This is a genomic window from Ruoffia sp. FAM 26254, assembly GCF_045528545.1.
Taxonomy (GTDB): domain Bacteria; phylum Bacillota; class Bacilli; order Lactobacillales; family Aerococcaceae; genus Ruoffia; species Ruoffia halotolerans.
On sequence record NZ_JBGQQY010000005.1, the window covers coordinates 1 to 57,671 of the forward strand.

Sequence of the window (57,671 nt, forward strand, 5' to 3'; positions counted from 1 at the left end):
AGCCAAGTGAATTCTCCTTTTAGTAATGTATGGTAACTTTATTATATAGGAATTCACTGGCTTTTGTGTACATACAAAAAAAGGTGTCAGTGAGATTTCTCTCACCAACACCAAAAATTCAAGAACCATTGTTTCCAATATGTTGGACACAATCACTTTTTTTGTATAAATTCAAAAGAATCTTTGAAAAAGTTTGTGATTAAGTGTACAGTGATACTATCTTGAATAATAAAAAGGAGGGATATAAATTGATAAAAAAATATATTTACATCATCTGTGGGTTTATTACGTTTGTGATAGGTTTTATTGGGACTATCTTACCTGTATTGCCGACGACTCCCTTTTTATTATTAGCCGGTTTCTTTTTTGCACGAAGCTCCGAACGCTTTACAAACTGGTTGCAACAAACTAAAATGTATCAGTTTTACGTTTCAGATTACGTTGAAACTAAATCTATTCCACGTAAAAAGAAATACAAAATGCTTGTCAATATCGTGATTTTAATGGGCGTATCAATTTATTTCGCACCAATTATATTTGTAAAAATTATACTCGCTTTATTAATGTTGGGCATTCTGTCTGTCTTGTTCTTAGTCGTACCAGATAGAGAAGAATCATATCAGTGTAACGAAAAAAACACGAGCCACACCGGAAATTAATCCGAAGTGGATCGTGTTTTCTATTTTATTTCACGTCGTTTGAATAGACTGATCCCAATAAACATAAAGATAGCGAAATAAATCAAGGCTAACCATGGCGTGAAATCAATCCCTTGAATCATGATTGGATTATCCGGACTTAATTGGGTGAAGATGTAAGGTTCAATCATTTCGATAAAATCAAAACGCAATGCCAAAAGCTGTAAGATTAAAGGTAAGGCAACGATACCTAGTATCGTTAAATTCATCAAAGCATTACTCGTTGAGAAAAAATATATGATTTGAAAAAGTGCCAAGTACATTAACCAAATTGGTAAGTAACTTAAAACAGTCTCCATAAATAAAATCTCATAATAAATCGAAATGCCACCATTGAAAATCATAGAACCCGCAATAGCAAACCCGGTGATAGTAATAAATAAAAAGCAAACAGCTAAAAATAGACTACTTAAGTATTTAGTTAAGTAAATCTTCATTCGAGAGTGCCCTGTACTCACAGTGTTAATTAAAGTGCGGTTTCGCGTTTCGTCATGAAAAGCCGTATTGCCTAGACCGATTAATAGGAAAATTGCGGTACTTGTCATTAATGGGATAAAGGCAAAGTAAATTAAAGACTCTGCCGGAAGGACTTGAATAATTGGGCGAATGCCTTCTTCTACCCAAGTTCCGAGATAAAAAATTAACGGAATGGCTGCACCCAGTAATAAACCAACAAGTAACCAAATTTTAGGTGCAAGGCGGGTTGAAAGTTGGTATAATTCAGCTTTAAATAATCTCATCATTAGAATGCGCCTCCTCAGTTAAATTAATAAACATCTCTTCAAGATTATGGGAGTTACGCGATAAATGAGAAAGTTTCAGATTGTTCTTTACAAAGGTATCAGCAATGTCGCTGGCTTCAATATTTGGGTCAAATACATGGATCATCCCTTCAGCTGTCACTTCAAATTCAGTTGTATTTAACTCTGTTTCAAGCAGTTGGCTAGCTCGGCCAGTGTCATCTACTTTAAACTCAAAGTAACTTTGCAGACGTTGTTGTAATTCTTCTTTGGTGAACTCATCGATTTTCTTGCCATGGTTTAAGATTACAAAGCGGGTCGCCAAGTTTTCTAACTCCGAAAGAATATGTGAAGAGACTAGAATCGTTAAGTTTGTTTCTTTAGCTAATTTTTGTAATAACTTTCTCACTTGAATAATACCTGCAGGGTCGAGACCATTTGTTGGCTCATCAAATACAAGCAGTTCCGGTTCATGAATTAGAGCTAAGGCAATGGCTAAACGTTGCTTCATACCTAAAGAAAAACCTTTGAATTTCTTGTTTCCAACATCTGCTAACCCGACAAGTGTTAATAATTCATCGATGCGGTTCTTATTTTTAATGCCTCGTTGAATCCGATAGAATTCTAGATTTTGTTTGGCAGACATTTCCGGAAAGAAGGCAGGGTCTTCTATAATAGTACCTAAATACTTGCGGTTTTCTCTTAAACCTGCCGCATCTAAGGAACCAAATAATTTTAAGTCCCCATCATAAACGGGAGTCATACCGGTAATAATTCGAAATAAAGTTGTTTTTCCAGCGCCATTGGGACCAGCGACACCGACAATTTCACCTTTGCTCACATTTAAATTAAAGTGTTCTAACGCTTGTTGTTTACCGTATTGTTTAGATACATTGTTTACTTCTAATACTAGCGAATTTTTCATTTTCTTATCCTCTCATTCGCATTTGGTTTATGCGATCATTTCTCTTTAAATATACGCGAATTGAGTACGCTTTTCATAGGACTCTAGTTGTATATTGAAAAATATGTGAACTATTCAAACGGTTTTTTATCCTTTCATACATAATAACACCGTCAAACAATAAATACGAAGAGAAACACATAGAATTATACATTTTTCATATGATTAAATTGTCATGTTTAATGGTCTTGACTTTAGCAAACTTCGGGAGTAGTATAGTGAAAGCCTAAATAGTAACCATTACATTTAAGAGAGGTTGATCATTATGAAATTATTTAAGAAGTTTATTTTATTTGTTATTGCTTTCGCTTTAATTATACCTGGAGCCAACATTCATGCCCAAGACAAAAAGACGGTCATGACTACATTTTATCCAATGTATTACTTAGCGAGCCGAATAGGTGGAGACGCTATTAATGTTGAGATGCTTTTAGAAAGTGGACAAGATGCGCATTCGTATGAATCTACGGCAAAAGATGCTGTGGCAGTTCAAGAGGCGGATTTATTCATCTATCAAGATGATGAGATGGAGTTTTTTGTCAGTGATTTATTAAGGATTGTTGATCAAGCGGCAACTCAAGTGCTTGAATCAACGGAAGGCATTGACCTATTATCAGGTGATCATAATCATGAAGAAGAGGAACATGATCATGAGGAAGGTCATGAAGAGGAACACAATCACGGCGATGAACATGACCACGAAGAAGGTCACTCGCATGAGTTTGATCCACATACGTGGTTAGATCCAAACTTTTATTCTCAACAGGCAGAAAATGTCAAAAATGCCTTAATTCAACTCGATCCAGCGAATAAAGCAACTTATACTGAGAATGCCGAAAAACTATCTGAAGAATTAACAGCATTGAATGAAGCATTTGAAACTGGTTTAGCTGATTTGAAGAACAGAACAATTGTCGTTCAACATGAGGCTTTCGGATACTTAGCTCACGCTTATGATTTAGAACAATTAGCCATTAGTGGCTTAGCAAATAATGCCGAACCGAGTGCTAAAAAGTTAGCTGAAATGACCAAAGTAGTGAACGAAAGAAACGTTCAAGTTATTTATATTGACCCGACGACATCAACGACTATTTCAGAAACAGTGAGCCAAGCAACCGGTGCAGAGTTACGACCATTAAGAACATTGGAATTCATTACAGAAGAAGAAATTGAGCAAGGTGAGGATTATTTCAGTATAATGAGAGAGAACTTAGCTCAATTAACGAAATAAAACGTACAACTAGAAAGGTGTAACATTATGTCTCTATTAGAAGTGCATGACTTATCATTTTACTATGATGACGAAAAAGTGCTAGACAGTATTAACTTTACAATTGAACCCGGAGAATTTGTTATCTTAACTGGGGAAAATGGTGCAGCAAAATCAACTTTAATTAAAAATATCCTCGGTTTGTTAAACCCAGCCACTGGTCGAGTCATCTATTCAAAACTAAACCAATTTGGAGAGAAGTTATCTATAGGATATGTCCCACAAAATGTGACGTCCTTCAATGCTGGTTTCCCCAGTACCGTTCAAAAATTAGTTGAATCAGGTCGTTACCCTAAAGGACGTTGGTTCAAAAAACTCGATGCCACAGATTATGAATATGTAGACCGAGCGTTGAAATCCGTCGGGATGGATCATTTAAGAGGTCGTAAAGTTGGGGAATTATCTGGCGGTCAAAAGCAACGAATTAATTTGGCTCGTACATTTGCGGTGGATCCAGACTTTTTTGTACTCGATGAGCCAACAACTGGGATGGATGTTGCTTCAAGAAAATCTTTTTATAAATTATTACGTCATACATCTAAAGTTCATGGGAAAGCGATCCTAATGGTAACACATGCGGATAATGAACTGGATGGCTTTTTTGACCGTGAGATTCGACTTGTCAGAGAGGTGGGAACACCATGGAGTTGCTTCAGTATGACTTCATCCAACGCGCATTAGTTGCGGGTGTTGCGATTTCCTTTATTACACCGATTATTGGCTTATTATTAATTTTACGCAGACAGTCATTATTAGCCGATACTTTATCACATATTTCCTTAGCAGGAGTAGCCTTAGGGATGTTCCTTCAAGTAGATCCAACACTTTCTACTTTATTATTTGTTGTCGGTGCATCAATTATCATTGAGTACTTGAGAACAATTTACAATACCTTCTCAGAGATTTCCGTTGCAATTATGATGTCAGCTGGAATGGCGATAGCCTTAGTATTGGTAAGTTTGAACTCAAACTCAGGTAATTTCCAAATTGATCAATACTTATTTGGTTCAATCTTATTGATCTCACCAAGTGAAGTGAAAATTCTAGTTGGACTCTCAGTCACTATTGTTATCTTCTATCTAATCTTTAGAAGAACACTATATGTGATGAGTTATGATGAGGCGACTGCTTATACTAGTGGACTGCCAGTTCGATTCATTTCAATTATTTTTTCGGTATTTACAGGGGTTGCGATTAGTATTATGATGCCAATTGTTGGTGCATTACTTGTTTCAGCATTAGTCGTTATCCCATCTGCAACTGCTATTAAAATATCAGATAGCTTTGGGAAGACAATTGTTATAGGTATTATCATTAATTTAATTGGGATATTTGCTGGTATATTTGCGAGTTATGAATACGATACACCGCCAGGAGCGTCGATTACATTAGCCTTTATCGTGATTTTTGTCATTGTATCGTTGGCTACTTACTTTGTGACTTTACGCAAACGTAAACAGAATAATCCATCGTAAACTTTAAAGCTAAGCGCGTGAGAGTTTGGCTTTTTTGTGTCATTTTATATAGAGTGTGTCATTGTCACAAAGAAGTGTGCCAAAGTTCCTAGTTGCTTGCTATTGAAGCGTTACCAAAAAGTCTATATTATAATAATTGAATACAAATTAAATTAAGGAGGCGTCGTTGTGGATAATACAAAAAATAATGCAGGGCTGAAAGCAAAAGTCCAGAAACTCGGTAGTTACTTAAGTAGTATGGTTATGCCAAATATTGGAGCGTTTATTGCGTGGGGTGTTTTAACAGCCCTATTCATTCCGGATGGATATTTCCCGAATGAAGATTTTGCTGGGATAGTTGGGCCAATGTTAAGTTACTTACTTCCAATCTTAATTGGGTACACTGGAGGTAAGATGGTACATGGTGATCGCGGAGCGGTCGTAGGTGCGATTGCAACAGTAGGTGCGATTGTTGGGTCAGATGTAACGATGTTTATTGGTGCAATGGTGATGGGACCTTTAGGTGGTTGGTTAATCAAGAAATTTGATGAGAGATACCAAGATAAGATTCCATCTGGTTTTGAGATGTTAGTCAATAACTTCTCATCTGGTTTAATTGGATTTGCATTAGCATTAATTGCTTTTGTGGTTGTTGGACCAGTTGTTGCTAGTTTAACGTCAATGATTGGTGTTGGGGTAGAAGCCTTAGTTCAAGCAGGCTTACTACCATTAGCAAATATTCTTATCGAACCAGCGAAAGTTTTATTCTTAAATAATGCGTTGAACCACGGTATCTTTACACCTCTTGGTTCTGAGCAAGTAGCTGAAGCAGGAAAATCAATTCTATATCTATTAGAAACTAACCCTGGACCAGGTTTAGGGGTACTACTTGCTTTCATGTTCCTTGGTAAAGGATCTGCAAAAGGTTCAGCACCGGGTGCAGCGATTATTCATTTCTTAGGTGGGATTCACGAAATTTATTTCCCATACGTTATGATGAAACCATTATTATTCTTAGCAGTCATTGCTGGGGGTATGACAGGGACATTCGTATTCTCTCTATTTGATGTTGGTCTTACAGGCGCAGCGTCACCAGGTTCAATTGTTGCGATTACAGCGATGACTGCTCAAGGTAGTCACTTAGGCGTTTATGCAGGTGTGATAGCTTCAGCAATTGTGTCATTCTTAATTGCAGGTGTGATTATTAAATCAGATCGTAAAGCCGGTGTCGATGATACATTTGAAGAACAAGTAGCAGCGACTCAAGCAGCAAAAGCATCTTCAAAAGGTCAAAGTACAGATGTAGAAGCATTATCAGATTCTGCACCAGCCTTTGAAGAGATTGACCAAATTATCTTCGCTTGTGATGCCGGAATGGGGTCAAGTGCTATGGGAGCTTCATTACTTCGTAAGAAAGTGAAATCTCAAGGAATTGATATTAAAGTAACGAATTCAGCGATTAATAACTTAAAAGATGATTCGAAAACTTTAGTCATTACTCAAGAAGAATTAACAAATCGTGCGCGCAAACAATCACCATCATCGACTCACTTATCAGTTGAGAACTTCTTAGATGGCGATCGTTACGATGAGATTTTAAATGATATGTACAAAAAATCAGATGAGCCAGTGGCAACTAGCGAACCGGTTATGGCTAGCGAGCCAGAAACAACAGCGACTTCAGTTGGACCGATTGATTATAGTGCAGTGAAGCAAGTATTTGTTGCCTATGACGGAAAAGTTGGGGCAAGTACAATGGCAGCGTCACAATTACGTAATCAATTTACGAAAAATGGCATCAATGTTCCGGTTGAAGCAAAAGATATTAATGACTTAAGCAATGATAGTTCAAACTTAGTAATTGCGACACCAGAAGTGGGCGAAAAAGTTCGTCAGCAATATGCTAACGTGATGGTCGACACTTATGATAAACTATTAAATGAAAGTCATTACAATCAGTTAATTGAATATTTTAAATAAACACAACTAACGTTAGGAGGGGTAAAATGTTCTTAACAGATCGAGAAAGACACATAATGTCAATTTTGCTGAACGCACCGAGTGGTGTCAAAGTAAAAGAATTGACTGACCTATTAGACGTAAGCCGTCGGACTGTGTATCGTGAACTATCGAGTCTGGAAGAAACTTTGGCCCATTCTAACGTTTCTATTATTAACCAAAGAGGCGTGGGTTACCAATTAGAAGGCGATGAAGAGAAGATTCATTCGCTTGGACGACAGATTGAAGATGCCCAGCCAAGCGAAATGACGATTCAAGAACGTCAACGGGCTTTGTCATTAAGACTATTACTTAGTGATAGTTTGACAATGGAAGCTTTAGCAGAAGAGTTACGAGTGAGTCCAAGTACGGTTCAAAGCGATTTAGATGATGTTGAAGAGGAACTTGAGCGTTTCGGTGTGTATATTGACCGGGTTAAATTTCAAGGGCTCACGGTCATTGCGAGCGAACGCAAACGTCGTGAGATTGCGAGTCAACTCATCTATGGAAGTGTGGAGGACTATGATTTTTTCAAGTATTTAAACACTTTAAAAGAAGATTCTGAAAATCAGTTTAATGATTACTTTCTGTCTTGTTTGACGCCAGAATCTTTGCGCTTTGTAAATGAAGCTATTAATCATGATTCGAGCCAACAATTTAGTAAAGTAACTGACAATCAACTCCAACATGTGATTATCATCTTAGCTTTGACGATTGACCGAATTCAAACGGGACATCCAATTAATGAAGCCATTCCAGCCAAAGCGATTTCTCAAGATATTATTTATTTGTCGCATGAGATATTTGGTTATATTTCCTCAGAAATGGCCCTAGCCATTGATTTGGATGAACGACATTTTATTGCTCTACAGCTTGAAGGTTTAAATTATAAGACCAGTCAAAGTATCTTTTTTGAAACCTTTGATTCGCAATTAACGTATCAAGTGAAAGAGTTAATTCGTTTAGTGACTGAACATACGGGGAATGATTTCCGATATGATGATAGTCTATTTTATGACTTAGTGGCACATATTCAAGCCACTTTAAAACGACCGGTCCTACTCGATTACAAATTAGATACTCCTGTCTTGAAGCGAATCAATGAAGAATATCCAAATCTCGCTGTGGCATTAGATATGGCTTGGGAAGAAGTCTTCACAGGTCATGAACTGACGAATGATGAGAAAGCTTATGTTGTGATACATTTCGCAACGAGCTTAGAAAGGCATCCAAGCATTCAACGCGAAGTGAATGCGATTGTTGTTTCTTCAAGTGGGGTTGGTACCGGGAAAATTTTAGAAAGTAGATTAAAACGCTACTTACCTGAAATTAATTCGGTAACAGTGATTCAATTATCAAGACTCCAATTAGTCGATTTTTCTAAGTATCAATTGATTTTGTCGACAATTTATTTATCCGGGATGGACCGGGATTACCGTGTCATATCACCACTTCTAACTGATAAAGAAATCGCGGCGATTCGTCAAGATATTCATGCAAGCATTCAAGTTGACGATAATAGCAAGAGCCAGATAACACAGCATACAAATTTGTCTTTTGATCAATTGTACGATTATTTAGCGGATGCAAAATACATTTTAGATCAGCTTGATCTAACCCAAATTGAGGCGGAGGCGACGGTAGAGTTAACCTTAAAGGCAATAATTAAAGAGTTGGATTCAGACATTATTGCAGATGCAGCTAAAGTGAGCCGTAAAGTGAATGAACGTTACTTAAAAGCACCGATTGGGATTCCTAAATCAAGTGTTGCCTTGTTCCATAGTTCGAATCATTGGGTGAAGCAGCCTTACTTCAGTATTTATGAATTAGACAAATCATTTGCTCTTGTTGGGATGGATGGGCAAGAAATTCAGTTAAAACGCATGTTATTGATGATTGCTCCTGAAAAGATGACAGTTTATCAACAACAATTATTAGGTTTAATTAGTTCATCAATTATTGAAAGTGATATTAATACAGTCATTTATGAAAATGGTACTTTAGAAGAGATACGCGAGTTAATCAGTTCACTTTTTGTGAAGGAAGTTCAACATTTACACTAAAGGAGAGAGAGAAGTATGGAATTAAAAGCAAAAAACATATTATTAAATCAAACATTTTCGACGAAGGAAGAGGCAATTAAAGCGGTTGGAACTTTACTAGTTGAGGATGGAGCGGTTGAAGAAAGTTACATTGATTCAATGTTAGACCGTGAAAAAGTGGTCACTACTCACATGGGGAATTTTGTGGCCATTCCACACGGCACCGATGAAGGGAAAGAGTTTGTGAAAGAAACAAGCATTACGATTGCTCAAGTACCTCAAGGTGTGAACTTTGCCCCAGGTGAAGACGAAGAGAAGATGGCTATGATGATCTTTGGAATTGCAGGAGTAGGTAATGAGCATTTAGATGTATTATCTAAGATTGCTGTCTTCTGTTCAGATGTTGAAAACGTCGTGCGTTTAGCAAATGCAGATTCAGCTGAAGAGATTATCGCGATGTTTGAGGAGGAAGTAGAATAATGAAAGCAGTACATTTTGGAGCAGGAAATATCGGACGCGGATTTATTGGAGAGATTTTATCTAAAAATGGTTTCCATATTGATTTCGTAGATATTAACGAGACGATTATTGATGCCTTAAAAGAACGTAAAGAGTATGACATTGGCTATGCAGCTAAAGATGGCGAAACAATTCATATCGATAATGTTAATGGTTTAAACAATGGGAAAGAACCTGAAGCGGTTGTTGAAGCAATCAAATCAGCAAACATTGTGACAACGGCCATTGGACCTAATGTTCTCCCTTACATTGCCGAATTAATCGCTCAAGGAATTCAAGCGCGTCAAGAAGCAGATGTTAAAGAAGCGATTGATGTGATTGCTTGTGAGAATATGATTGGTGGATCAGACTTTTTACGTGAGAAAGTTGAAGGGTTCTTAACAGAAGATAACTTATCTTATGTGGAACAATATGTTGGCTTCCCGAATGCAGCGGTAGATCGTATTGTGCCGAATCAACAACATGAAGATCCACTATTCGTATCGGTCGAGCCATTTAGCGAATGGGTGATTGACTCAACAAAAGCGAAAGCAAAAGATATCCGCCTAGAAGGTGTGTTATATGTTGATGATTTAGAGCCTTTTATTGAGCGTAAACTATTCTCAGTAAATACAGGACACGCTACTGTAGCTTATGCTGGTGCTTTCTATGGTTACAAAACAATTGATGAAGCTATCAGTGATGAGCGAATTTTAAACCTTTTACAAAATGTACTCAAAGAAACAGGCGCATTATTAATTAACAAATGGGATTTTGATGCAACTGAACACGAAGCTTATGCAAATAAAATTGTAAACCGCTTTGAAAATACTTATATCTCGGATGATGTTTCTCGAGTGGCGAGAACTCCGATTCGTAAATTAGGACCAAATGAGCGCTTTATTCGTCCAATTCGCGAAGCTAAAGAACGCGATTTAGAGTATCAAAATTTAATGGAAGTTGTCGGAATGATTTTCCATTACGATAATCTAGAAGATAAAGAGAGCGAACATTTACAAGCGATGTTAAAAGAACAATCAGTGGAGCAAGTTGCGCGTACAATAACAGAACTTGAAGATGAAGTTCTTTTAAACCGTATTGTAGCAGCTGTTGCGAATGTATAAAAATAGATAAATACGAAAAGATCACCGTGACTCAGTCCGGTGATCTTTTTTGTGCTGTTATTGTAAATGGGTGAACTTGAGCCAAATGGGATAACGGTTTGTCTTGAGTAGCGCCAACTCCGGCCAAATGGGATAACGGTTTGTCATGAGTAGCGCCAACTCCGGCCAAATGAATTAGCGATTTGGCTCAAGTTTCGCTAAAAAAATATCGGTTAAGAAATCTTACAAGTGTCGTTTACTTAACCGATAATGATAGCCAGGAATCATAAAATGACTAATTCCATAACCTAAGAGTGCAATAGTCGCCAAGTACCGTGTCCAATGTGTTTCGGAAAGTGAGCCAGATATTAACATTAACAAGATGATCGCAAGAAAACTAAAGGAACTAAAAGATGAGGCAGTGATTGTGACAATGTCACCATCTAAGATTGGGAGCTTATTACTACGTAAACCCCCGAATTGAGATACTTGTAACTGGACTTTTGGCGTTGAGATGTCAATGTTTATTGAGCTATTATCTGCTAATTTGCCAACGACAACTCCATTAATTTTAATGTTTAATTTTGCACCCATATTGAATAACCAACCCGTTCGGCGAGTGATTTTAATTGCCATTTACTTTACCTACCTTTTGTACGTTAATCACGTGAAGTTTAATATTGACTATATTTTAACATAGTATAAGTTGGCTCCCTAAGAGAAAGAAAAATACACGAACAAAGGAAATAATTAAACACGAACAAAATTAAAGCATATATATTTATTGTCTGTGTTTTGGTAATATATGCTTAAGAGGTGACTTTCATTATGACTGATAAAAACTATAAACCAAAACGCAATCAACGTATGTTGTATATTTCCCACTATTTAGTAGATAGACCAGGACAGTTAATTAACTTGTCTTATTTTGTTGAGTTTTTGAATGCCGCTAAATCTTCAATTAGTGAAGATATTGATTTTGTTCGAGAAGTCTTTGAAATTAATGGACTCGGAGAAGTAAAGACGTTTCCGGGTGCAGCGGGTGGAATTATCTTCTATCCAAAAGTTCCTTTTATAGAACAGAAAGAGTTGTTGAATACTTTAATTGAGAAATTTACGCATGGAAAGCGAATTTTACAAGGTAATTACATTCATATGAGTGATATTTTGCAAGATTCATACATGTTAAGTAAAGTAGGCAGATTGATTGCTTCTCATTATATCCATAATGATATTGATGTAGTCATGACTGTAGAGTCAAAAGGAATTGGTCTAGCAACGATTGTTGCACGCTATTTAAACGTTCCTTATGTAATCGCGAGACGTGATTCAACAGATGGTATCGGACCAACCATCTCTGTTAATTATGTATCTGGGTCACACCAAACAGTTAAGAAAATGGAATTAGAAAAAAATAGCCTGAAAACAAATCAACGTGTCTTAATCGTAGATGACTTCCTTCGTAATGGTGGAACGGCGCAAGGGATGATTTCACTACTTGAAGAATTTGATTCGACGGCGGTCGGAGTTTGTGTCCTTGGTGAGAATCGTTCACACGAAACGAACCAATTAACTTTACCAATCGATTCACTCATTAGTGTTCAATTAGTTTATAACGATGAAGAGAGAGGTTATGAACTGGATGTTCAACCAGGAAGTTTATTTAATCAATTAACAGAGTAAACGTTTTTTTGTCGTTTCATTTAGGATTGTCAAATTAAACGGTAGATATCTTCGCCTATAATCGCTATAATTATTAAGAGTAGAATGTTTAAAATAAGGAGTGTTTATATGGAGAAGCGATTAGCCGTTGTACTGGCAGCGGGTAAAGGAACACGTATGAAATCAGAGTTATATAAAGTGCTACATACGATTAACGGCATCTCAATGGTAGAGCATGTATTACGGGCAGTTCAACAAAGTAATGTTGAGCGAATTGTAACAATTGTAGGACACGGTGCAGAAACAGTGCGAGATGTATTAGCTGATCATTCTGAATTTGCATTACAAGAAGATCAATTAGGAACAGGTCATGCTGTACTACAAGCTAAAGATCTATTAAAAGATGAAGAAGGAAGTACTCTTGTAATATGTGGAGACACTCCTTTGTTTTCAGCAGAAACATTAAATCAATTGTTCGATTTCCATGAAGAATCTAATGCTAAAGGAACAATCTTAACGGCAATCGCCGAAGACCCAGCGGGGTACGGTCGTGTAGTTAGACAAAGTGATAAAGAGGTTTCACGAATTGTTGAGCAAAAAGATGCAAACAAAGAAGAGCAAGCCATAACAGAAATTAATACGGGGACATATGTCTTTAATAATAAAGCGTTATTTGAAGCCTTGGATAAAGTCGGCAACGAAAATGCACAAGGTGAGTATTACTTACCAGATGTGATTAGTATTATGAAAGAAGCTGGCGATACTGTTAAAGCCTTTACGATGGATAACTTTGATGAAGCTATTGGAGTTAACGACCGTATCGCGTTAGCAGAAGCAACACGCTTAATGACTAAACGCATCAATGAAAAACATATGCGTAACGGTGTTACGTTTGTTAACCCAACAGCAACTTATATCGAAGCAGATGTTGAAATTGGACAAGATACATTAATTGAATCTGGCGTATCCCTTAAAGGAAATACAAAGATTGGTTCACATTCAACGATTGGTTCAAATTCAGAAATTATATCATCAAATATTGCTGACCATGTTGAAATTCGTCAATCTGTGCTAGAATTTGCAAATGTCGAAGAAAATGTAACTGTGGGACCATTTGCACACTTAAGAGCTAAGAGTGTCTTAAAAGAAGGGGCACATATCGGAAACTTTGTAGAAGTCAAAAACAGTGTTGTTGGAAAGAACTCTAAAGCAGGACACTTGACTTATATCGGGGACGCGGATATTGGTACAGATGTCAACGTAGGTTGTGGAACTGTATTTGTAAATTATGACGGAAAGAATAAATTCCGTTCAACAATTGGCAATGACGTATTCATCGGTTCAGGCTCAAATATTGTTGCACCTGTAACAGTAGGAGACCGAGCAATCGTTGCAGCAGGTTCTACGGTTAATAGTGATGTTCCAGAAGAAGCACTTGCAATTGCTAGGTCACGTCAAGAGATCAAAGACAAATACTGGAAACGCTTCAAGGACAAACAAAATCTGGAGGATTAATAATGATAGAGAAACCATATTCTGATTCAAAACTTAAAATTTTCGCACTAAGTTCTAACCGCCCGTTAGCAGAAAAGATTGCGGATGAAGTAGGTGTAGAATTAGGAGATATTAATATATCTCAGTTTGCTGATGGTGAGATTAAAGTTAATATTGATGAAAGTATTCGTGGAGACCATGTTTATTTGGTACAATCAACATCGTATCCGGTGAATGACCACTTAATGGAGTTATTAATTGCTATTGACGCATTGCGTCGTGCAAGTGCTAAAACAATTAACGTAGTTATCCCTTATTACGGATATGCACGTCAAGATCGTAAAGCACAACCTCGTGAACCAATTACAGCGAAGTTAGTTGCGAATATGTTAGTTCAAGCTGGGGTAGATCGTTTAGTAACGCTAGACTTACACGCGGCTCAAATTCAAGGCTTCTTCGATATTCCAATGGACCACTTATTAGGTGCGCCATTATTAACAAATTACTTTATCGATAACCATCTTGAAGGTGATGATGTTGTTGTTGTATCACCTGACCACGGTGGAGTGACTCGTGCCCGTAAATTAGCCGAATTCTTAAAATCACCGATTGCGATTATCGATAAACGTCGTCCAAAAGCAAACGTCGCTGAAATCATGAATATCGTTGGAGAAGTACAAGGGAAAACGTGTGTCATCATTGATGACATGATTGATACAGCTGGGACTATTACATTAGCAGCAGATGCTTTAATGGAAAAGGGTGCAAAAGATATTTATGTTTGTTGTACACACCCAGTATTATCTGGACCAGCAATCAGTCGTTTAGAAGCATCACCAATCAAAAAAGTGATTATTACAGATTCAATCTCTTTACCAGAAGAAAAATATTTAGATAAAATTGAAACAGTGACGGTTTCTCAACTTGTGGGAGAAGCGATTAAACGTATCCACGAAAACCGTTCAGTGAGTCCTTTATTTGAAGAACAATTCAAATTAATTGACTAAATATGATGATTGAAAAGTGCCAACAGGAGGGATCTTGTTGGTGCTTTTTTATTCTTAATGTATATTCTAATCAGTTTACTATTGATAGTTTGGGCTATATATGCAATAATTCTTTGATATTCCTATTGAAATTGTATAGAATTAGACAGGGTAGAAAAAGAACATTATATATAAGAAATATTTTATAGTAGAATAATGAAAGAAAGGAAGTTATTGCGTGAATAAGCATCGCTATGAATGGAATAACTTGTTACGTTTTGGTGCTGTTATACTAAGCTCAATAGTGGCGATTGGGTGTATTTATTTATCATTTTACATCAAATTTTTAGGCGATATACCGGCTAGAAACTTTAGTGCTTTTGAAGATAGTTATATATGGATATTTATCGGTTACATTATTATTAACTTTCTATTTGGTACTTATGTTTTCTATAACAAGAGTGTGTTAGATATTTTTTACTTTACGATGTTAAGTCAGTTAGTACTGAATGTTTACATTATGGCTCTGACTTTTGCGGGAAGCTGGCTAACATTTCCAAGATCAGTGTTACTAGTGAACTTATTTGTTGGGACCTTTGTGTTATTTATCTTTAATGTATTGGTTTACTTACTTTACCAGCAACTACGTGGGCAAAAGAAAATCTTAGTTGTTGGAGAATCGGACCGGGCACTTGAAGCAGTTCGGAACTTTTCATTAATGAAAAACAAACGTCATAAAGTGACACATGTAGTCTTATCAGATTACTTAAAACATGTTGAGGAATTAGCGAATCATGTGGATATTGTTTATTTAACAGGGTATATACCGGAAGAACAACGTTTAGATATCTATGAATATTTAATGCGCCAGAATAAAAAGTTATTTATAAGTACTCAATTTGAGAATTTAATGATGGTTAATCCAAATATTATGAACTTTGAAGATGAAAGTATTATTGAAGTTTCTAGTTTTGAAATTCCATCTGAAGATAATATGTTAAAGCGTATCATTGATATCTTAGTTTCTTTAGTTTTAACTATTTTGACCTTGCCGATTATGTTAGGAACAGCTATTGCGATTAAGATTGATTCTCCAGGACCTATTTTCTATAAGCAGGAGCGTATTACTAAAGGTGAAAAACACTTCAATATCTTAAAATTCCGCTCAATGTCAGTGACAGCAGAATCCGATTCAGGACCTGTTTTAGCGGCGAAAAACGATACGCGTGTGACAAAGGTCGGTAAATTTATTCGAAGTACACGAATTGATGAATTACCGCAATTGTTAAATGTGCTTAAAGGGGATATGTCGCTTGTGGGACCTCGTCCGGAGCGTCCGTTCTTCGTTGAACAGTTTAAGGAGCAAAATCCGTATTATACTTTAAGACATCACGTAAGAGCAGGAATTACCGGCTATGCGCAAGTTTATGGAAAGTATAGTACCGACTTTAATAGCAAACTGAACTTTGATCTGTTATATATTAAGAACTTTTCCATAGCTTTTGATTTTAAACTATTATTCCAAACGGTGAAAATCTTATTTGATAAAGTGAGTTCGCGTGGTGTTGATGATGAGGAAGAAGTTTCAACACAAGATGAATGGTCAGATTTTGCGAAGACAATTATTATCGTGAAATAAAAAGTATGAATCTTTTATGAACAAGTATGGTGCTCGAATGAGTCCATGCTTGTTTTTATCTTTAGGCAAATGCTATGGATAAAGAATAATAGATGAAAGTTTAAAGATAAAGTAGTAATAAATTGTTTAAATAAAGATCAGGTTATCGATAAATTCTCAGTGGATTATTTGTTTTTATTTACTGGGAATGGATATCATTTGGCTTACTATTGATAAATATAGTATAATTAACTGTAAAGAAAGGATAGTGAAAAAATGAAAAAATCTATTAAAATATTTTTTAGTTTATTGACAACTGTAACAATGGCATTCGGTGTCGTAGCACCCACTGTTTCAGCTCAAGACACTAACTGGGACGAAGTCCTAACTCAACTTAATGAGGTAAACCAAGAGGTAGTATCTATGGAAGGTGACGGAACAATTAATGTTTCTGCCGATCAATTTATCGATGCTGCATTAAACTTTGACTTCCGTTATAACGTAGAAGAGGCTTTTGCACTTGAATTAGCTGGAGACGTTACGGGTGAGTTAGTTACAACCGATGCAGAAGGTAACCCATCTACAATGCCTTTAGATTTCGCAGGACAAGCATCAATAATTGATGGTATTGCTTACTTATTTGATGGTTCAAGTTGGATTGTTGAAGATGTATCAGCTCAAGAAGAGCAAATTGCTGCCGAATTTGATAGTATGATGGCCCAAATACAAGAACAAGCAGATACAATGAGTAACCCTGAATTGACTCAAAAATACTTTGATTTAAGTGAGACGGATTCTGAATACGTGATGACTTTAAAACAAGATATTAATCCAGATGAATTCTGGGCAGATATTGAAAGTCACGTAGACATGGAACAAATCAAACAAGAAACTATTGACCAAACGATTCAACAAGCAGAAGCAAATGGACAAGAATTTACTGAAGAAGATCGTCAAACATTAGAAGAACAAATGGATCTTTCAATGGAAGCAACTAAGAGTGTCATGTTCCAATTAGTTGATACGATGGAATTCCGTTACTCTAAAGAAACTTACTACTTAACTCATATGTTAATGGACTTTAGTTTGGATAGAGCAAACATGGAAGAAATCGCTGCTGATATGGGAGAAACAACTGAAGGAATTCCAGAAGACCTTAATGTAGCATTCTCTATGGAATTCAACTTTGCTAACCATGGTGAAGTCTTTGATATCGTAGTTCCAGAAGGAGCACCAACTTTTGATGAAGCTAGCTCAACTGAAGAGTCAGCAACAGAAGGTACTGAATCATTAGAAGAAAGTACAACTGAAGAATCAGTTCCTGCTGAAGAAACATCAGAAGAAACAACTGAAGTGCCTGCTGAAGAATCGTCAGAAGAAGAAACGACTGAAGAAAGCTCAGAAGCTGCAGAATAATTTATGATTGATTTAATACCGCAAAGGTTCGCCTTTGCGGTATTTTTTTGTTGCAGTGAATTTTAGGGTAAAAGTAAGTAAAAAAAAATATCCTCCCGAAACGGGAGGATAGGGTTATTCGTAATTATTCAGTTCCTTCACTGCTAGAGTCTTCCGAACTAGATTCTTCAGGTGTACTTTCTTCACTTGATTCTTCATCTGAACTTTCCTCAGGAGTAGACTCAGACTCTAATCCAGATTCTTCATCTGACGATGATTCTTCGCTTCCACTTTCATCTTCTGACGATGATTCTTCGCTTCCACTTTCATCTTCTGATGATTCAGGAGTAGACTCTGATGTAGCTGGGGCAGTTTCTTCTGCGCCATCTAAAGTTGCTAACTCATCTTCTGTTACCCATTTGTGGTTAATGACTTCTTCGCCACTTTCAGTATCGATGTAATCAACTAAGTAAACAGTTGTTTCATTTACGGCATCGATTGTAGCCATTGCACCTTCCATACCAGGCATATGATAAGCTTCAACTGTCACTTCATCACCGACTTCAAACGGTGCGTCTACGTCTTCTTGATCAGCTGCTTCAGCAATTTCTTCTTGCACTATCCAACGGTGATTTTCTACGGGTTCACTGTCATCTGTTGGTGTGTAAGAGATTTCGTATGCAGTTGTATCAAAGGCAGCAACAACTGTCCCTTGAGCGCCTTCCATACCAGGCATATGTGTTGCATTAATTTGAACATCGTCGCCTACTTTATATGTAGGTTCGCGTTCAATCTTAATATTTCCAGGTAAGCGACCTTCGTCATCATGCGTCATTTCTCCAGGTTCTTCCGTTGTTGATTCACTTTCTTCACCTGTCACAGCATCGCTAATATCACTTGCTGCGTCATCAACTGTATCCCCAACCGATTCAGATGCATTGTCAACCGTATCACCAATCGATTCAGAAATTTCGTCTACTGTATCTGAGTCTTGAGCAAATACGCCATTTAAACTTGTTGCGGAGGATGCTCCGAATAATAACACTGCTGAGAGCACCATTGCACTTTTACTAATGTATTTTTTCATATATAACATCTCCTCTATTTATTACTATAAAACAAATTTAAATCGATTTCAAAAAATATGATTAATACGTTTACACAGCATGTTTAATAGTTACAAGTGTTAAACATGCTATGATAGGATTTCCAATAAATAAGGGGAGTTGAAATTTTAGTGTTAAATGCGATTAAAAAAGTTCCTGCAGGAACTTTTCTAGTCCCAATGTTGATTAGTGCAATTTTATATACTTTTTGGCCAAACTTGTTCCAAGTAGGTGGTTTAACTGAACATATTTTTGGAGGTTCAGGAACGAACGGAATCGTTGGTGCGATTGTTTTTTGCTCGGGAACTGGGATTGACTTAAAGAAAATCGGATATGCTTTAAAACGTCAAGGTGTTCTATTGTTAGTTAAATTTGCTGTTGGAGTTGGATTAAGTTTATTGTATATTTCAATCTTTGGCTTACCAGGAGTTTTTGGAATTAATGCCTTAGCATTTACAATTGTTATTTGTTCAATTAACCCAGCTGTGTATTTATCATTAATGTAACAATACGGAACGGAACAAGATACAGCAGTTTACGGTATCACAGGTCTATTCAGTATCGCTGCAGTTCCAATGATTGTATTTGGTATATCAAGTGGGGGCGGCATGGACTGGACGCCTGTTTTAAGTACACTTATCCCGATGGCAGCAGGGATTGCCTTTGGCAATATTGATCCGAATTTTAGAAGTTTATTCATGCCCGCTTTACCAGGTTAAACGATGTTAATGGGTTGGAACTTAGGTTACGGGATGAACTTAATTGAAGCGTTCCAAGCAGGAGGAGCAGGAATTATTGTAACAATTGTCTTCTATATTGTAAGTGTCATCTTTGTTGTTATTGACCGCAATGTCTTAGGCAATGATGGGTCCGTTGGTGCGACATTTATGACAGTTGCTGGATTATCAGTTTCAACAGCAGGAATTTTAGGAAGTATTTATCCAGAGGTTCTTGGAGAATACATAACTGCCGCTGCATCTGAAACATTAATGGCAGTTGTCATCACCAGCGTGATTACACCTTCAATTGTTGCTAAATTATCGTCACGTGAGAATAAATTATCATAATGATTTTATTAGGCAAGAGACTTTTTCGGAAGTTTCTTGTTTTTTTATTGCTTCATAAAAGCCCATTAAAGTGTAATATATATGAAATCTGGTCTATTTATGCTATATTTAAAATAATTTAAGTGATGCTCGAATAATTAGTGGCGAGTTAAAATACACTATTAGTTATGTGATATAATATACAAGAAATGAAGTAAACAGTTTACTGGAGGATGCTTATGTATAAATTTGAAGATGATAGTTTAATGTTACATACAGATCTGTATCAGATTAATATGTTACAAACCTATTGGCAGAATGGAATGGATCAACGCAAAGCAGTCTTTGAATCTTATTTTAGATCAATACCTTTCGAGAATGGTTTTGCTATTTTTGCAGGGTTAGAGCGGATTTTAAATTATATCAATAATTTGAAATTTACTCAGAGCGATTTGGACTATTTAAGAAGCTTAGAAATATATCCGGAAGAATTTTTGACTTATTTAGAGAATATGGAATTCAATTTAACCATTCGTTCAATGCGAGAAGGTGAATTATGTTTCGCAGATGAGCCATTGATTCAAGTTGAAGGTCCGTTAGGTCAATGTCAACTAGTTGAGACGGCCATTCTAAATATGCTGAATTACCAAACTTTAATTGCGACGAAAGCAGCGCGCTTAAAATCAGTCGTTGACGAAGACGATTCTTTAGCAGAATTCGGATCACGTCGTGCTCAAGAAACAGCGGCGGCGATTTGGGGATCAAGAGCGGCTTATATTGGCGGGTTTGATTCGACAAGTAATGTGCGTGCAGGGAAATTATTTGGTATTCCCGTTTCTGGAACACATGCTCACTCATTAGTTCAAGCGTACCGTGATGAATATGAAGCTTTTACTGCTTATGCTAAAACGCATAAGAACGTGGTGTTCTTAGTAGATACATACGATACTTTACGTTCAGGTGTACCTACCGCAATTAAAGTAGCGAAGGAACAAGGTGATAAAATTAACTTTATCGGTGTTCGAATTGATTCAGGCGATATGGCCTATCAATCAAAACGTATTCGTGAACAATTAGATGAAGCAGGGTTCCCTGATGCGCGCATCATAGCATCTAACGATTTAGACGAGAAGACTATTCTGAACTTGCGTATGCAAGGGGCTAAAATTAATGACTGGGGTGTTGGTACAAAACTGATTACAGCTTATGACCAACCAGCTTTAGGTGCCGTATACAAATTAGTAAGTATCGAAAACTCTAAAGGCGAATTAGTGCCAACAATGAAAATTTCAAGTAATGCAGCCAAAATTTCTACACCAGGAATAAAACAAGTGTGGCGTATAACACGTAACCATGATGGTAAATCAGAAGGAGATTACGTGGCACTTATTGGAGAGCGTCCAGACTTAGAAGAGTCACTCTTTATGTTCCACCCGGTTCATACTTATATTAATAAGACTGTCGTTGATTTTACCGCACGTCCACTACTTACCGAAGTTTGGAAAGACGGTAAATGTGTGTATGATTTACCATCAGTCGACGAAATACGTGACTATGCGGCTCATAATATCTCTGATTTATGGGATGAGTACAAACGTATCTTGAATCCAGAACAATATCCAGTCGATCTGTCTCAAAACTTATACGATGAAAAGATGCGTAGCATTAAAGATATTCGTGATAAAGTTGACAATCATGTCCTTGAGATAGAAGAAGAGCTTTCAAAGGAAGGTGAGTAAGCTATGCGCCCATTACAAAAAGAAATCATCGAAGAATTAAAAGTCTTACCTGAGATTGATGTCCAAAAAGAAATTCGTCGCTCGGTTGATTTTTTAAAAAACTATTTATTAAAGAATCAAGGACTCTCTACTTATGTTCTTGGAATTAGTGGCGGACAAGACTCGACTTTAGCAGGAAGACTTGCTCAAATGGCTATTTCTGAATTGCGTGAGGAAACCGGTGATGAACGTTATCAATTTATCGCGGTTCGTTTACCTTATGGAGTTCAAGCAGATGAAAGCGACGCTCAACTAGCACTTGAATTTATTCAAGCCGACCAAACAATGACGGTTAACATTGAAGCAGCCACAAATACAATGATTGAGGCTGTTGAAGTCAATAATATTGAAGTGAATGATTATCATAAGGGGAATGTCAAAGCACGTCAGCGTATGATTGCACAATTCACCATTGCAGGTCAACTAGCAGGAGCCGTGATTGGTACAGACCATGCGGCTGAAGGTGTGACAGGCTTCTTCACAAAATTCGGAGACGGGGCTGCAGATATTCTGCCGCTCTGGCGCTTAAACAAGAGTCAAGGAGCAGAAATGTTGAAAGAACTTGGTGCTGTCAAAGAACTTTATGAAAAAGTTCCGACAGCCGATTTAGAAGAAAATCGTCCACAACTAGCTGATGAAGATGCACTTGGTGTGAGTTATAAAGCGATTGATGCTTACTTACGTGGGGAAGATGTGGCTGAAAAAGATGCCAAAGTCATTGAAGATTGGTTTATCAGAACACGTCATAAACGCCATTTACCTATTACGGTTTATGATGATTTTTGGAAATAAATTAAAAGATTTGTGAGTTAAAGGAGGGAGAATGTTGGCAGTCATAACTGTAGGCGGATGGAATATATTGCTGACATTCATCGCTTCTTTTTGTTTTACTTTTATATTGCAAAAGCTACTTCCTAACAAAGACGGGAAACCGCCTAATTATGGTGGTATTGCTGTGTTTGCTAGCTTTTGGCTGGGCTTTTTTACGATGTTTCCAGTCTTGCTTTTTAGCAGTCCGCAATGGAATATCTTCTTAGCCTCTGCCATTGTGTTAATCACTGGAATTATCGATGATACCTTTGATTTAAAACCTTGGCAGAAGACTTTAGGGGTATTAATCGCGGCGAATGTCATTTATTTTTATACGGATGTGGCTTTTTCATCTGTATTAATCGCTGAAGTGCCGGCTTGGTTATTTGACTCATTAGGTTACGTATTAACAATTGCTTGGATCTATTTTGTAACGAATGCGATGAATTTATTAGATGGGTTAGATGGTTTAGTCAGTAGTGTTGCGACAACAAGTTTAGTGACACTGACAGTCATGATTTACATTTCAAGTCTGTCAATTCGACTCACTCTCATTATGATGCTCGTTTTATTAGCAGCATCGATTCTAGGTTTTTTACCATTTAACTGGTTTCCTGCCAAAATATATTTAGGTGACACAGGAGCATTATTTATTGGGTTCATGTTCGCGACCTTAACAGTGTATAATTTAAAAAACATCAGTATATTTTCACTGATTGTGCCGATTTTATTTTATGCAGTACCATTATTTGATACTTCTTACGCCATAGTGAGACGATTTTTAAATGGACAATCGATGGTTGAGCGAGATGAGGATCATTTGCATCACCGTTTACTTCGTCAAGGTTTTACCGTGCCGCAAATTGTGATATTGATGATTGGGATTACGCTTGTTTTTTCAGTATTTGCGATATTTTCGCAACTTTATCATCAATTCCGTTGGGTCTTTATTTTTCTATCTGGAGGGCTCATCGTACTACTGACGGTCTTTATGTCGCGCCTTGATAATAAATAGTAACTGAAAGCATCGCTTTTTCGATGTTTTTTTGCATTTTTCGGCCATATAATACATACATAGTTAATGTTTCTTTGTTACAATTCGTAATGATTAAAATACAACCAAGTCATTTGAAGGAGATAGATATGAAAACTGCGTATATAATAGATAGTTCATCGAGTATTAATGAAACTCTAGGAAACCGTTCTGATGTTTATGTGCAAAATCTTGAAGTCACTTGGGGAGACGCTGCATATACCGATACAACGGATTTAAGTTTGATGAAAGAATTTTATCAACGCTTAGAATCAACGGAAGATTTACCGAAGACATCGCAACCTAGACAAGGGAAATTAAGTGAATCCTTTGATGATATTGTTCAAAAAGGGTTCGATTCAGTAATTATCATTACACTAGCGTCAGCAATTAGTGGGACGTATAATACTTTCCGTATGATTAGTGAGCAATATCAAAAGTCTTTAGATATTCGAATGATTGATTCCAAGGGAACGTCATACGTTGAAGAGCGACTGTTAGAATATTCGATTGAATTAAATGAAGCTGGTTTTGATTTGGATACGATCGAAGAAAAATTAAACTGGTTCTCTGAACAAGCAAAGATTTATGTTGTCATTGAAGACTTGAATGCGATTGTGAAAGGTGGTCGATTAAGTTCGTTCGGTGCCTTTCTAGGAAGTACCTTAAAAATCCGTCCGATTTTAAATTTTGATGATGAGGGGAAAGTCAAAGTGTTTGAAAAAGTTAGAACAACTAAAAAAGTTTATCAAAGGTACCTAACTCTAGTGGATGAAGCTGTGGCTAAATATCCAGATGGTATTGATTTGACCTTAGCACATGGGGACTGTGAAGACAGTGCTTTAGAAGTGAAAGAGTTAATATTGGAAAAATATCCGGAGATGTCTTTTAGAGTAGGCTACTTAACCCCCGTTCTTGGAACGCATGGGGGTAAAAACTCATTAGGAATCGGAATTTTACCAAAGTTACCAAAATAAAAAAGACTAGCATTAAGTGAATTAATACTAGTCTCTAATTGCTTTAGTTAGGTTGTGTAGATGTTACTGGAACATCAACGGTTTGTTCACCGATTTCAGTCCATTCGATTTGCCCACTGAATAGGTCGATTAATTCTTGATGGACCGGCTCAATGTCACCTAGATACAAAGCTAAGGTTAGAGACACTTTATCTGTATACTGAGTGTCAAGAACTGTAATAGGCGTACTCGTTTGTTCCAAGTAGTAGTTAAAGTTATCCACTTGATTATATTCTAATGTTAATTCAATCACCATTTGCGTTGCATTCGCAATCAATTTAGCGTGGTTTAGCGTTTCGCTGACCGACATACTATAAGCGCGAATTAAGCCACCCGCACCCAGTTTTGTTCCGCCAAAGTATCTTACGGTCACGGCCATAATATAGGTTAGATTGTTTCGCTTTAAAACTTCTAACATCGGAACACCTGCGGTTCCACTCGGTTCACCATCATCACTCATACGTTGAATCGATGAATCTGCGTTTAAGATAAAGGCTTGGCAATGATGCGTCGCTTTATAATGTTTTTTGCGGATCGCAGCAAGTTGCTCATTGAATTCTTCTTCTGTTTGAATGGGAATTAGATACGTAATAAAGCGAGATTTCTTAATATCAATCTCATGAATAATCGGTTCTTTGATACTATAATAATTAACCAAAGTGATGCTCCTTGTCTATGTAATTGTCTTATGACTATATTATCATGCTTAAACTACTAGCTCAAATAAGTAAAAAGAACATTGAAGCTTTAGTATAAGAAAAAATGGTAGTATCACTAGTTGACATAAACCTATGAATTCCATAATATAGTCTAATCGAGATGAATAAAATCATCTTAGAATCTTATAGAAAGGAGACCAGAATGAAACCAGCAATTATTACTGATAGTACAGCATATTTATCAGAAGAATTGAGACAACTTCCAAATGTTTATCAAGTAAACTTAAATGTTATTTTTGAAGATGGTTCGATTGCCCATGACACCAATGATCCAAAAGAGCAAGAAGCATTCTTCAAACAGTTAGAAACTCAATCCTCACTGCCAACAACGTCACAACCGTCTGTTGGACATTATTATGACACAGTGGATCAAATTATTGAAGATGGTTACGATACTATCTTTGCTATTCATCTATCTAGTGGGATTAGTGGTACATTCCAAAACGGGAAAATGGTTTTAGATGAATATAAACATCTGATTGATAGCTACTGTATTGACTCTTTAGCAGCGTCTGTTGCGATGGAGGCCATCATCGAGAACATCATTACTTGGTGTCAAGAAGGTGTTGACGCTGAAGAGATTTATCGACGTGCCACTTGGCAAGCAACGCATTTGGATATATATTTAATGGTCGAGAACTTAGACAATTTAGCTAAAGGCGGTCGTTTAAGTACGACAAGTGCCGTCTTGGGAAATTTATTAAAAATACGTCCACTATTATACTTTAACGAAGAAGGTAAAATCGTATTATTTGAGAAATTACGTACAAACCGTAGAGTGTATCAAAGATGGCATGAACTTGTTCAAAAAGCATCCGAAGAATACCCTGATGGGATTGAAGTGCGATTTGCACATGCTTTAGACCAAGAAGAAGTTGAGATAATCGCTCAAGGCATGGAAGCAAAATTCCCAAATATAAACATACGTATAAATGGTTTAGGAACGGTTATTTCAACACATACTGGTAAAGGAGCAAAAGGGATGTTAATCCTCCCTCTAATAAATTAATTGCAATTATAATATATTAAATATTAACAAGCCGTTCTTGGCTTGTTTTTTTTTAGCGAATTTTATCAAGAATGGTCAAAGATGGTTTATACTATAAGAGAAACGTAGTAAAATGAATATATAAATATGACGAAAGTGAGGATGACATGTCTAAATCGAGTTTGATTCACAGTCCTAATCCTAAGATTGATACATCGAATGGAATAGAATTTGGACTTTACTCATTAGGAGATCATTTACCAAATCCACATACTAAAAAGCGTATTTCAGCCAAGGAACGGATTCAAGAAATTATTGAATTAGCAAAGCTTGCTGAAGATGCTGGTTTCGATATTTTCCAATTAGGCGAGTCTCATCAGGAATATTTCGTATCACAATCACACTTACTTATTCTGACAGCAATTTCAAAAGCGACGAAAAATATCCGATTGTCATCGGCAGTTACAACGATTGGCGTATTAGACCCAGTTCGAGTTTATGAAGATGCAGCGACCTTAGATTTAATATCGAATGGCCGAATGGAATTAATTGTAGGACGTGCATCAAGGTTTGGTTCCTTTGAGTTATTAGGTTATAATAGTGTTGCTTATAAAGAATTATTTGAAGAAAAATTTGAGTTATTATTGAAACTAAATAAAGGTGAAAGAGTCACTTGGGAAGGTGAGTTTAGAGCACCTTTAAATGATGCATTAATATTGCCGCGTCCTTTAAAGAATCATCTACCTATTTGGCGAGGCTTAGGGAATACAATGACTTCAGCAATTCGTGCAGGTGAATTAGGCGTGCCTGTGTTTCAAGCGACATTAGCAGGAGCGGTCATGACCTACGCAAACCGCATTAATAATTTTAGAAGCGCTGCCAAAGAAGCAGAGCATGATATTGATAATATTCCTGTCGGGACGGGTGGTTGGGTCTTTATTCGTGAAAGTACGAAAGAAGCCTACCGTCAAGTTTATCCGCATATCAATGAAGGTTTTAAATTAACGAATGGAGAGTCTTTCCCCAAACGTGCATTAGCTCAAGGACAAAGTATTAAAAGCGTTGTAACTATTGGAGAACCATCACTCATCATTGAGAAAATTTTGTACCAACACGAAGCGTTTAAACAACAGCGATTTAGTGCTGAAATTGACTTTGCCGGGATGGAGTTTGACGAAGTGAAAAAGACACTCTACTTATTAGCTGATAAAGTTATGCCCACTGTAAAAAAATATACGAAGTCATAGAAAGGAAATCACTATGAAATCTCAAAAAAATACATTACCACAAATTGATACATCAAACGGAATTGAATTTGGTCTTTACACATTAGGAGATATTGTAACCAATCCACATACAGGTGTTAGAATGTCTGAGAAAGAGCGTATTGACCAAATCATTGAGATGGCTTTACTTGCTGAACAAGCAGGAATGGATGTGTTCCAAGTAGGGGAATCACATCAAGAACATTTTGTGTCACAAGCACACATGATTATTCTATCTGCGATCGCTCAAGCAACCAAAGATATCAAACTAACTTCTGGTGCAACCATTATCAGTACATCTGATCCAGTCCGCGTTTATGAAGATGCGGCAACCATTGACTTAATTTCAGACGGAAGATTCGAAATAGTCGCAGGGCGTGCTTCTCGTGTCGGAATCTTTGATTTATTAGGTTACAAATTAGATGACTATGAAGCTTTATTTGAAGAAAAGCTAGATTTATTACTTAAAATTAACCGAAACAAACGTGTCACATGGGAAGGGGAATTCCGTGCACCTCTAAATGATGCGCAAGTTCTTCCAAGACCGGATAATGAATCAGGTAGCTTGCCAATTTGGCGTGCGGTTGGTGGTTCTTTAAATTCTGCTAGAAACGCAGCGATTGCAGGTATTCCGCTTTACTTAGCTTACTTAGGTGGCCCTGCTGAAGCCTTTAGACACTTAACGGATGCTTACCGTGAAACTGCGGTTCACGAAGGTTATGACGTAAACACTTTGCCAGTCGCAACAGCGAGTTATTTATATGTTCGTGAAGACGCTCAAAAAGCATTCCAAGAGTATTACCCACATGTAAACTCAGGAATGGTTCACTCGAATGGACAGTCATTCCCTAAACAGCAGTTTGCTCAAGGACTAGATTCAAGAAGCATCATTAATGTTGGAGATCCAAGTTTAGTTATTGAAAAGTTACTATATCAACACGAAGTCTTTGGAATGGATCGCTATGTTGGGCAAATCGATTTAGGTGGTGTTTCAACCGATGACATCAAACGTACGATTGATTTATTAGCAACAAAAGTCATTCCAGAAGTTAAAAAACATACTAAGAAATAGCTAGGAGTAATCGATTGAAAATTTTAATATTATCCGCTTCAACCGGTGGAACTAAAACTAAGAAAATAACGACGACTTTTTATAATTTGATGAAAGAGTCCTACGAAACTGAACATGATATTCGCTATTTAAATATTCAAGATAAGAAAATTCAATTCAGTGATGGACGCAATTATTTAGATTATTCGGGTGATACATTAGAAGTAGCGTCAGCAATTATGGAAAGTGATGTCATTATGTTTGGCGCACCAATCTTCCAAGCATCGATTCCAGCTGCTTTAAAAAATCTGTTTGATTTATTACCCGTTCGAGCCTTTGACCGAAAAGTGATCGGACTAATTATTACTGGAGGATCACTACGCCATTACTTAGTTCCAGAAACCCAAATTAAACCAATTATCCATTATATGCATGGAGTTATTATTCCAAAATATGTTTATGCTATTGACACGGACTTTAATACGGATGGCAAAGTCAATGATGAAATCGAATTGAGATTACAAACTTTACTGGATGATACGATTTCAATCTCAGAAACTTACAAGGAAGTTTGGAATAAACAAGACGACATGTTTGGTTTTTAGAGGACGCGACTATGGAAATCGAATTTTTCACAATTCTGTCTGCTCGTATTGTTATATCCAATCCAGACGTTTGCAAGAGATTTTAAAGAAATTTCCAGAAGCGACAGTAAAACAACGGTCATTTCCTTTGAACCTGCACAGTGAAGAACTGCGATTTTAACCGCGAAGATCTTTTGACATCAATTATATTCCTGCCTTAGTGATGAATGGAGAAATAGTTATCAAAGGAGCCCTTCGCCCACAACTGGTTCAAGAAAAACTTAATAGTATTCGCCTATCATAAGCAATGACCGTTTTTCAGTGAAAACTGAGGAACGGTTTTTTTGTTGTCTGGAATCACAGTACGGCGTCTTAGGCCAAATGAGATTGTGGTTTGTCTTTAATTACTTCAACTCAAGTCAAATGGGAATGCGGATCGTCTTTAGTGTCATCAAAAGCAAATTTTTATAAAAACTTAATAATGGAAACACCTTAAAAATACGTATTTATATATAGAACGGTAAGCGTTCAAAAAATACGAAAGGCTGGAAGAAATAGTGATTCCAATCCAACAAGAAGATTACCTAAAAAATCTGCGGGGACGACTTTTGACTAGTGCAGAAGTAGAACTGCAATTAAGTGACTTAGATGAAACACCACAACTCAATGAAGTATTAGACCAAATGGAGCAACAACCAGCAATTGAAATAACTCAAGATGGTTATTGCTGTCGGCGTTGTCGTAATCAACAATCTAAATTATTCACCGCCTTACCCACTCAAGCCGTCTTCAATTTAACAGATGAGCGCGTGTACTGTTTAAATTGTCTACAGATGGGGCGAGTTCTTCAAGGCGATTCGCTTTATTACTTACAAGACCAACAAAGTTATCTAACAACACCAACACAGAGTAAACTCACTTGGCAGGGAACTTTATCACCTGAACAAGCACGCGCTTCAAAAGATTTAATTGAAAGTCTAGAGGACAGTGACCGGACCCATATGGTGCATGCGGTGACAGGAGCAGGCAAGACAGAGATGATTTTTCCAGTGATTGATCACATTATACGACGCAACGGTCGAGTCTGTGTAGCGTCGCCTCGTATCGATGTTTGTATGGAATTGAAACCCCGACTTCAAGCAGCTTTTGAAAGTGTTGATGTCACTCTCCTTTATGGTGGAAGTGAGGAAGGGTATCGTTATTCTCCGATGGTAGTGTCTACGACTCACCAGTTATTAAGATTTCAAGACGCTTTTGATTTATTAATTGTTGATGAAGTCGATGCTTTTCCCTACGTCAATGATGTCAGTTTACATTTTGCGACGCAAAGAGCAGTGAGAAAGCTCAATGGGAAGTTGGTTTATTTAACTGCAACGCCTGATCAACATTTAACGCAAGAAGTAGCTAATAAAAATATGACATCCACCATTCTTCCCGCAAGGTATCACCGGAATCCGCTTCCCGAGCCGCAATTTTTTTGGATAGGTGATTGGCGCCAACAAATTGAAAAACGCAGAAAAAGACGACTGTACTCATTGCTCAATTGGTTTCTAAATCTAGAGGGAGTGAAATTAGTCTTTATGCCAAATATTCGCTTGGCGGAGAATCTGTTTGCATGGTTGAGTAAAGCTTGGCCAGAATTGAAGATTGCGGTAGTTCATGCAAAAGATTCCCAGAGAAAAGAGAAAGTGCAAGCATTGCGTGATGGTAATTATGACGCGCTGATATCAACGACCATCCTTGAAAGAGGAGTTACTTTCACCAATTGTCATGTATGTATTGTGGGATCAGAGAGTCAACTATATTCAACATCAGCTTTAGTTCAAATGAGCGGGCGTGTCGGTCGTAAACCTAATTTTCCCACCGGAGAATTAATTTATGCCCATGGAGGTAAGAATCTTGCAATGCTAGAAGCACGTAAGCAAATTAAGGAAATGAATCAATTGGCTAATGAAAGGGGATTAATCGATGACTATAGCTCAAAGTGATATCTGCATAATTTGTAGTGAACACCTCAATCATTACTTATCTATTAAGCAATTATTTACTTTTAAACCATTAGCGTTTCCAATTCTTTGTCGAACATGTCAAAGTAAATTTAATTTACTAATCCCGCATACTGATGACTGCAAAGGTTGTGGGCGGCCTTTAGAGGTTAGCTCTAAAAATGTTTTTTTAAAACCTATAGTCATATCTCAGCAGGCGTATTGTTTCGATTGTGCGAATTGGCATAAAAATACACCGAGTCAACTAATCAGTCACCAAGCCTTATTTGACTATAATGAAGCGATGCAAGAGTGGATTGTAAATTACAAATACCATGGTGACGTTCGTATGGCTGCCATTCTATCCCCATATTTAAAAGAGGTTTATGAAAAATACAAGGAGTACCAATGGGTAGTATTACCAAGTTCCCCGAAAAGTTTAAAAATCCGACAATTCCACCCTACTGCTTATTTACTTGATGTAGCAGACATACCCTATCAAGTTCCTTTTGACTATATCGGTGACGGCGTAAAGCAAGCAAAAAAATCAAAAAAAGAAAGATTAAATCTAAATAACACCTTTAAAATTAAAGAAGAGGCACTAGACTTGTCAAAAGAAAACTGGTTAATTTTTGATGATATTTATACGACTGGAGCCACGCTTATTCATGCTAAAAAAATTTTGTATCAATTTTATGAAGAACGTGATAGAATAATCCGGTTAATAAGCGTTAGTGTTGCTAGAGACCAATTGAGCGAGTAATAACAAGGCTTTTAATTGTGTTTTAAATAAGGGTATGCTAGTATAGGCTCATTATAAAAAGAAAATGGTGAATACAGATTGAATAGGCGGACACTTGCTGTTTTTATTATAATAATCACGGCAATATTATGCATATTTGAATGGTCATATGGCTTAGGTTGGTTATATGGTTGGTTCTTTATTTTCATACGAAGAACATTCATGTACAAGTATTTAAATTATGTATCTGATAAAAAATCATTCAATATGGGACTATACATTCTTTATACTGTCCTATCATTTGCGCTTGTCATTGGAACAATCTACTTAGCGATTCAAATGCAAGAATGGATTCACCCGGTTTCAGTCCTTGTAGCCTACATCATTGACTACATTCTTTGGATGATCAAAAGTATGAGTCAAAGCAGAAAGGAGTGAGTTGTAAGAAAAAATGAAAAATCGAATCATAGATAAATTAACTATTCCGCAAATTGTAGTCTGTATATATTTGTCACTTATCCTAATTGGTGGGTTTTTGCTCATGTTACCAGTGTCTTCACAAGCAGGTAATTGGACGAATGGCGTTGATGCGATATTTACAGCTACATCTGCTATTTGTGTGACCGGTCAAGTCACTTTGAATACAGCAGAACATTGGAGTCCCTTTGGCCAAACCATTATTATTACCTTAATTCAAATTGGAGGGCTTGGATTCTTAACGATTTGGATGCTTTTTTTCACTATACTCGGTGCAAAAGTTAATCTTAAACAACGAAATCTAGTTCTAGAAACACTGAATTTATCTTCAAGTTATGGGATGCAAGATATCGTAAAAAGTATCGTGAAAGTGTCTTTAACTATTCAAGCACTGGGGGCTTTAGCGTTAAGTTTTGTTTTAATCCCAAGACTCGGGTTAAGTACCGGCTTTTTTTATTCAATCTTTCATAGTATTTCAGCCTTTAATAATGCAGGATTTGATTTATTTGGAGATAGTTTAATCGGCTTTCAAGATAACTCTTATATCCTTTTAATAATCGCGAGTTTAATATTTTCGGGTGGTTTAGGTTTTATTGTTTGGATGGATATTATCTCTTTTCCGAAGAATAAAAAACTGACTCGTTATTCTAAATTCACCCTAATTTTGACGGGGATTATTCTGACAATCAGTATAATATTTATTGGTTTATCAGAATGGCGCTATGGGACATTCAATCACCTTTCTCTTGGCGATCAATTAGCCAATATTATCTTCATGGCGGTCACCCCAAGAACAGCAGGGTACGCGAATGTTGATTACATGGACGTTTCTCATGCAGGTTTATTTATGACCTTCATATTAATGTTTATCGGTGGATCTTCTGGCTCAACCGCTGGGGGAGTGAAAGTGTCAACAATCGGGCTGGTTGTTATGTTTATGTACCGAATGTTTAAAGGGGAAGAAATTAATGTCTTCTCGAGACATATCTCTTATGACAACGTTAAACGCGCGTTCTTCATTATCTTCGTGGGTATCATTATGCTAATATCGAGTTCAATGATTCTCTTTATAACCGAAGAGATTCCGCATGGTTTTGGAATGGAGTATATCTTAATGGAAGTCATGTCGTGTTTTGGAACGGTTGGTTTGTCACTTGGTTTGACACCAGATTTAACAGTTATAGGCAAATTTGTCATGATGTTATTAATGTTTGTTGGACGTGTCGGATTAATGACTTTCTTTTGGTCATTAGGCGGACCAAAGAAAGAATCTAAAGTGCATTATCCAGAAATGAATATTATGGTAGGATAAAAGGAGAAATTATGAGAAGAAAAACAATTGCCGTGTTAGGCTTAGGTTTATTTGGAACATCACTAGCGCGTACTTTAACTAAAGAAAATATTGATGTTATTGGGATGGACAAAAATATGGATCATGTTGAAGAGATTATTGATGAAGTAGCTCAATGCCTTCAAGGTGATTTTACAAAGATTGATCAACTGAAAGATGCCGGTGTTGGTGACTGTGATATCGCAGTTGTTGCAACATCACAAAGATTAGAAGACACTATCCTAGCTATTCTCCATCTACAAAAATTAGGCATCGAAAAAATTATCGTCAAATCTAAAAATGCGGATTACCGAGATGTCTTACTAAAAGTTGGTGCGGACGGTGTCATATTACCAGAAGTAGAGATGGGTGTTCGAATTGCACGTGAATTAAGTAACCCAACGGTCCATGAATTAATTGGACTTGATAACCGTAACAATATCAGTATTTTCCCAGTAAAAGACAAGTGGATTGGTAAGAAAATAAGCCAAATGAATTTCCGTGAAAAATACGGTACGAATATTATCGCCATTCGCAAAGAAAATACGGAGCAGTTTCACGTGGAGTTCACTGGGGATTATATCATTCAAGAAAATGATGAATTTCTTGGGATTTCGACCGGTGATACTTTAAGACAACAGTTTCGTAATTAATACGAAATCTAGAGAGTGTTTACGTTTTCAATATACTGGATCTATGATATAATAAATAAAAGTGGTAGATAACTACTTTTTTTCCTAATCACTATTTATTCTTTAGAATCAAATGTTAAGTGAGAGGTAAAGTTGAGTGAATAATAGAGACTTGCATTTATTCCATATTAACTTTGAGTTTAATTAATTCATAGTATTAGAAAATATTGGAAAAGAGGGATTAGTATGTTTAACTATAATGTACGTGGAGAAAATATCGAGGTTACACAAGCAATTCGCGATTATGCAGAGAAAAAAGTTCAAAAATTAGAACGTTTCTTTACAGACGTTCCGGACGCAACTGCTTATGTAAATTTAAAAGTATATTCTGATAAAACTGCAAAAGCTGAAGTAACAATTCCATTACCATTCTTAGTTCTTCGTGCAGAAGAGACAAGTGAAGATTTATATAAAAGTATTGACTTTGTCGTGGATAAATTAGAACGACAAGTAAGAAAATACAAAACAAAAATTAACCGTAAGTCAAGAGAACGTGGTTTCGAAGGCTTATACCCAGATACATCTGCTCCAGCGGAGCCAGTTTCTGAAGACCCAGAATTAGAAATCGTTCGTTCTAAACGAGTAGATTTAAAACCAATGGACAGCGAAGAAGCAGTTCTACAAATGAACATGCTAGGTCATGACTTCTTTATTTATACAGATGCTGAAACAATGGAAATTTCAATTGTTTACCGTCGTAAAGATGGTCGTTACGGCTTAATAGAAACCTCATCACTCTAATGACAGCATTATAAAGATATTAAAAGGCAAGGGACAATGTGTCCTTTGCCTTTTTTGTTGATATATTTTAAGAAATTACAAAGAATTAAAAATTACTTTAAAGACAATGAGAAAAACCCCTGAAATTCTTGATAAGAGTGCTTATGAATGCTATTTGATATTTTCATTTTTCGATATTCATGTTAGAATAGGGAAGTGTGTTTAACTATTGGCCGATTCAGACTGAATCAAGGTCTTACATGACATAGATAATGAATAAAAGGAGCAGTATTGATGGCTAATTTTCTTAAAAATTTAATTGAAAATGATAAAGGCGAATTACGCAGAACAAGTAAAATCGCTGACGAAGTTATGGCTATGGAGCCTACTTACCGTGAAATGACTGATGAACAACTCCGTAACATGACTACTGAATTTAAAAACCGTCTCGCTAACAAAGAGACTTTAGAGGACATTTTACCTGAAGCATTCGCTGTTGTAAGAGAAGCAGCTCGTCGTGTACTTGGATTATTCCCATATAAAGTTCAAATCCAAGGTGGAATTATTCTCCATGAAGGTAATATTGCTGAGATGAAGACTGGTGAAGGTAAGACGTTAACTGAAACAATGCCAGTTTACTTAAACGCGTTAGCTGATAAAGGTGTTCACGTTGTAACAGTGAACGATTACTTAGCAACTCGTGACTCGAAAGAAATGGGAGAAGTGTACCGCTTCTTAGGCCTAACAGTTGGCTTGAACTTAAACTCAATGAACCCAAGTGAAAAACGTGAAGCTTATAACTCAGATATTACTTATAGTACAAATAACGAACTAGGCTTTGACTACTTACGTGATAATATGGTTGTTTACAAACACCAAATGGTTCAAAGACCACTTTATTACGCGATTGTCGATGAGGTTGACTCAATCTTAATTGATGAGGCAAGAACTCCTTTAATTATCTCTGGGCAAGCTGGTAAATCAACAGCTTTATATACGCGTGCCGATTACTTTGTTAAAGGGTTAAAAGAAGATGAAGATTATACAATTGATCTAACATCAAAATCAATCAACTTAACAGACGGCGGAGTGGATAAAGCAGAGAAAGTATTCCGTTTAGAAAACTTATATAACGTAGATAATACTGCACTTGTTCACCATATTGACCAAGCCTTACGTGCCAACTACATTATGTTAGTCGATATTGACTATGTAGTTGACGAAGGAAAAGTAAAAATCGTTGACGGCTTTACCGGACGTATCATGGAAGGACGTCGTTACTCAGATGGACTACACCAAGCGATTGAAGCGAAAGAAGGCGTAGACATTGAAGATGAGTCTAAGACTATGGCGACAGTAACGTTCCAAAACTACTTCCGTATGTACAACAAATTAGCTGGGATGACTGGTACAGCTAAGACGGAAGAAGATGAGTTCCGTGAAATTTATGCGATGAGTGTTATTCAAATCCCAACAAACCGTCCAGTGATTCGTGATGACGCAGCGGATCTATTATTCCCGAACCTACGCTCGAAATTTAACGCAGTAGCGGATGAAATTATTCGCCGTCACGAAAAAGGCCAACCAATTCTAGTTGGTACGGTTGCGGTAGAAACATCAGAATATTTATCACAACTTTTAACTAGAAAAGGTGTACCGCATGAAGTATTAAATGCGAAAAACCACTTCAAAGAAGCAGAAATTATTATGCAAGCTGGTCAACGCGGCGCAGTTACAATTGCAACCAACATGGCTGGTCGTGGTACCGATATTAAACTAGGTAGCGGAGTGAAGGAGTTAGGTGGTTTATGTGTAATCGGTACAGAACGTCATGAGTCACGTCGTATCGATGATCAATTACGTGGTCGTTCGGGTCGTCAAGGTGACCCAGGTGCATCACAATTCTACTTATCATTAGAAGATGATTTAATGCGTCGTTTCGGTTCAGACCGTATTAAAGGACTCTGGGAGAAATTAAACGAAGACGAAGATGAGAACGATGTAGCAATTCAAAGCCGCATGTTAACTCGTCAAGTTGAATCAGCTCAAAAACGTGTAGAAGGTAATAACTATGATACACGTAAAAATGTTCTTGAATATGACGAAGTTATGCGTGAACAACGTGAAGTTATCTATGGACAACGTCACGAAGTGATTGATGCAGGTGAACCATTAACAGATTATGTCAAAGCAATGATCAAACGTACCATAGAACGCCAAGTTGCTTATGCAACCGAAGGTGAGAAAAAAGATTGGAAATTAGAATCTTTACTAGACTTCGCACATTCAGCGATTGTAAATCCAGAAACTTTAGAGTTATCAGACTTACAAGGTAAAAATAAAAAGGAATTAGTAAACTTCTTATATGAAAAAGCTGAAGAAGTATATAGTGAAAAAATCTCTCAACTTAATGGACCAGAACAAATTGCTGAGTTTGAGAAAGTAATTATCTTACGTGTTGTTGACTCTAAATGGACAGATCATATTGATATGATGGATCATTTACGTCAAGGTGTAGGACTAAGAGCATATGCTCAAACGAATCCATTAACTGAATACCAAACAGAAGGATTTGACCGCTTTGAAGAAATGGTTGCCGCGATTGAATATGATGTCACTCGCTTTATTATGAAAGCTCAAGTAAGACAAAATGTTGAACGTGAGCAAGTGAATAAACCAGGTGGAACAAACTAATTTTTGAATAAGTTAGCCGGCAGGGGAATTATCACTGCCGGTTTTTCTTTTACGAAAGATTATTATGGTGCTATACTACAAAGGAATTTAATTAGATGGAGTGAATAGAACGATGGAACTTTATGAAATGACACAATTTGTCGAAATTGCTCAAGAAAAGATGGATAGCTTTAGGGGGTCTCTTTGACTTAGACGCATTAGAAGCGGATATTGCAGATTATGAATATCAAATGAGTCAACCAGATTTTTGGGATGATAATGAGGTAGCTCAAGAAGTCATCCAAGAGTTAAACAGTAGTAAAGAAACATACCAAACCATTAGCTCACTTGAAGACCAAGTTGAAGAGTTGACGATGGCACTTGAATTATATAATGAAACGAAAGATGAAGAGATGTATCAAGAAGCTGAGGAATTAACTGAAGCTCTTTCTAAAGCCATAGATAGTTATGAAATAATGCTACTACTCTCTGGTGAATATGATAAAAATGACGCTATTCTTGAAATTCATCCCGGTGCTGGAGGAACTGAGTCCCAGGATTGGGGAAGTATGCTCCTTCGTATGTACCAAAGATATGCAGATCATAAAGGTTTCAGCGTTGAAGTCTTAGATTATCAAGTTGGAGACGAAGCGGGTATAAAAAGTGTCGTCTTAGAGATTAAAGGACATAATGCTTATGGCTTACTTAAATCAGAAAAAGGAGTCCACCGTTTAGTTCGTATCTCGCCTTTTGATTCAAATGCACGTCGTCATACTTCTTTTGCTTCTATAGAGGTAATGCCTTTGATTGACCAATCAGTTGAAATAAATATCAATCCAGATGATATTCGAATTGATACATATCGTGCAAGTGGTGCCGGTGGACAACATGTTAACAAGACGGATTCTGCTGTACGTATTACTCATATTCCAACTGGAGTGGTGACTCAAAGTCAGGCTCAAAGATCACAACTTCAAAACCGTGAACAAGCGATGAAACTATTAAAGTCGAAACTGCACCAACTTGAAGTTGAACAAAAAGCAAAAGAACTAGCTGAAATTAAAGGGGATCAAAAAGAGATTGGCTGGGGCTCACAAATTAGATCATACGTCTTCCATCCCTACTCAATGGTTAAAGACCACCGTACAAATTATGAAGTTGGAAATACCGATAAAGTCATGGACGGGGATTTAGATGATTTTATTGATGCCTATCTAAAATGGTCCATTGAATAATCTAATAGTTAGCAGTTTGTTATCACTGTGATACATATTTCATATACAATGGGACAGAATATTTTGAAAGTGAGGATAAGGACATGATTCAATTAACAAACGTATCGAAACGATATGAGAATGGTGTTGTTGCATTGAACGACATTAATCTACGAATCGAACAAGGCGAGTTTGCCTACCTCGTTGGACCGAGTGGGTCCGGTAAATCGACATTAATGAAAATTCTTTACCGTGAAGAAATACAAACGCAAGGAAAAGTCGTCGTAGGAAAATATCACTTAAATAGATTAAAACCAAAAGATGTCCCTATGTTAAGAAGACAAGTCGGGGTCATCTTCCAAGACTTTAAACTCCTTCCATCCCTAACGGCGTATGAAAATGTCGCCTATGCGATGGAAGTAACAGGGAAAAGTCGTAAAGAAATTAAAAAGCGAGTTAAAGAAGTTATGGAACTCGTTGGGTTAAGAACAAAAGTAAACCAATATCCAAAAGAGTTATCAGGTGGGGAGCAACAGCGAGTATCGATTGCACGTGCGATTGTTAATCACCCACGTATTCTCGTTGCCGATGAGCCAACCGGAAACTTGGACCCTGAGAATGCAATTGAGATATTTAGATTACTCGAACGCATTAACCAGAATGGAACCACTGTTCTCATGGGAACACATAATGACCATTTGGTTAATGAATTTAAGCACCGCTTAATTCGTTTAGAAAAAGGCAATCTCGTTCGTGATGAGTATGAGGGGGAATATAATGAAAAGCATTAGAAATTTCTTCAGACAACTCCGTAATGGTTTCCGTAATTTATTTCGTAATGGTTGGATGACTGCTGCCTCTATCTTAACAATGACAGTCACACTCTTAATGGTGGGTGGATTAATTATGCTCTTGAGTAACGTTGATAATATAACTCAAGATATCGAAGAAGGCGTTCAAATTCGAGCTCACATCGACCTAGCTGCAGATGAACAAGATGAAGCGGACTTACACCAAGCCATCGAAGAGATAGAGTATGTGTCTGATATAACGTATCGAACAAGAGAAGAAGAACTAGAGGACTTAATCGACCGGGTCGGGGAAGAGTTTGCTCTATTTAGTGATGATGCGAACCCATTATTTAATGTGTTTGTTGTATCTGTTGAAGATACAGAATATTTAGACGCTGTCACAGAGCAAATTAGTGAATTACCTTACGCTGTGGATGTCACTTATGGTGAAATTGATACGCAAAACTTATTGAGCACCCTTGAAATTGTCAGAGTTGTGTTTGCATTAATTGCAGCCGTTCTCGTTGTAATTGCAGTAGCGCTAATATCGAATACAATCAAGTTAACCATCTACGCACGGCAAACTGAAATTGAAATTATGCGCTTAGTTGGGGCACAAAATAGCTATATCCGCGCACCATTTGCTTATGAAGGAGCCTTTATAGGTTTAATTAGTTCGATCTTTGCCAGTGTCTTACTTTACGGAGCTTATGAAGGGATGCAAAGTGCCACCGTTGAGATTACAGGAGTAGAAGTCATTGCCTTTACACCAACCACACCATTTATTTATTATGTTGCGGGTGGTTTAGTCATTATAGGAATTTTATTAGGTGTTATCGGAGCAAGGCGGTCGATTAAACGATTTTTAAAATTTTAAATAGTCATATGAAAACTCAAAGATTATTAAAGCAAGAGCTTACGTAACCTTTGAGTTTTTTTTAATGGATAAGGTACAATATATACACAGAATGAATATTAAAAGAATGTTATAATAAAAAATGATGTAGAGTTTCCTGTACAAAATGGTTTGATACTTTGATAAGATAGGAGACACGAGCATTATTATAGTATATAGGTATGAACTGGAGGATAATTATGAAACATATTCTAGTTGTTGATGATGAGATTGCAATCTTAACATTATTAGAATACAACTTAAAAGAAGCCGGATATACCGTTGACACCGCCAATAATGGTGAAAGTGGATATAAGATGATAAAGACGAATGAATACGACTTTATTATATTAGATGTGATGTTACCAGGAATGGATGGTATGGATATTTGCCGTCGGGTAAGACAAGAGGATATAGATACACCGATTCTGATGTTAACTGCTAAAGATGACGAGTACGATAAGGTAATCGGCTTAGAGCTTGGTGCAGATGATTATATGACTAAGCCATTTAGTCCTAGAGAAGTAACGGCAAGAATAAAAGCAATCTTGAGAAGAACTGAAGCAAAACATATGTCAGAAAAAGACAGTGAACAAGCTCATCAAGAAGCAGTTGATGCTGAGTTACGTGAATTAGAAGATAATTATAATGACTACGAAGAAGATCGTTACTTATTACAAGATGAATCAGATTCAGTGATTAAATTAGGTGATATTGAAATTTACGCTGATCGATATGAAGTTGTCGTTCACGGCGATAAAATTGAAGTGACACCTAAAGAATTTGAGTTATTAGTTTATATGGCTGTTCGTAAAGGTCGTATCTTAAGTCGTGAACAATTATTAAATAGTATTTGGCGCTTTGATTATGCGGGTGAGACACGAATTGTCGATGTTCATATTAGTCATTTACGAGAAAAAATCGAAAAGGATACGAAAAATCCTGAATATATCAAAACCGTGCGAGGATTTGGGTATAAATTCGTGGTGCCAAAAGAATGATTTTTAACCAGAGATTACATAAACGCAATTCCCGAATTATTTTAATTGTGTGCGTAGTAATTGGAATCAGTATCTCTGGGTATTTTGTGAGACAACTTATTCATCGTTCAATATTACAGCCTTTGGAGACACGAGCTGAGATTCAAGCAGAATTTCTAGAAGATTTAGGAGTGAATGCTGAGAACTTTTCAGAAGTCGAGTTAAAAATTGAACCATTCAAGCGTACAGATAGCGCAGAATCAATTGTACTGAAAGATGGCGAAGTTATTTGGAATGATTTTGCTGAAAGAACCCGACTACAAACGGTTCGACAACAGTTAAAAGACTTTCCAAAAGATAAAGTGTCGAGCAAGGTATATCTAAATGGTTATGTTGTTTACACGCCAATCGAAGCAAATGATGGGACGTATCAGTTAGTAAAGTACTATAACAAGTCGTTGTTTCAAGATCAGTTAGATGACTTTTATTTGTGGATGGCAGTCATTATTTTCCTAATCTTACTTCTAATATACTTGGTGTATAGACATATAATCAACTTTGTTACAAAACCAATCGAAGCCATCAATTTAGCGGTTGAACATGTAGAAGATGATCAGTACCAATTTGAATATATACGAGGTAATTTACCCGTTATCGATAATTTAGGTACAAATATTTCGACATTAAAACAAGAGTTAAAAACCAAACGTGGTGATTTAAATGCTAGTGAGCAACGACTATCCTTATTAATGGGACATTTAAACTTGGGTGTAGTTTTAATAAGTAATTCTGGAAAAATCGAATTAATTAATTCTGAAGCGATGCAATTATTAAATATAGATATACATACAACGCAAAGATCTTTCCAGGCAGTAATTAAGAGTTATGTACTGGTAGATATGATTAATGAAGCACTTAAGACGCATCAGCCATTAAGCAATCACATCGAACTATATATTCCGACGTCTAAATTTATAGATGTGAATATTATTCCTTACGGGAAATCACCTGATGAGATTGAATCGATTCTTGTCTTGTTGTATGACATTACACAAGTAAGACGCTTAGAAACAGTTCGAACAGAGTTTGTTGCGAATGCTTCACATGAGTTAAGAACACCAGTGACAGCAATCAAAGGTTTTGCTGAGACACTTTTAGATGGTGCTTTAAAGCAACCAGAGTTAGCGGAGAAATTTATTACAATCATTGCAAATGAAAGTAATCGGTTAGAGACGATTATTAGTGATATTTTAGAATTGTCTCGTGTTGAGAAGAAAAGTGAACCTATGGTTGTTAAGCCGTTTGAAGTTGTAGAGACCGTGAATAATCTAATTCAGTTCTTCTACAAACAGGCTGATAGGAAACATATTAGTATTTCAGTTGATGCTGAGAGACCTGTGATGATGAAGGCAGATCAACATCGTATTGAACAAATTTTTACAAATCTGATTGATAATGCCATTAATTATTCAGATGTCGATAGTGAGGTAAAAATTAATATTGAACAAGTTAATAATTCTGTACATTTTTCTGTTTCAGATAAAGGAATTGGAATTCCAAAAGCAGACCAAGAACGAATTTTTGAACGCTTCTATCGAGTAGATAAAGGGCGAAGTCGAAATTCAGGTGGAACCGGGCTTGGTTTATCAATTGTACGTAACTTAATTATGAACATGAACGGAACCATTCATGTTGAAAGTGAGGTGGGAATTGGTACCACATTCCATATCAAACTCCCTTTAGAATAATTTATTTCCCATTGAGTCAAGCTAAAAGTTATATTAAAAAAGCATTTAATAAAGCGAAAAAGTATGAGTCTCACCTATGCAATCTATATATTTTTAATCATAGAAATTATATGCAGAAAAATATATATAGATTCATTTGTGTAATTCGGTTGTAACAATACTTGATGATATAAAGTGTTTTTTTATTGTTGCAATTTTTCCCGAGTTCCCGTCTTTACAATGACTATAATAAACCGCTTTATAAATATTTACACAAAATTTACAATTGAGTTGTAAAATGAAGACGCAAGTATTCTATTACGGTACTTAATTGTAATGTAACTTATTTTTTTAAAGGAGATTCTGTATGCAGTCTAATTTTACTGAAACATTTATGAAATATGTTTTCATAGTGTGTGCGTCATTATCGATTCTTTCGATTATTTTAATATTCTACTTCATTTTTGAAGGTGGAGTACCTTTTATACTTGAAGAAGGAATTGGTAACTTTATTTTTAACGAGGTATGGCGTCCAACTGCTTCCAAACCTTCATTTGGTATCTTACCAATGATTGTTGGGTCACTTGTTGTTACAGCAGGAGCAATTATTATTGGGGTTCCAATCGGTGTTCTTTCTTCTATCTTTATGGCATTCTACTGTCCTGACTGGTTATATAAATTTGTAAAGCCTGCAATTAACTTAATGGCATCAATTCCATCTATTGTATACGGTTATTTTGCATTAAGATTATTTGTGCCATTCTTCCGTGATTTAATGGGTGGAACAGGGATGAATATTGTAACGGCTTCTACATTGTTAGGTATTATGATTTTACCTACTATTATTGGTTTGTCTGAGGCATCTTTACGTGCTGTTCCTAAAGAATACTACTCAGCGAGTGTTGGTTTAGGTGCTGATCATGACCGTTCAGTTATGCGCGTTATATTACCTGCTGCAAAATCAGGTATCTTATCTGCGATTATCTTAGGTATTGGTCGTGCGATTGGTGAGACAATGGCTGTTATTCTTGTAACTGGTAACCAACCAGCAATCCCTAACGATTTAAACCAAGGTGTTCGTACGTTAACGACGAATATTGTTCTGGAGATGGGTTATGCAAGTGGTCGCCATAGAGAAGCGTTAATTGCTACAGCGGTTGTATTATTTATCTTTATTATCCTCCTAAATACTACTTTCATGTTCGTTAAAAACAGAGGAGGGAACGACTAATGACTAAAAAAATCAGCTTTTTTAAAATATTAGTATGGGCAGCAGGTTTATTTACATTAGGTATGTTACTTTTCATTGTAGGTTATATCTTCTATAATGGAATACCTCATTTATCTGCATCAATGTTTGAATGGGATTATACGACTGATAATGTGTCTATGATGCCGTCAATTATTTCAACATTAATTATTATTGGTGCATCATTACTCATTGCAGGTCCAGTAGGAATCTTTACTGGGTTCTACTTAGTAGAATACGCTGATCAAAAAAGTAAATTCTTACCAATTATTCGTTTAGCAACTGATACATTAGCGGCAGTTCCATCAATTGTTTACGGACTGTTTGGTATGCTTTTATTCGTATATCAGTTTGAGTGGGGATATTCTCACTTTGCGGGTATTTTAACGGTAACAATTATGATTTTACCAATCATCATCTCATCTACTGAAGAAGCATTGCGTTCGGTCAATGATTCTTTACGTATGGGTAGTTATGGTTTAGGAGCAGGAAGATTAAGAACAATCTTTACTGTCGTTCTGCCAGTTGCGATGCCAGGTATTCTTTCCGGAGTTATCTTAGCAATTGGACGTATTGTCGGTGAGTCAGCAGCATTTATCTATACTTTAGGATCATCATCAAGTATGATATCATCACTAGGAGATTCAGGTCGTACTCTTGCGGTTCACATGTATATGTTATCTCAAGAAGGACTTCACGTAGATGAGTCATATGCTGTTGCATCGATTCTAATATTAATTGTTCTATTCATTAACGGCTTATCAAATTTAATTGGTAATCGACTAGGCTCTGGAGGGAAATAAAAAATATGGCTAACACAAAATTTAAAATTAAAGACTTAGACTTTTATTACGGTGATTTTCAAGCGTTAAAAAATATTAATATGGATATTGAAGAGAAAGTAGTTACAGCATTTATCGGACCTTCAGGTTGTGGTAAATCAACATTTATCAAAACATTAAATCGTATGCAAGATTTAGTATCATATGCTCGTGTGGATGGATTAATTTCTTTAGATGGTCAAAATATCTACGAAAAAGGCTATGACGCTAATTTATTACGCAAAAAAGTTGGTATGGTGTTCCAACATCCAAACCCATTCCCAAAAAGTATTTATGACAACATTGCTTATGGACCTAGAACTCACGGGATTAAAGATAAAACTCAACTTGACCAAATTGTTGAAGAAAGTTTACGAGCAGCAGCAATTTGGGATGAAGTAAAAGATAAATTAGATAAAAATGCAACAGCAATTTCTGGTGGACAACAACAAAGAATTTGTATTGCACGTGCGATTGCTAACGATCCAGAAGTATTACTTATGGATGAGCCAACTTCTGCACTTGACCCAATTTCTACTGGGAAAATTGAAGAACTTATTTCTGAATTAAAAGAGAAATATACGGTTGTTATTGTTACTCATAATATGCAACAAGCTGCACGTATTTCTGATAAAACAGCATTCTTCTTAACTGGGGAAGTCATTGAATTTGATGATACTGAGAAAATCTTCATTAACCCGTCAGAACAACGCACTGACGATTATATTTCAGGTCGCTTCGGTTAATTTTATTTAAACTAATACGTATATTTTCTAGGAGGAAAAACAGTGAGAGAAGCATTTCAAGAAGAATTAGAAAAATTTTTGGATAAATTAATTATGTTAAGTAACTTCGCTAATGAGTCATTACATAAAGCGATTAAAGCGTTTGACGAAAATGATAATGAATTAGCGCACGAAGTAATTGCTGATGACCTAAGAATTAATGCTTTAAGTGTTGAAATCGAAAGAGATGCATACCTTCTAATAGCATTACAACAACCAGTGACTGGAGATTTAAGAAAAATCTTTACAGTATTTTCTGCAAATTCAGATGTAGAACGTATCGCTGACCATGCAACATCTGTTGCTAAGACTGTCATTCGTCGTAATCCTGACGAAGAAAAAATCGAGCGCCTAGATGATATTGTTAAACAAATGGGTGAGCTTGCTCAAGAGATGATTACTGATGTCATTCAAGCATTTGTTAAGGGTGATGTTAGAGCAGCACGTAAGATTGCTGACCGTGATAATGAGTTAGATGCTCTACAACAACAAATTTATGGAATTGCTGCACAAACAATGGAATTTGATACTGAAGTAATTATCGGAGGTATTAACTATATTGGTGTTGCAAATAACTTAGAACGTATCGGAGATTATGTGACTAATATTTGCGAAAGAATTGTGTACTTACACTCAGGAGACATCGTAGAATTAAACTAATGGCATACCCATCCCCTCTTCATTAAGTTAAGGCTTAATAAAGAGGGGATTTTATTTTATTAAAGTAATCGTTAAGGAGAACAGAGAGTCTTAACATAAAATTTACAATAGATTTACATTAAATTTACAATCGCTTGTTATAATAGAGGTGTGCTGATGGTTTGACTATCAGACGAGTGATTAGATGTCGTTGAAACATTAGAAATCAAAAGGAGATGTACATTAATGAAAAAAACATTAAAAGCTTTACCATTATTAGCAACTGCAGGATTAGTATTATCATCAGTTGTACCAGCATTCGCACAAGAGGGAACAATTAACGTTGTTTCTCGTGAAGATGGATCAGGAACACGTGGAGCATTCGTAGAAATCGTTGGTGTTGTTGACGAAAACGAAGATGACATGACTACTACATCAGCTGCAATCCAAAACGGTACTAACGGAGTTATGCAAACTGTTGCTGGAGATCCAAATGCAATCGGATATATCTCATTAGGTTCATTAAATGATACAGTTAAAGCTGTTACTGTTGATGGAGCAGAAGCTACTCCAGAAGCAATTAACGCTGGAGATTACCCAATCGCTCGTCCATTCGTAGTGGCATGGGGAGAAGATCAATCTGACTTATCAGCTGACTTCTTAACATTCATCCACTCTCAAGAAGGACAAACAATCGTTGAAGAAGAAGGATACATCGCTGTAGACGCTTCTGCATCTGCTGAAGGTGAAGAATCATCTGAAGAAGCTTCATCTGAAGAAACAACTGAAGAATCAGCATCAGAAGAAACAACTGAAGAGCCAGCTGAAGGCGAAGAGTCTGCTGGAGCTGAAGAAGCTGCGTCTGAAGAAGAAACTACAGAAGAAGAAGCTTCATCAGAAGAAACAACTGAAGAAGAGTCAGCTACAGAAGAAGAATCAACTGAAGAAGAATCAGGATCAGTTGTTGCTTCATTACCTTCATACGAAGCTGCTGGCTTAGAAGGAACTATTGAAGTTGTTGGATCTACATCAGTAACTCCAGTTATGGAAGTTTTAGCTGAAGAATACATGGCTTTAAACCCAGACGTAACTATTAACATTACTTCAAATGGTTCATCTGCTGGTATCCAAGCTGCAACTGGTGGAGCTGCTGACTTAGGTATGTCTTCTCGTGAATTAACAGAAGATGAAGCTGCAGCATTAAACCAAACAAACATCGCTCTTGATGGAATTTCTGTTGTAGTTCACCCAGAAAGTACAGTAGAAGATTTATCATTAGAAACAATTCGTTCGATCTTCTTAGGTGAAGTTACTGAGTGGGAAGAAGCAGCTCAATAATTTTTAAACTATCATAGAGATTTATAACACACCTCTTCGGAGGTGTGTTTTTCATTTCTATTTGCAATCTTTTTACGAACAAATGTTTGAGTTTTGTGTTATACTTACAAAAGGTAAATACAACATTATTGAGGAGAGAAAGTTATATATGGCTCAAAAAAATATAATCGTAAAAGGCGCAAGAACACATAACTTAAAGAATCTCGATGTAGAAATTCCTAGAGATAAATTAGTGGTTATGACTGGTTTATCTGGTTCAGGAAAAAGCTCGTTAGCTTTTGATACCTTATATGCCGAAGGACAAAGACGATATGTAGAAAGTTTATCTGCATATGCTAGACAGTTTTTAGGACAAATGGATAAACCAGATGTAGATTCTATTGAAGGTTTGAGCCCAGCAATCTCAATTGACCAAAAAACAACCAGTCAAAATCCACGTTCTACTGTCGGAACAGCAACAGAAATTAACGACTACTTAAGACTTCTATATGCTCGAGTGGGGACACCTTATTGTCCAAATCACGATATTCCAATCGAACGACAAAGCCCAGAGCAAATGGTAGATCGAATCTTAGAATTACCAGACAGAACACGTATCCAAATTCTATCACCTGCTGTGCGTGACAAACGGGGACAACACAAGAAATTATTAGAAAGAATAAGCAAGGATGGCTATATCCGTGTGCGTGTTGATGGGGAAATCTATGATGTATCAGAGGTTCCCGAATTAGAAAAGAATAAAAAACATACGATTGAAGTGGTTGTTGACCGTATAGCTATTAAAGATGGCGTGAGATCACGTTTATTTGATTCAGTTGAACAAGCACTTTTATTCTCTGAAGGTTACATGGTTATTGATGTTATCGGGGAAGAAGAAATGTACTTTAATGAACATTTTGCTTGTCCGTTTTGTGATTTCTCCATCGATGAATTAGAACCTAGACTTTTTTCTTTCAACGCACCATTTGGTGCTTGTCCAAGTTGTGATGGTTTAGGCTCACGTTTAACAGTCGATGAAGAATTGATTATTCCGGATGATAGCTTAAGCATCGAAGAAGGTGTTTTTGCACCTTGGAATCCAATTAGTTCAAATTATTATCCATCAATGATCGATCAATTTTCAAAACAAAATAATATTCCAACGGATGTTCCATATAAAGGTTTAACCAGTGAACAACAAGAAGTGTTAAAATACGGAGATCCGGACGCAACTTTTTCGTTCACATTCAAAACAATGCGAGGCGAAACGAAGACGACGGAGAATACGTTTGAAGGTGTCTTTAATAATGTTCAAAGACGTTATAATGACACAAATTCTGACTACACGCGTGATGTTATGCGAGAATATATGCATGAATTAACGTGTCCAACATGTAAAGGTACTCGCTTAAATGAAGAAGCCTTATCCGTTCGTGTATCAGACAAAAACATCGCCGAAGTAACAGCAATGTCAATTGGTGATGCTAAAAAACACTTTGAAACTATTGACTTCTCAGTGACTGATACGATGATTGCCGATCCAATCATTAAGGAAATCGATGATCGATTGACTTTCTTAAATGAAGTGGGACTGGATTATTTAACAATGAGTCGAGTAGCAGGTTCACTCTCAGGTGGAGAGTCGCAACGGATCCGTCTAGCGACACAAATTGGTTCGAACTTAAGTGGGGTATTATATATCCTGGATGAACCTTCAATTGGTTTACATCAGAGAGATAATGCTCGTTTAATTCAATCATTACAAAGAATGCGTGATTTAGGTAATACGCTCGTTGTTGTTGAACATGATGAAGAAACAATGATGGCTGCAGATTACTTAATTGATATTGGGCCAGGTGCCGGTGAATTAGGCGGAGAAATTGTTTCTATTGGAACGCCTGAAGAAGTTCAAGCTGATGAGAATTCTCTAACAGGTAAATACCTATCTGGAAAAGAAAAAATTGAAGTGCCTAAAACTCGACGCAATGAAGATAAAGGTTGGGTAACAGTCAAAGGAGCAGAAGAAAATAATCTGCAAAATGTTGAAGCGTCTTTCCCAATCGGGCGATTCACTTGTGTTACTGGAGTGTCTGGTTCAGGTAAAAGTAGTTTAGTGAACAGCATTTTAAAAATTGCATTAGCAAAACGCTTAACAAGTACAAAAGAACGACCAGGTAAATTCGAATCCATAGAGGGCTTTGAAGGGCTTGAAAAAGTCATTGATATTGATCAAAGTCCAATTGGACGTACACCAAGAAGTAACCCTGCAACATATACTAGTGTATTCGATGACATTCGCGGGTTATTTGCTCAAACAAATGAAGCGAAGATACGTGGATATGATAAAGGCCGTTTTAGTTTTAACGTTAAGGGCGGACGATGTGAAGCATGTAAAGGTGGCGGAATTAAGCAAATCGAGATGCATTTCCTTCCAGATGTGTATGTTCCATGTGAAGTTTGTCATGGAACGCGCTATAATTCAGAAACACTTGAAATCAAATATAAAGGGAAATCAATTTCAGATGTGTTAGATATGACGATTGATAAAGCTTTAGTATACTTTGATGCGATTCCGAAAATCAAACGCAAAATCCAAACCTTAGTCGATGTTGGTTTAGGTTACGTGCGATTGGGACAATCAGCGACAACTTTATCTGGTGGTGAAGCACAAAGAATGAAGCTTGCCTCTGAACTACAACGTGTTTCAACAGGAGATACATTCTATATCTTAGATGAGCCAACGACTGGTTTACACGCACATGATATTAAGAAATTACTTACAGTATTGAATCGCTTAGTAGATGCAGGTAATACCGTCGTTGTGATTGAGCATAACTTAGATGTTATTAAGACAGCTGACTACATTATCGATATGGGTCCTGAAGGGGGGATCCGTGGTGGAGAAGTCATCGCTACCGGAACTCCTGAAGAAGTGGCTGAAGTTGAAGGCAGCTTTACAGGACAATATTTAAAATACGTCATGGATAAAGATAAATAATCGAAATGATTGAGGCGTTCAACAATGTCCTCATATCAAGAACCCAACCTAGTGGTGGCACTACCACTAGGTTGGGCTTTTTTATGCGGAGATTCGAACTTTTAGAAGCCTCCCATTTTTATGACTAGCTGAATTCACTTAATCTTCTTTGAACAAGTGACTCGAGGAATTCGCTTTGTTATACTATAAAAGATAGAACGAAATTGGAAACGTTACACATATAAAAGGGAGTGGTAAGCTTTGAATCATGCAGAAATAATTATCGTTGGCTCATCCTTTGCTGGAGTATCGTCTGCCTTGACAGCTAGGCAATTATATCCCAATAAACGAGTACTCATCATTGAGAAAGAAGGAAATATTGGACATATCCCCAGTAGTTTAAATTTATTGTTAAAAGAAGAATTAAAACATTTAAGTGATAAAACATTTATTAACGAAGAACAATTAGAAGCTAGTGGGGTTGAGTTATTACTAAACAATGAAGTATTAGATATTGATTTGGCAAATAAATCACTCTTAGTAGAAGATGAAAATACACATGAAAGTTATCGCTATGACAAGCTGATTTTGGCTATGGGCTCAAGTCCAATTTCAGAACGTATTTTGGGTTCAAATCATCCTCAAGTGTTAACGACGAAAACGTTAGAAGCGAGTAAGAAGGCCTTACAGGAAATTGAAGGGGCAGAACGGATTCTCATTGCTGGTGGAGGGCAAATTGGTCTTGAAGCAGCGGATGCTTTCAAGCAAGTTGCTAAAAATGTGACCATAGTTGAAGCTTCTGATCAACTGGCTTTCAAATATTTCGACTCAGATATGACTCAATTATTAGAGGAAAAAATACAAGAAAGTGGCATCAACGTGATTAAAGGACATTATGTCGAAAGCATTCACTCACAGGATACAGAATTAAACGTTATATTATCACAAGATATTGAAATACTGACAGACCATGTGATGCTCGCTGTGAATTTCCGTCCCAATACAAAGTTAATTGAAGATCAAGTTCATTGCCATTTAGATAAAACAATCGAAGTGGATGAATATTTACAGACGAGTATGGCTGATGTGTTTGCAGTGGGGGATTTAATTCGAGCGCCTTATGCTTATACAGAGACAGATTATTATTTACCATTAGTGAACCATGCCTATCTTAGCGGGAAAATTGCGGCGATGAATCTCTATCAAAAAACAAGCACCGTGCCCCAATCTTTACGAGTGACCGGAAGTCAATTATTCGGCTTATACATGGTCAGTGTGGGCTTAACAGAGCAAGAAGCTGCATTGTTTTATCCAATTGAAACAACGATGCTTGAGAAAGAATTATCAAAAGAAAATCCATCTCAGATAACGGTTAAACTCATCACAAAGAAAGAAACAGGACAGTTGATTGGAGCGCAAGTTTATTCACAAAGTGATATTTTAACTCTGGCTGATTTACTCGCGATTTCGATAAATGCACAAATGACAGATGAAGCACTGGCTTTTCAAGATCGACTTTTTTATAGAGGAGAATTTTCAATGAGTGAGTGTATTTATGCTTGTGCCTTAAAGAGCTATCAAAAGCGTATGAGTGAGGTGTTTTTAGATGGTAATTGAAGATTTATTTGAGAAACGTGAGCGTGGCCTATGGGTTCTATTATCTACATTAATTAATCATTCGACGGATCTCGAAATTAAAGAGGCAATGGCGCAAACAGCCTTGTCGAAAGTGACTTTATTAAAATACGTCGAAGATTTGAATGAATTAGCCGATTCACAAGGTTTTCCATTATGTATTCAGCTCATCAATGACCGCCTAGGATTAAACTTGGGACCACATGTTACAAAGCAAGATATCGTGCAACTATTCTTACCTTATTCTTTAAAATATCAGATTCTGGACTATTTATTTAAAGTCGAAGAGTATACGGTTCAAAAGCTATCACAAGAATTACTCATTAGTGAAGCGACGTTTCACCGTCAATTAGTTTCTTTGAATGTATTACTAGAAGAATTTTATTTAGCCGTTCGAAGTGGGCGTATTAGAGGTCCTGAACATCAGATTCGCTATTTTTACTTTCGTTTATATACTCTAGTCGAACCTAAAAAACGATTAAGTAAATTAGCACAATCAAAAGAAAGTCAACAAGTGATTCGTTCTTTTCAACAGCTTTGGGGGCAGGATACTTTTGCGGATAGAGAAGCAGAAATAGGTTTATGGCTCATGATAACGCGTCAAAGAATGGGCGTTAAATATAAGGATTTTAGCGCTTTAAAAGAGTTGATGAAACCTTATTATTCACATCGTTTCTATCAACAAATTCGACAGAACACGCTAGTATTTTTAAGTCGCTATGCCCTAGAAAGTGAAGAGGAAGAGGCTATGTGTCAGTTTATGTTTATGACAACAATGTCTATTCTACCTGCATTTGTCATGGAAAGAAGTTTAGGTTACGGTGGGCCAGTTAGTGAGGCGACAACAACGGGCTTGCAATATATTCGCTCAACGGTTTCAAGCCAAGAAAATCTAAATGAACAAGGAATGTATTCATTAAACCAAATACTTGGGAGATTATACTTCTTTAAAGGTGCAATTATTGAACGTAGCATTGATTATGAGTTAGATCGATCACTCATTAAACATGGCATGAATCTAGAAAATGAAGACCTAGCGATCCCCTTACTTGAGGATGTCATCACAAATATCTATCACTACGACCAAAAAGAATTAGGTGATGCTTATAAGGAGGCAGAATGGACCTTAACAGAAGTGCTGTCTTATGTTGTTTACCAGATGCCTATGACAATAAGTATCGGGCTAGACCTTATTGGTGATGAAACAGAAAAATTACCGATACTATCAGTCATGCGTCAAAGGCTTGAGGTCAATCGTTTAGTAAGTGTGGAAATATATGACAAAAGAAAATACTTTAATTTAATTGTCTCTAATGCTTATGACAGAGATTATCCGGTTCCCTACTATTACCTCAAAGGCTTGCCAAATCACTTTGATATGAGACAATTAGAAATCATCATTCAAAGATTATTTAATAGCGAAAATTAATTATTATTTGAAACACTGACTTTAATTCTTGAAGCCAGTGTTTCATCTTTTTTGGACAGCGCTCTCATTTTTTTAAATAATTCTAAAAAACGCGATAGTTACAAATTAACTTTAAGAGATACAATATAATCACAAAGAAAGCGATTTCTAAACATAAATAATAATTGCTTACAGATTAATAGGGGGATTAAGATGGAAGAAAAGTATATTTTGTCGATTGATCAAGGTACGACGAGTTCACGAGCGCTGATAATTAACAAACAGGGCGGAAAAGTAGCGAGTTATCAAAAAGAGTTTACTCAAATATTTCCTAAAGCAGGTTGGGTTGAACATAATGCGAATGAGATTTGGAACTCAGTTCAATCAGTCATTGCGGGGGCATTTATTGAAAGCGGTATTAAACCATCAGATATTAGTGCAATCGGAATTACGAATCAACGTGAGACGACTGTTATTTGGGATAAAAAGACAGGATTACCTATTTATAACGCGATTGTTTGGCAATCTAGACAAACAGCGGATATCGCTGAACAATTGAAACAAGACGGTCATGCAGATATGATTCACCAAAAGACAGGTTTGATCGTAGATGCGTATTTCTCAGCGACAAAAATTCGTTGGATCTTAGATAATGTTGAGGGCGCTCAAGAACGGGCTGAGCGAGGTGAATTATTATTCGGGACAATTGATACATGGTTAGTTTGGAAATTAACAGATGGAGCGACTCACGTCACTGATTACTCTAATGCTTCTAGAACGATGCTTTATAACATTAAGGATTTAGAGTGGGATGACGAGATTTTAGAGTTGTTAAATATTCCTCGTAGCTTACTACCAGAAGTGAAATCTAACTCGGAAGTATACGGGACAACGAAACCGTTCCACTTCTATGGTGGAGAAGTGCCTATTAGTGGTATGGCTGGGGACCAACAAGCAGCCTTATTTGGTCAATTAGCTTTTGAACCAGGAATGGTCAAAAACACGTATGGAACAGGTTCATTTATTATTATGAATACTGGAGAGGATTTTGAATTATCTAAGAATAATTTATTAACGACAATTGGTTATGGAATTAACGGAAAAATCTATTATGCTCTTGAAGGGTCAATCTTTATTGCCGGAAGTGCCATTCAATGGTTACGTGACGGAATGCGTATGTTTAGCGATTCAGTTGAGTCTGAAGATTATGCAAGAAACTCAAGCAATAATGATGAAGTATATGTTGTTCCTGCCTTTACAGGTTTAGGTGCGCCTTACTGGGATTCAGATGCGACCGGATCTGTCTTTGGATTAACACGCGGGACAACGAAGGAAGACTTTATTAAAGCAACACTACAGTCCATCGCGTATCAAGTGAGAGACGTTATTGACACCATGCAAATGGATACAGGGATTAAAATACCTTTATTAAAAGTAGATGGTGGGGCTGCAATGAATAATTACTTAATGCAGTTCCAATCAGATATTATCGGAACAGAAATTGCTCGCGCTAAAAACTTAGAGACAACTGCTCTAGGTGCTGCCTTCTTAGCTGGTTTAGCCGTAGGATACTGGAAAGATTTAGATGAAATTAAGAAATTGAACGAAACAGCCGAAACATTTACACCATCAATGAATAATGCACGTAAAGAACAATTATACAAAGGTTGGAAAAAAGCAGTTCATGCGACACGTGTCTTTGCACAAGATGAAGTTGAGATGGAAGAAGGAGAGGAATAATCATGAAATTTTCTAAAGATACACGCCAAAGAGCGATTGAGAAGTTACAAGACCGTACCCTTGATTTATTAATTATCGGTGGAGGAATCACTGGAGCAGGAGTGGCGATTCAAGCTGCTGCCAGTGGGTTAGAAACAGGTCTAATAGAGATGCAGGATTTCGCTGAAGGAACAAGTAGTCGTTCAACGAAACTCGTTCATGGAGGCATTCGTTATCTGAAACAATTTGATGTTGAAGTTGTTTCAGATACTGTCCAAGAACGTGCAGTTGTACAACAAATCGCGCCTCATATTCCTAAAGCAGATCCAATGTTATTACCGGTTTATGATGAGCCAAATGCGACATTTAATATGTTCCGTTTGAAAGTAGCCATGGATTTATATGATTTATTAGCCGGCGTTAGCAATTCACCTTTGGCAAATAAAACTTTAACGAAAGAAGAAGTATTGGAACGTGAACCTCAAATTAAGGCAGAAGGCTTAGTTGGTGGTGGGCAATACTTAGATTACAACAATAATGATGCGCGTTTAGTCATTGAGAATATCAAGCGCGCAAACCAAGATGGCGCACTCATTGCTAGTCGTGTGAAAGCTGAGTCGTTTTTATTCAATGAAGAAGGACAAATTAATGGTGTGGTTGCTAAAGATATGTTATCAGGCGAAACATTTGAAATTAAAGCACGTACGGTAATTAACACAAGTGGGCCTTGGAGTGATTTAGTACGTAATTTAAATAAAGAAGATGACCAAATCCAACAAATGCGTCCAACTAAAGGAGTTCATTTAGTCGTAGATAATAGCAAGATTAAAGTACCTCAACCAACATACTTTGATACTGGCTTAGGTGATGGGCGTATGGTCTTTGTCATTCCAAGAGAGAATAAAACATACTTTGGAACGACCGATACAGATTACACAGGTGATTTAGCTCATCCAACAGTGACTCAAGAAGATGTTGATTACTTATTAGGCATTGTGAATAATCGTTTCCCCGAAGCGAATATTTCAATTCATGATGTTGAGAGTAGCTGGGCAGGGTTACGTCCGTTAATTTCAGGTAATAAAGCATCCGATTATAATGGTGGGAATAATGGTTCAATCTCGGATGAGAGTTTTGATCATTTAATTTCAACTGTAGGTGCTTACTTAAATAAAGAAACAACGCGTGAAGACGTTGAAGAAGCTATCGGACAAATTGAAACAAGTACGTCTGAGAAAGCTAACGACCCTTCAGCGGTATCTCGTGGAAGTTCTTTAGATATTGATGATAACGGCTTAATTACACTAGCTGGAGGAAAAATTACGGATTACCGTAAGATGGCTGAAGGAGCAATGAAAGCAATTATTGAGATTCTTTCAACACAATATCAAAAGCAATTTACTTTAGTTAATTCAAAAACTTATCCAGTCTCTGGTGGAGAATTAAATCCAGCAAATGTGGATTCAGAATTAGAAACTTTTGCTCAATTAGGTGTGAAACGTGGTTTAGACAAAGCAGACGCAAGTTATATCGCTAGAGTCTTTGGCTCAAATGCACCACGTGTATTCAACTTAGTT

At 36.7% G+C, this 57,671-nt stretch carries 48 protein-coding genes and 1 pseudogene (1 of these 49 running past the window's edge); 44 read left to right on the forward strand and 5 right to left on the reverse strand.

Going from position 1 to position 57,671, the window contains the following annotated elements; all coding sequences use genetic code 11:
• The first annotated feature begins 251 nt into the window (after nt 1–251).
• Nucleotides 252–659 carry a YbaN family protein gene (locus tag ACEN3Z_RS02260; RefSeq protein ID WP_407089480.1) on the forward strand — a complete coding sequence of 136 codons (408 nt, stop codon included), beginning with the start codon at nt 252–254 and terminating at the stop codon, nt 657–659.
• A 20-nt stretch (nt 660–679) separates the two neighbouring features.
• Here ACEN3Z_RS02260 and ACEN3Z_RS02265 read toward each other — a convergent pair whose 3' ends face one another.
• Complete coding sequence (locus ACEN3Z_RS02265; protein WP_407089422.1) at nt 680–1,441, reverse strand: hypothetical protein; 762 nt, start codon at nt 1,439–1,441, stop codon at nt 680–682.
• The gene (locus tag ACEN3Z_RS02270; RefSeq protein ID WP_407089423.1) at nt 1,425–2,363 is read right to left on the reverse strand and encodes an ABC transporter ATP-binding protein; all 939 of its coding nucleotides are present in this window, start codon (nt 2,361–2,363) and stop codon (nt 1,425–1,427) included. Before ACEN3Z_RS02270 ends, ACEN3Z_RS02265 begins: the two co-directional genes overlap by 17 nt.
• Before the next feature lie 304 nt (nt 2,364–2,667).
• Between ACEN3Z_RS02270 and ACEN3Z_RS02275 the strand changes: the two genes are divergently transcribed.
• From ACEN3Z_RS02275 to ACEN3Z_RS02305, 7 genes are all read left to right on the forward strand, one after another.
• Nucleotides 2,668–3,633, forward strand: coding sequence for a metal ABC transporter solute-binding protein, Zn/Mn family (locus ACEN3Z_RS02275; RefSeq protein WP_407089424.1), 966 nt, complete (start codon nt 2,668–2,670; stop codon nt 3,631–3,633).
• 27 nt (nt 3,634–3,660) lie between these two features.
• Entirely contained in the window at nt 3,661–4,353 is a 693-nt protein-coding gene (locus tag ACEN3Z_RS02280; protein WP_407089425.1) for a metal ABC transporter ATP-binding protein, read from the forward strand.
• Entirely contained in the window at nt 4,314–5,147 is an 834-nt protein-coding gene (locus ACEN3Z_RS02285; protein ID WP_407089426.1) for a metal ABC transporter permease, read from the forward strand. Before ACEN3Z_RS02280 ends, ACEN3Z_RS02285 begins: the two co-directional genes overlap by 40 nt.
• Before the next feature lie 168 nt (nt 5,148–5,315).
• The gene (locus ACEN3Z_RS02290) at nt 5,316–7,106 is read left to right on the forward strand and encodes a PTS mannitol transporter subunit IICBA (RefSeq protein WP_407089427.1); all 1,791 of its coding nucleotides are present in this window, start codon (nt 5,316–5,318) and stop codon (nt 7,104–7,106) included.
• A 26-nt stretch (nt 7,107–7,132) separates the two neighbouring features.
• Complete coding sequence (locus tag ACEN3Z_RS02295) at nt 7,133–9,187, forward strand: BglG family transcription antiterminator (RefSeq protein WP_407089428.1); 2,055 nt, start codon at nt 7,133–7,135, stop codon at nt 9,185–9,187.
• A 15-nt stretch (nt 9,188–9,202) separates the two neighbouring features.
• On the forward strand, nt 9,203–9,646 hold the full coding sequence (locus ACEN3Z_RS02300; protein WP_407089429.1) for a PTS sugar transporter subunit IIA: 444 nt from the start codon (nt 9,203–9,205) through the stop codon (nt 9,644–9,646).
• A complete protein-coding gene (locus ACEN3Z_RS02305; RefSeq protein WP_407089430.1) occupies nt 9,646–10,788 on the forward strand; it encodes a mannitol-1-phosphate 5-dehydrogenase in 1,143 nt (380 codons plus the stop codon). Before ACEN3Z_RS02300 ends, ACEN3Z_RS02305 begins: the two co-directional genes overlap by 1 nt.
• 222 nt (nt 10,789–11,010) lie before the next feature.
• Here ACEN3Z_RS02305 and ACEN3Z_RS02310 read toward each other — a convergent pair whose 3' ends face one another.
• On the reverse strand, nt 11,011–11,403 hold the full coding sequence (locus ACEN3Z_RS02310) for a hypothetical protein (RefSeq protein WP_407089431.1): 393 nt from the start codon (nt 11,401–11,403) through the stop codon (nt 11,011–11,013).
• Nucleotides 11,404–11,595: 192 nt separating this feature from the next.
• Between ACEN3Z_RS02310 and purR the strand changes: the two genes are divergently transcribed.
• The 5 genes from purR (at nt 11,596) to ACEN3Z_RS02335 (ending at nt 17,943) form a co-directional block, all read left to right on the forward strand.
• The gene (gene purR / locus ACEN3Z_RS02315; protein WP_407089432.1) at nt 11,596–12,450 is read left to right on the forward strand and encodes a pur operon repressor; all 855 of its coding nucleotides are present in this window, start codon (nt 11,596–11,598) and stop codon (nt 12,448–12,450) included.
• A 108-nt stretch (nt 12,451–12,558) separates the two neighbouring features.
• Complete coding sequence (glmU, locus tag ACEN3Z_RS02320; protein ID WP_407089433.1) at nt 12,559–13,944, forward strand: bifunctional UDP-N-acetylglucosamine diphosphorylase/glucosamine-1-phosphate N-acetyltransferase GlmU; 1,386 nt, start codon at nt 12,559–12,561, stop codon at nt 13,942–13,944.
• Between the two features lie 2 nt (nt 13,945–13,946).
• A complete protein-coding gene (locus ACEN3Z_RS02325; RefSeq protein WP_407089434.1) occupies nt 13,947–14,930 on the forward strand; it encodes a ribose-phosphate diphosphokinase in 984 nt (327 codons plus the stop codon).
• 217 nt (nt 14,931–15,147) lie between these two features.
• Nucleotides 15,148–16,548 carry a sugar transferase gene (locus ACEN3Z_RS02330; RefSeq protein WP_407089435.1) on the forward strand — a complete coding sequence of 467 codons (1,401 nt, stop codon included), beginning with the start codon at nt 15,148–15,150 and terminating at the stop codon, nt 16,546–16,548.
• A gap of 255 nt (nt 16,549–16,803) precedes the next feature.
• A complete protein-coding gene (locus tag ACEN3Z_RS02335; RefSeq protein ID WP_407089436.1) occupies nt 16,804–17,943 on the forward strand; it encodes a hypothetical protein in 1,140 nt (379 codons plus the stop codon).
• 124 nt (nt 17,944–18,067) lie between these two features.
• Here ACEN3Z_RS02335 and ACEN3Z_RS02340 read toward each other — a convergent pair whose 3' ends face one another.
• The gene (locus ACEN3Z_RS02340; RefSeq protein WP_407089437.1) at nt 18,068–19,009 is read right to left on the reverse strand and encodes a YdhK family protein; all 942 of its coding nucleotides are present in this window, start codon (nt 19,007–19,009) and stop codon (nt 18,068–18,070) included.
• A 150-nt stretch (nt 19,010–19,159) separates the two neighbouring features.
• Here ACEN3Z_RS02340 and ACEN3Z_RS02345 point away from each other — a divergent pair.
• From ACEN3Z_RS02345 to ACEN3Z_RS02365, 5 genes and pseudogenes are all read left to right on the forward strand, one after another.
• Nucleotides 19,160–20,095, forward strand: a pseudogene (locus tag ACEN3Z_RS02345) (2-keto-3-deoxygluconate permease).
• Between the two features lie 218 nt (nt 20,096–20,313).
• Nucleotides 20,314–21,813 (forward strand): nicotinate phosphoribosyltransferase, encoded by a 1,500-nt coding sequence (locus ACEN3Z_RS02350; protein WP_407089438.1) that lies wholly within the window; start codon nt 20,314–20,316, stop codon nt 21,811–21,813.
• Between the two features lie 3 nt (nt 21,814–21,816).
• On the forward strand, nt 21,817–22,644 hold the full coding sequence (nadE, locus tag ACEN3Z_RS02355; RefSeq protein ID WP_407089439.1) for an ammonia-dependent NAD(+) synthetase: 828 nt from the start codon (nt 21,817–21,819) through the stop codon (nt 22,642–22,644).
• Between the two features lie 31 nt (nt 22,645–22,675).
• On the forward strand, nt 22,676–23,677 hold the full coding sequence (locus ACEN3Z_RS02360; RefSeq protein ID WP_407089440.1) for an MraY family glycosyltransferase: 1,002 nt from the start codon (nt 22,676–22,678) through the stop codon (nt 23,675–23,677).
• A 128-nt stretch (nt 23,678–23,805) separates the two neighbouring features.
• Nucleotides 23,806–24,672, forward strand: a complete 867-nt coding sequence (locus tag ACEN3Z_RS02365; RefSeq protein ID WP_407089441.1) for a DegV family protein — start codon at nt 23,806–23,808, stop codon at nt 24,670–24,672.
• Between the two features lie 43 nt (nt 24,673–24,715).
• On the opposite strand, the gene ACEN3Z_RS02370 is transcribed toward ACEN3Z_RS02365, so the two are convergent.
• On the reverse strand, nt 24,716–25,369 hold the full coding sequence (locus ACEN3Z_RS02370) for a YigZ family protein (protein WP_407089442.1): 654 nt from the start codon (nt 25,367–25,369) through the stop codon (nt 24,716–24,718).
• A gap of 203 nt (nt 25,370–25,572) precedes the next feature.
• Between ACEN3Z_RS02370 and ACEN3Z_RS02375 the strand changes: the two genes are divergently transcribed.
• The 26 genes from ACEN3Z_RS02375 to glpO form a co-directional block, all read left to right on the forward strand.
• Nucleotides 25,573–26,439, forward strand: a complete 867-nt coding sequence (locus ACEN3Z_RS02375) for a DegV family protein (RefSeq protein WP_407089443.1) — start codon at nt 25,573–25,575, stop codon at nt 26,437–26,439.
• A 146-nt stretch (nt 26,440–26,585) separates the two neighbouring features.
• Nucleotides 26,586–27,665: an LLM class flavin-dependent oxidoreductase gene (locus ACEN3Z_RS02380; protein ID WP_407089444.1), complete on the forward strand. Its 1,080-nt coding sequence runs from the start codon at nt 26,586–26,588 to the stop codon at nt 27,663–27,665.
• 13 nt (nt 27,666–27,678) lie between these two features.
• Nucleotides 27,679–28,755, forward strand: a complete 1,077-nt coding sequence (locus tag ACEN3Z_RS02385) for an LLM class flavin-dependent oxidoreductase (RefSeq protein ID WP_407089445.1) — start codon at nt 27,679–27,681, stop codon at nt 28,753–28,755.
• 14 nt (nt 28,756–28,769) lie between these two features.
• Entirely contained in the window at nt 28,770–29,339 is a 570-nt protein-coding gene (locus ACEN3Z_RS02390) for an NADPH-dependent FMN reductase (protein WP_407089446.1), read from the forward strand.
• Between the two features lie 587 nt (nt 29,340–29,926).
• A complete protein-coding gene (locus ACEN3Z_RS02395; RefSeq protein WP_235888824.1) occupies nt 29,927–31,306 on the forward strand; it encodes a DEAD/DEAH box helicase in 1,380 nt (459 codons plus the stop codon).
• A complete protein-coding gene (locus ACEN3Z_RS02400) occupies nt 31,287–32,066 on the forward strand; it encodes a ComF family protein (protein WP_138405266.1) in 780 nt (259 codons plus the stop codon). Before ACEN3Z_RS02395 ends, ACEN3Z_RS02400 begins: the two co-directional genes overlap by 20 nt.
• A gap of 201 nt (nt 32,067–32,267) precedes the next feature.
• A complete protein-coding gene (locus ACEN3Z_RS02405) occupies nt 32,268–32,483 on the forward strand; it encodes a hypothetical protein (protein ID WP_407089447.1) in 216 nt (71 codons plus the stop codon).
• Between the two features lie 13 nt (nt 32,484–32,496).
• Nucleotides 32,497–33,834, forward strand: coding sequence for a TrkH family potassium uptake protein (locus tag ACEN3Z_RS02410; RefSeq protein ID WP_407089448.1), 1,338 nt, complete (start codon nt 32,497–32,499; stop codon nt 33,832–33,834).
• A gap of 11 nt (nt 33,835–33,845) precedes the next feature.
• Entirely contained in the window at nt 33,846–34,505 is a 660-nt protein-coding gene (locus ACEN3Z_RS02415; protein ID WP_407089449.1) for a potassium channel family protein, read from the forward strand.
• 225 nt (nt 34,506–34,730) lie between these two features.
• Entirely contained in the window at nt 34,731–35,285 is a 555-nt protein-coding gene (hpf, locus tag ACEN3Z_RS02420; RefSeq protein WP_407089450.1) for a ribosome hibernation-promoting factor, HPF/YfiA family, read from the forward strand.
• Nucleotides 35,286–35,558: 273 nt separating this feature from the next.
• Nucleotides 35,559–37,958: a preprotein translocase subunit SecA gene (gene secA, locus ACEN3Z_RS02425; RefSeq protein WP_407089451.1), complete on the forward strand. Its 2,400-nt coding sequence runs from the start codon at nt 35,559–35,561 to the stop codon at nt 37,956–37,958.
• A 112-nt stretch (nt 37,959–38,070) separates the two neighbouring features.
• Nucleotides 38,071–39,172 (forward strand): peptide chain release factor 2 gene (gene prfB, locus ACEN3Z_RS02430; RefSeq protein ID WP_407089452.1). Its coding sequence is split into 2 segments (ribosomal slippage): nt 38,071–38,142 and nt 38,144–39,172, totalling 1,101 coding nucleotides; the frame shifts between segments, so codons are not numbered across the junction.
• 83 nt (nt 39,173–39,255) lie between these two features.
• Entirely contained in the window at nt 39,256–39,942 is a 687-nt protein-coding gene (gene ftsE, locus ACEN3Z_RS02435; RefSeq protein WP_338490112.1) for a cell division ATP-binding protein FtsE, read from the forward strand.
• Nucleotides 39,929–40,819, forward strand: coding sequence for a permease-like cell division protein FtsX (ftsX, locus tag ACEN3Z_RS02440; RefSeq protein WP_407089453.1), 891 nt, complete (start codon nt 39,929–39,931; stop codon nt 40,817–40,819). The genes ftsE and ftsX overlap by 14 nt, the downstream gene beginning before the upstream one ends.
• A 218-nt stretch (nt 40,820–41,037) precedes the next feature.
• Nucleotides 41,038–41,838, forward strand: a complete 801-nt coding sequence (locus ACEN3Z_RS02445) for a response regulator transcription factor (RefSeq protein WP_231606915.1) — start codon at nt 41,038–41,040, stop codon at nt 41,836–41,838.
• Between the two features lie 86 nt (nt 41,839–41,924).
• On the forward strand, nt 41,925–43,565 hold the full coding sequence (pnpS, locus tag ACEN3Z_RS02450; RefSeq protein WP_407089454.1) for a two-component system histidine kinase PnpS: 1,641 nt from the start codon (nt 41,925–41,927) through the stop codon (nt 43,563–43,565).
• 346 nt (nt 43,566–43,911) lie between these two features.
• The gene (pstC, locus tag ACEN3Z_RS02455; RefSeq protein ID WP_407089455.1) at nt 43,912–44,775 is read left to right on the forward strand and encodes a phosphate ABC transporter permease subunit PstC; all 864 of its coding nucleotides are present in this window, start codon (nt 43,912–43,914) and stop codon (nt 44,773–44,775) included.
• The gene (gene pstA, locus ACEN3Z_RS02460) at nt 44,775–45,596 is read left to right on the forward strand and encodes a phosphate ABC transporter permease PstA (RefSeq protein ID WP_407089456.1); all 822 of its coding nucleotides are present in this window, start codon (nt 44,775–44,777) and stop codon (nt 45,594–45,596) included. The genes pstC and pstA overlap by 1 nt, the downstream gene beginning before the upstream one ends.
• Before the next feature lie 5 nt (nt 45,597–45,601).
• On the forward strand, nt 45,602–46,360 hold the full coding sequence (pstB, locus tag ACEN3Z_RS02465; protein WP_407089458.1) for a phosphate ABC transporter ATP-binding protein PstB: 759 nt from the start codon (nt 45,602–45,604) through the stop codon (nt 46,358–46,360).
• A gap of 42 nt (nt 46,361–46,402) precedes the next feature.
• Nucleotides 46,403–47,059 (forward strand): phosphate signaling complex protein PhoU, encoded by a 657-nt coding sequence (gene phoU, locus ACEN3Z_RS02470; RefSeq protein WP_407089459.1) that lies wholly within the window; start codon nt 46,403–46,405, stop codon nt 47,057–47,059.
• A 225-nt stretch (nt 47,060–47,284) separates the two neighbouring features.
• Entirely contained in the window at nt 47,285–48,376 is a 1,092-nt protein-coding gene (locus ACEN3Z_RS02475) for a substrate-binding domain-containing protein (protein ID WP_407089461.1), read from the forward strand.
• A 148-nt stretch (nt 48,377–48,524) separates the two neighbouring features.
• Nucleotides 48,525–51,353, forward strand: a complete 2,829-nt coding sequence (gene uvrA / locus ACEN3Z_RS02480; protein WP_407089462.1) for an excinuclease ABC subunit UvrA — start codon at nt 48,525–48,527, stop codon at nt 51,351–51,353.
• Between the two features lie 240 nt (nt 51,354–51,593).
• On the forward strand, nt 51,594–52,949 hold the full coding sequence (locus tag ACEN3Z_RS02485; RefSeq protein WP_407089463.1) for an FAD-dependent oxidoreductase: 1,356 nt from the start codon (nt 51,594–51,596) through the stop codon (nt 52,947–52,949).
• Nucleotides 52,939–54,396 (forward strand): helix-turn-helix domain-containing protein, encoded by a 1,458-nt coding sequence (locus tag ACEN3Z_RS02490; protein WP_407089464.1) that lies wholly within the window; start codon nt 52,939–52,941, stop codon nt 54,394–54,396. Before ACEN3Z_RS02485 ends, ACEN3Z_RS02490 begins: the two co-directional genes overlap by 11 nt.
• A 192-nt stretch (nt 54,397–54,588) precedes the next feature.
• Nucleotides 54,589–56,115 (forward strand): glycerol kinase GlpK, encoded by a 1,527-nt coding sequence (gene glpK / locus ACEN3Z_RS02495; RefSeq protein ID WP_407089465.1) that lies wholly within the window; start codon nt 54,589–54,591, stop codon nt 56,113–56,115.
• Nucleotides 56,116–56,117: 2 nt separating this feature from the next.
• On the forward strand, nt 56,118–57,671 hold the 5' portion of the coding sequence (gene glpO / locus ACEN3Z_RS02500; RefSeq protein WP_407089466.1) for a type 1 glycerol-3-phosphate oxidase. The gene runs 282 nt beyond the window's last position; the window shows 1,554 of its 1,836 coding nt (coding positions 1–1,554); its start codon is at nt 56,118–56,120; its stop codon lies off the right edge, out of view.

Excerpts from the sequence above, each read along its gene's own strand:
- ACEN3Z_RS02375 (WP_407089443.1), top strand. The coding sequence starts at position 25,573 with ATGAAACCAGCAATTATTACTGATAGTACAGCATATTTATCAGAAGAA.
- ACEN3Z_RS02385 (WP_407089445.1), top strand. The coding sequence starts at position 27,679 with ATGAAATCTCAAAAAAATACATTACCACAAATTGATACATCAAACGGA.
- nadE (WP_407089439.1), top strand. The coding sequence starts at position 21,817 with ATGCGCCCATTACAAAAAGAAATCATCGAAGAATTAAAAGTCTTACCT.
- uvrA (WP_407089462.1), top strand. The coding sequence starts at position 48,525 with ATGGCTCAAAAAAATATAATCGTAAAAGGCGCAAGAACACATAACTTA.
- glmU (WP_407089433.1), top strand. The coding sequence starts at position 12,559 with ATGGAGAAGCGATTAGCCGTTGTACTGGCAGCGGGTAAAGGAACACGT.
- ACEN3Z_RS02300 (WP_407089429.1), top strand. The coding sequence starts at position 9,203 with ATGGAATTAAAAGCAAAAAACATATTATTAAATCAAACATTTTCGACG.
- ACEN3Z_RS02310 (WP_407089431.1), bottom strand. The coding sequence starts at position 11,403 with ATGGCAATTAAAATCACTCGCCGAACGGGTTGGTTATTCAATATGGGT.
- ACEN3Z_RS02305 (WP_407089430.1), top strand. The coding sequence starts at position 9,646 with ATGAAAGCAGTACATTTTGGAGCAGGAAATATCGGACGCGGATTTATT.
- ACEN3Z_RS02490 (WP_407089464.1), top strand. The coding sequence starts at position 52,939 with ATGGTAATTGAAGATTTATTTGAGAAACGTGAGCGTGGCCTATGGGTT.
- ACEN3Z_RS02410 (WP_407089448.1), top strand. The coding sequence starts at position 32,497 with ATGAAAAATCGAATCATAGATAAATTAACTATTCCGCAAATTGTAGTC.
- ACEN3Z_RS02365 (WP_407089441.1), top strand. The coding sequence starts at position 23,806 with ATGAAAACTGCGTATATAATAGATAGTTCATCGAGTATTAATGAAACT.
- ACEN3Z_RS02350 (WP_407089438.1), top strand. The coding sequence starts at position 20,314 with ATGTATAAATTTGAAGATGATAGTTTAATGTTACATACAGATCTGTAT.
- ACEN3Z_RS02380 (WP_407089444.1), top strand. The coding sequence starts at position 26,586 with ATGTCTAAATCGAGTTTGATTCACAGTCCTAATCCTAAGATTGATACA.
- ACEN3Z_RS02325 (WP_407089434.1), top strand. The coding sequence starts at position 13,947 with ATGATAGAGAAACCATATTCTGATTCAAAACTTAAAATTTTCGCACTA.
- glpK (WP_407089465.1), top strand. The coding sequence starts at position 54,589 with ATGGAAGAAAAGTATATTTTGTCGATTGATCAAGGTACGACGAGTTCA.
- pstA (WP_407089456.1), top strand. The coding sequence starts at position 44,775 with ATGACTAAAAAAATCAGCTTTTTTAAAATATTAGTATGGGCAGCAGGT.
- ACEN3Z_RS02445 (WP_231606915.1), top strand. The coding sequence starts at position 41,038 with ATGAAACATATTCTAGTTGTTGATGATGAGATTGCAATCTTAACATTA.
- ACEN3Z_RS02285 (WP_407089426.1), top strand. The coding sequence starts at position 4,314 with ATGGAGTTGCTTCAGTATGACTTCATCCAACGCGCATTAGTTGCGGGT.
- ACEN3Z_RS02280 (WP_407089425.1), top strand. The coding sequence starts at position 3,661 with ATGTCTCTATTAGAAGTGCATGACTTATCATTTTACTATGATGACGAA.
- ACEN3Z_RS02360 (WP_407089440.1), top strand. The coding sequence starts at position 22,676 with ATGTTGGCAGTCATAACTGTAGGCGGATGGAATATATTGCTGACATTC.
- ACEN3Z_RS02400 (WP_138405266.1), top strand. The coding sequence starts at position 31,287 with ATGACTATAGCTCAAAGTGATATCTGCATAATTTGTAGTGAACACCTC.
- purR (WP_407089432.1), top strand. The coding sequence starts at position 11,596 with ATGACTGATAAAAACTATAAACCAAAACGCAATCAACGTATGTTGTAT.
- ACEN3Z_RS02415 (WP_407089449.1), top strand. The coding sequence starts at position 33,846 with ATGAGAAGAAAAACAATTGCCGTGTTAGGCTTAGGTTTATTTGGAACA.
- pstC (WP_407089455.1), top strand. The coding sequence starts at position 43,912 with ATGCAGTCTAATTTTACTGAAACATTTATGAAATATGTTTTCATAGTG.
- ACEN3Z_RS02340 (WP_407089437.1), bottom strand. The coding sequence starts at position 19,009 with ATGAAAAAATACATTAGTAAAAGTGCAATGGTGCTCTCAGCAGTGTTA.
- ftsE (WP_338490112.1), top strand. The coding sequence starts at position 39,256 with ATGATTCAATTAACAAACGTATCGAAACGATATGAGAATGGTGTTGTT.
- pstB (WP_407089458.1), top strand. The coding sequence starts at position 45,602 with ATGGCTAACACAAAATTTAAAATTAAAGACTTAGACTTTTATTACGGT.
- ACEN3Z_RS02275 (WP_407089424.1), top strand. The coding sequence starts at position 2,668 with ATGAAATTATTTAAGAAGTTTATTTTATTTGTTATTGCTTTCGCTTTA.
- ftsX (WP_407089453.1), top strand. The coding sequence starts at position 39,929 with ATGAAAAGCATTAGAAATTTCTTCAGACAACTCCGTAATGGTTTCCGT.
- ACEN3Z_RS02335 (WP_407089436.1), top strand. The coding sequence starts at position 16,804 with ATGAAAAAATCTATTAAAATATTTTTTAGTTTATTGACAACTGTAACA.
- secA (WP_407089451.1), top strand. The coding sequence starts at position 35,559 with ATGGCTAATTTTCTTAAAAATTTAATTGAAAATGATAAAGGCGAATTA.
- ACEN3Z_RS02270 (WP_407089423.1), bottom strand. The coding sequence starts at position 2,363 with ATGAAAAATTCGCTAGTATTAGAAGTAAACAATGTATCTAAACAATAC.
- ACEN3Z_RS02295 (WP_407089428.1), top strand. The coding sequence starts at position 7,133 with ATGTTCTTAACAGATCGAGAAAGACACATAATGTCAATTTTGCTGAAC.
- ACEN3Z_RS02405 (WP_407089447.1), top strand. The coding sequence starts at position 32,268 with ATGTACAAGTATTTAAATTATGTATCTGATAAAAAATCATTCAATATG.
- ACEN3Z_RS02265 (WP_407089422.1), bottom strand. The coding sequence starts at position 1,441 with ATGATGAGATTATTTAAAGCTGAATTATACCAACTTTCAACCCGCCTT.
- ACEN3Z_RS02475 (WP_407089461.1), top strand. The coding sequence starts at position 47,285 with ATGAAAAAAACATTAAAAGCTTTACCATTATTAGCAACTGCAGGATTA.
- hpf (WP_407089450.1), top strand. The coding sequence starts at position 34,731 with ATGTTTAACTATAATGTACGTGGAGAAAATATCGAGGTTACACAAGCA.